Origin of the sequence: Rhizobium halophilum, assembly GCF_021648825.1 — a bacterium.
GTDB lineage: Bacteria > Pseudomonadota > Alphaproteobacteria > Rhizobiales > Rhizobiaceae > Neorhizobium > Neorhizobium halophilum.
Window position 1 is genome coordinate 169779 of the sequence record NZ_JAKJHS010000006.1, and the last position, 56102, is coordinate 225880.

At 61.6% G+C, this 56102-nt stretch carries 54 protein-coding genes, 2 tRNA genes and 2 pseudogenes (2 of these 58 cut by a window edge); 36 read left to right on the forward strand and 22 right to left on the reverse strand.

The window, feature by feature from the left end:
* On the reverse strand, positions 1-912 hold the 5' portion of the coding sequence (thrC, locus tag LXM96_RS13460) for a threonine synthase (RefSeq protein WP_239999065.1). It extends 486 nt beyond the left edge of the window; only the first 912 of its 1398 coding nucleotides appear in the window; the start codon lies at positions 910-912; its stop codon lies off the left edge, out of view.
* A 132-nt stretch (positions 913-1044) separates the two neighbouring features.
* Here thrC and LXM96_RS13465 point away from each other — a divergent pair, with 132 nt between their 5' ends.
* Positions 1045-1599, forward strand: coding sequence for a PilZ domain-containing protein (locus tag LXM96_RS13465; RefSeq protein WP_239999066.1), 555 nt, complete (start codon positions 1045-1047; stop codon positions 1597-1599).
* A 17-nt stretch (positions 1600-1616) separates the two neighbouring features.
* On the opposite strand, the gene LXM96_RS13470 is transcribed toward LXM96_RS13465, so the two are convergent.
* Entirely contained in the window at positions 1617-2309 is a 693-nt protein-coding gene (locus tag LXM96_RS13470) for an HAD family hydrolase (protein ID WP_239999067.1), read from the reverse strand.
* 77 nt (positions 2310-2386) lie between these two features.
* Positions 2387-3070, reverse strand: a complete 684-nt coding sequence (locus tag LXM96_RS13475; RefSeq protein ID WP_239999068.1) for an ArsR family transcriptional regulator — start codon at positions 3068-3070, stop codon at positions 2387-2389.
* A gap of 70 nt (positions 3071-3140) precedes the next feature.
* Between LXM96_RS13475 and LXM96_RS13480 the strand changes: the two genes are divergently transcribed.
* The 3 genes from LXM96_RS13480 (at position 3141) to LXM96_RS13490 (ending at position 5069) form a co-directional block, all read left to right on the forward strand.
* A complete protein-coding gene (locus LXM96_RS13480) occupies positions 3141-3470 on the forward strand; it encodes an NIPSNAP family protein (RefSeq protein WP_239999069.1) in 330 nt (109 codons plus the stop codon).
* Positions 3467-3814 carry an antibiotic biosynthesis monooxygenase family protein gene (locus LXM96_RS13485; protein WP_239999070.1) on the forward strand — a complete coding sequence of 116 codons (348 nt, stop codon included), beginning with the start codon at positions 3467-3469 and terminating at the stop codon, positions 3812-3814. The genes LXM96_RS13480 and LXM96_RS13485 overlap by 4 nt, the downstream gene beginning before the upstream one ends.
* A 124-nt stretch (positions 3815-3938) precedes the next feature.
* Positions 3939-5069 carry a site-specific DNA-methyltransferase gene (locus LXM96_RS13490; RefSeq protein WP_239999071.1) on the forward strand — a complete coding sequence of 377 codons (1131 nt, stop codon included), beginning with the start codon at positions 3939-3941 and terminating at the stop codon, positions 5067-5069.
* Positions 5070-5177: 108 nt separating this feature from the next.
* Here LXM96_RS13490 and LXM96_RS13495 read toward each other — a convergent pair whose 3' ends face one another.
* Together LXM96_RS13495 and mutY are read right to left on the reverse strand one after the other, a co-directional pair.
* The gene (locus LXM96_RS13495; RefSeq protein ID WP_239999072.1) at positions 5178-5792 is read right to left on the reverse strand and encodes an HAD family hydrolase; all 615 of its coding nucleotides are present in this window, start codon (positions 5790-5792) and stop codon (positions 5178-5180) included.
* A 15-nt stretch (positions 5793-5807) separates the two neighbouring features.
* Positions 5808-6884 carry an A/G-specific adenine glycosylase gene (gene mutY / locus LXM96_RS13500; protein ID WP_239999073.1) on the reverse strand — a complete coding sequence of 359 codons (1077 nt, stop codon included), beginning with the start codon at positions 6882-6884 and terminating at the stop codon, positions 5808-5810.
* Between the two features lie 92 nt (positions 6885-6976).
* Between mutY and LXM96_RS13505 the strand changes: the two genes are divergently transcribed.
* From LXM96_RS13505 to ppdK, 5 genes are all read left to right on the forward strand, one after another.
* Entirely contained in the window at positions 6977-8188 is a 1212-nt protein-coding gene (locus LXM96_RS13505; protein WP_239999074.1) for an O-antigen ligase family protein, read from the forward strand.
* A gap of 25 nt (positions 8189-8213) precedes the next feature.
* Positions 8214-8684, forward strand: coding sequence for a DUF721 domain-containing protein (locus tag LXM96_RS13510; RefSeq protein WP_239999158.1), 471 nt, complete (start codon positions 8214-8216; stop codon positions 8682-8684).
* 129 nt (positions 8685-8813) lie between these two features.
* Positions 8814-9512, forward strand: a complete 699-nt coding sequence (locus tag LXM96_RS13515; RefSeq protein WP_239999075.1) for a DsbA family protein — start codon at positions 8814-8816, stop codon at positions 9510-9512.
* A gap of 63 nt (positions 9513-9575) precedes the next feature.
* A complete protein-coding gene (locus tag LXM96_RS13520) occupies positions 9576-13037 on the forward strand; it encodes a chromosome segregation SMC family protein (RefSeq protein WP_239999076.1) in 3462 nt (1153 codons plus the stop codon).
* 114 nt (positions 13038-13151) lie between these two features.
* Positions 13152-15866, forward strand: coding sequence for a pyruvate, phosphate dikinase (ppdK, locus tag LXM96_RS13525; RefSeq protein ID WP_239999077.1), 2715 nt, complete (start codon positions 13152-13154; stop codon positions 15864-15866).
* Between the two features lie 100 nt (positions 15867-15966).
* Here the strand turns inward: ppdK and LXM96_RS13530 are convergent, their stop codons facing one another.
* Positions 15967-16230 (reverse strand): hypothetical protein, encoded by a 264-nt coding sequence (locus LXM96_RS13530; protein WP_239999078.1) that lies wholly within the window; start codon positions 16228-16230, stop codon positions 15967-15969.
* A 97-nt stretch (positions 16231-16327) separates the two neighbouring features.
* On the opposite strand from LXM96_RS13530, the gene LXM96_RS13535 reads away from it, so the two are divergent.
* The gene (locus LXM96_RS13535; protein ID WP_239999079.1) at positions 16328-17245 is read left to right on the forward strand and encodes a DUF1499 domain-containing protein; all 918 of its coding nucleotides are present in this window, start codon (positions 16328-16330) and stop codon (positions 17243-17245) included.
* A gap of 31 nt (positions 17246-17276) precedes the next feature.
* On the opposite strand, the gene LXM96_RS13540 is transcribed toward LXM96_RS13535, so the two are convergent.
* Together LXM96_RS13540 and LXM96_RS13545 are read right to left on the reverse strand one after the other, a co-directional pair.
* Complete coding sequence (locus LXM96_RS13540) at positions 17277-17687, reverse strand: PRC-barrel domain-containing protein (protein WP_239999080.1); 411 nt, start codon at positions 17685-17687, stop codon at positions 17277-17279.
* A 110-nt stretch (positions 17688-17797) separates the two neighbouring features.
* Entirely contained in the window at positions 17798-18724 is a 927-nt protein-coding gene (locus LXM96_RS13545) for an MBL fold metallo-hydrolase (protein WP_239999081.1), read from the reverse strand.
* Positions 18725-18899: 175 nt separating this feature from the next.
* Between LXM96_RS13545 and LXM96_RS13550 the strand changes: the two genes are divergently transcribed.
* The 9 genes from LXM96_RS13550 (at position 18900) to LXM96_RS13590 (ending at position 27038) form a co-directional block, all read left to right on the forward strand.
* Positions 18900-18974, forward strand: a tRNA-Gln gene (locus LXM96_RS13550).
* A 700-nt stretch (positions 18975-19674) separates the two neighbouring features.
* On the forward strand, positions 19675-20664 hold the full coding sequence (coxB, locus tag LXM96_RS13555; RefSeq protein WP_239999082.1) for a cytochrome c oxidase subunit II: 990 nt from the start codon (positions 19675-19677) through the stop codon (positions 20662-20664).
* Positions 20661-22607: a cytochrome c oxidase subunit I gene (gene ctaD, locus LXM96_RS13560; RefSeq protein ID WP_239999083.1), complete on the forward strand. Its 1947-nt coding sequence runs from the start codon at positions 20661-20663 to the stop codon at positions 22605-22607. Before coxB ends, ctaD begins: the two co-directional genes overlap by 4 nt.
* A 4-nt stretch (positions 22608-22611) precedes the next feature.
* Positions 22612-23214: a cytochrome c oxidase subunit 3 gene (locus tag LXM96_RS13565; RefSeq protein ID WP_239999084.1), complete on the forward strand. Its 603-nt coding sequence runs from the start codon at positions 22612-22614 to the stop codon at positions 23212-23214.
* A gap of 12 nt (positions 23215-23226) precedes the next feature.
* Complete coding sequence (locus LXM96_RS13570) at positions 23227-23652, forward strand: hypothetical protein (protein WP_239999085.1); 426 nt, start codon at positions 23227-23229, stop codon at positions 23650-23652.
* On the forward strand, positions 23652-24539 hold the full coding sequence (locus tag LXM96_RS13575) for a cytochrome c oxidase assembly protein (RefSeq protein ID WP_239999087.1): 888 nt from the start codon (positions 23652-23654) through the stop codon (positions 24537-24539). The genes LXM96_RS13570 and LXM96_RS13575 overlap by 1 nt, the downstream gene beginning before the upstream one ends.
* Positions 24536-24865 (forward strand): c-type cytochrome, encoded by a 330-nt coding sequence (locus tag LXM96_RS13580; protein WP_239999088.1) that lies wholly within the window; start codon positions 24536-24538, stop codon positions 24863-24865. Before LXM96_RS13575 ends, LXM96_RS13580 begins: the two co-directional genes overlap by 4 nt.
* Positions 24862-25779: a c-type cytochrome gene (locus LXM96_RS13585; RefSeq protein ID WP_239999089.1), complete on the forward strand. Its 918-nt coding sequence runs from the start codon at positions 24862-24864 to the stop codon at positions 25777-25779. Before LXM96_RS13580 ends, LXM96_RS13585 begins: the two co-directional genes overlap by 4 nt.
* A 35-nt stretch (positions 25780-25814) precedes the next feature.
* Positions 25815-27038, forward strand: a complete 1224-nt coding sequence (locus LXM96_RS13590) for a cation:proton antiporter domain-containing protein (RefSeq protein WP_239999090.1) — start codon at positions 25815-25817, stop codon at positions 27036-27038.
* Positions 27039-27450: 412 nt separating this feature from the next.
* Here LXM96_RS13590 and LXM96_RS13595 read toward each other — a convergent pair whose 3' ends face one another.
* A complete protein-coding gene (locus LXM96_RS13595; protein ID WP_239999092.1) occupies positions 27451-27780 on the reverse strand; it encodes a PRC-barrel domain-containing protein in 330 nt (109 codons plus the stop codon).
* A gap of 274 nt (positions 27781-28054) precedes the next feature.
* On the opposite strand from LXM96_RS13595, the gene LXM96_RS13600 reads away from it, so the two are divergent.
* From LXM96_RS13600 to LXM96_RS13610, 3 genes are all read left to right on the forward strand, one after another.
* On the forward strand, positions 28055-28309 hold the full coding sequence (locus tag LXM96_RS13600) for a hypothetical protein (RefSeq protein WP_239999093.1): 255 nt from the start codon (positions 28055-28057) through the stop codon (positions 28307-28309).
* Positions 28310-28327: 18 nt separating this feature from the next.
* Positions 28328-28819: an endonuclease/exonuclease/phosphatase family protein gene (locus LXM96_RS13605; RefSeq protein ID WP_239999095.1), complete on the forward strand. Its 492-nt coding sequence runs from the start codon at positions 28328-28330 to the stop codon at positions 28817-28819.
* A gap of 79 nt (positions 28820-28898) precedes the next feature.
* On the forward strand, positions 28899-29180 hold the full coding sequence (locus LXM96_RS13610; protein WP_239999096.1) for a hypothetical protein: 282 nt from the start codon (positions 28899-28901) through the stop codon (positions 29178-29180).
* Positions 29181-29193: 13 nt separating this feature from the next.
* Here LXM96_RS13610 and LXM96_RS13615 read toward each other — a convergent pair whose 3' ends face one another.
* A complete protein-coding gene (locus LXM96_RS13615; RefSeq protein WP_239999098.1) occupies positions 29194-29781 on the reverse strand; it encodes an exopolysaccharide biosynthesis protein in 588 nt (195 codons plus the stop codon).
* 166 nt (positions 29782-29947) lie between these two features.
* Positions 29948-31048 carry an AI-2E family transporter gene (locus tag LXM96_RS13620; RefSeq protein ID WP_239999099.1) on the reverse strand — a complete coding sequence of 367 codons (1101 nt, stop codon included), beginning with the start codon at positions 31046-31048 and terminating at the stop codon, positions 29948-29950.
* Positions 31049-31556: 508 nt separating this feature from the next.
* Between LXM96_RS13620 and LXM96_RS13625 the strand changes: the two genes are divergently transcribed.
* The gene (locus tag LXM96_RS13625; RefSeq protein ID WP_239999100.1) at positions 31557-32603 is read left to right on the forward strand and encodes a sodium:calcium antiporter; all 1047 of its coding nucleotides are present in this window, start codon (positions 31557-31559) and stop codon (positions 32601-32603) included.
* Positions 32604-33013: 410 nt separating this feature from the next.
* On the opposite strand, the gene LXM96_RS13630 is transcribed toward LXM96_RS13625, so the two are convergent.
* A complete protein-coding gene (locus LXM96_RS13630; protein WP_239999102.1) occupies positions 33014-34738 on the reverse strand; it encodes an ESX-1 secretion-associated protein in 1725 nt (574 codons plus the stop codon).
* Between the two features lie 319 nt (positions 34739-35057).
* Between LXM96_RS13630 and LXM96_RS13635 the strand changes: the two genes are divergently transcribed.
* The 10 genes and pseudogenes from LXM96_RS13635 to LXM96_RS13675 all read left to right on the forward strand — a co-directional run bounded on the left by LXM96_RS13635 (position 35058) and on the right by LXM96_RS13675 (position 44372).
* Positions 35058-35387 (forward strand): STAS domain-containing protein, encoded by a 330-nt coding sequence (locus tag LXM96_RS13635; RefSeq protein ID WP_239999103.1) that lies wholly within the window; start codon positions 35058-35060, stop codon positions 35385-35387.
* Entirely contained in the window at positions 35384-35752 is a 369-nt protein-coding gene (locus LXM96_RS13640; protein ID WP_239999104.1) for a response regulator, read from the forward strand. The genes LXM96_RS13635 and LXM96_RS13640 overlap by 4 nt, the downstream gene beginning before the upstream one ends.
* On the forward strand, positions 35749-37722 hold the full coding sequence (locus tag LXM96_RS13645; protein ID WP_239999106.1) for a chemotaxis protein CheA: 1974 nt from the start codon (positions 35749-35751) through the stop codon (positions 37720-37722). Before LXM96_RS13640 ends, LXM96_RS13645 begins: the two co-directional genes overlap by 4 nt.
* Positions 37719-38237 carry a chemotaxis protein CheW gene (locus LXM96_RS13650; RefSeq protein WP_239999107.1) on the forward strand — a complete coding sequence of 173 codons (519 nt, stop codon included), beginning with the start codon at positions 37719-37721 and terminating at the stop codon, positions 38235-38237. Before LXM96_RS13645 ends, LXM96_RS13650 begins: the two co-directional genes overlap by 4 nt.
* Before the next feature lie 18 nt (positions 38238-38255).
* Positions 38256-39953: a methyl-accepting chemotaxis protein gene (locus tag LXM96_RS13655; RefSeq protein ID WP_239999109.1), complete on the forward strand. Its 1698-nt coding sequence runs from the start codon at positions 38256-38258 to the stop codon at positions 39951-39953.
* Positions 39954-40128: 175 nt separating this feature from the next.
* Positions 40129-40584 (forward strand): annotated as a pseudogene (locus LXM96_RS21990) (MCP four helix bundle domain-containing protein); the annotation flags it as partial.
* Positions 40585-40725: 141 nt separating this feature from the next.
* Positions 40726-41919: pseudogene (locus LXM96_RS13660) on the forward strand (methyl-accepting chemotaxis protein); the annotation flags it as partial.
* The gene (locus LXM96_RS13665) at positions 41916-42413 is read left to right on the forward strand and encodes a chemotaxis protein CheW (RefSeq protein WP_239999111.1); all 498 of its coding nucleotides are present in this window, start codon (positions 41916-41918) and stop codon (positions 42411-42413) included. The pseudogene LXM96_RS13660 and the gene LXM96_RS13665, both read left to right, overlap by 4 nt.
* Before the next feature lie 14 nt (positions 42414-42427).
* Positions 42428-43285 (forward strand): CheR family methyltransferase, encoded by an 858-nt coding sequence (locus LXM96_RS13670; RefSeq protein WP_239999112.1) that lies wholly within the window; start codon positions 42428-42430, stop codon positions 43283-43285.
* A 4-nt stretch (positions 43286-43289) separates the two neighbouring features.
* Positions 43290-44372 (forward strand): protein-glutamate methylesterase/protein-glutamine glutaminase, encoded by a 1083-nt coding sequence (locus LXM96_RS13675; RefSeq protein WP_239999113.1) that lies wholly within the window; start codon positions 43290-43292, stop codon positions 44370-44372.
* A 264-nt stretch (positions 44373-44636) separates the two neighbouring features.
* Here LXM96_RS13675 and LXM96_RS13680 read toward each other — a convergent pair whose 3' ends face one another.
* Positions 44637-45560, reverse strand: a complete 924-nt coding sequence (locus LXM96_RS13680) for a lytic transglycosylase domain-containing protein (protein WP_239999114.1) — start codon at positions 45558-45560, stop codon at positions 44637-44639.
* Positions 45561-45686: 126 nt separating this feature from the next.
* Positions 45687-46043 (reverse strand): hypothetical protein, encoded by a 357-nt coding sequence (locus LXM96_RS13685; RefSeq protein WP_239999115.1) that lies wholly within the window; start codon positions 46041-46043, stop codon positions 45687-45689.
* 226 nt (positions 46044-46269) lie between these two features.
* Here LXM96_RS13685 and LXM96_RS13690 point away from each other — a divergent pair.
* A tRNA-Pro gene (locus LXM96_RS13690) sits at positions 46270-46346 on the forward strand.
* A 187-nt stretch (positions 46347-46533) separates the two neighbouring features.
* Here LXM96_RS13690 and arsK read toward each other — a convergent pair.
* From arsK to LXM96_RS13730, 8 genes are all read right to left on the reverse strand, one after another.
* Positions 46534-47751 (reverse strand): arsenite efflux MFS transporter ArsK, encoded by a 1218-nt coding sequence (gene arsK, locus LXM96_RS13695; RefSeq protein WP_239999116.1) that lies wholly within the window; start codon positions 47749-47751, stop codon positions 46534-46536.
* The gene (locus LXM96_RS13700; protein ID WP_239999117.1) at positions 47748-49166 is read right to left on the reverse strand and encodes an NAD(P)-binding domain-containing protein; all 1419 of its coding nucleotides are present in this window, start codon (positions 49164-49166) and stop codon (positions 47748-47750) included. The genes arsK and LXM96_RS13700 overlap by 4 nt, the downstream gene beginning before the upstream one ends.
* Before the next feature lie 55 nt (positions 49167-49221).
* Entirely contained in the window at positions 49222-49554 is a 333-nt protein-coding gene (locus tag LXM96_RS13705) for an ArsR/SmtB family transcription factor (protein WP_239999118.1), read from the reverse strand.
* A gap of 88 nt (positions 49555-49642) precedes the next feature.
* Positions 49643-51148 (reverse strand): phosphonate ABC transporter, permease protein PhnE, encoded by a 1506-nt coding sequence (phnE, locus tag LXM96_RS13710; protein ID WP_239999119.1) that lies wholly within the window; start codon positions 51146-51148, stop codon positions 49643-49645.
* Positions 51149-51159: 11 nt separating this feature from the next.
* The gene (gene phnE / locus LXM96_RS13715; RefSeq protein ID WP_239999120.1) at positions 51160-52119 is read right to left on the reverse strand and encodes a phosphonate ABC transporter, permease protein PhnE; all 960 of its coding nucleotides are present in this window, start codon (positions 52117-52119) and stop codon (positions 51160-51162) included.
* 78 nt (positions 52120-52197) lie between these two features.
* Positions 52198-53106, reverse strand: coding sequence for a phosphonate ABC transporter substrate-binding protein (gene phnD, locus LXM96_RS13720; RefSeq protein ID WP_239999121.1), 909 nt, complete (start codon positions 53104-53106; stop codon positions 52198-52200).
* Between the two features lie 84 nt (positions 53107-53190).
* On the reverse strand, positions 53191-54039 hold the full coding sequence (gene phnC / locus LXM96_RS13725) for a phosphonate ABC transporter ATP-binding protein (protein WP_239999122.1): 849 nt from the start codon (positions 54037-54039) through the stop codon (positions 53191-53193).
* A gap of 398 nt (positions 54040-54437) precedes the next feature.
* Positions 54438-54755 carry a hypothetical protein gene (locus LXM96_RS13730; RefSeq protein WP_239999123.1) on the reverse strand — a complete coding sequence of 106 codons (318 nt, stop codon included), beginning with the start codon at positions 54753-54755 and terminating at the stop codon, positions 54438-54440.
* A gap of 225 nt (positions 54756-54980) precedes the next feature.
* On the opposite strand from LXM96_RS13730, the gene LXM96_RS13735 reads away from it, so the two are divergent.
* Positions 54981-55742: a phosphoadenylyl-sulfate reductase gene (locus tag LXM96_RS13735; protein WP_394801960.1), complete on the forward strand. Its 762-nt coding sequence runs from the start codon at positions 54981-54983 to the stop codon at positions 55740-55742.
* A 39-nt stretch (positions 55743-55781) separates the two neighbouring features.
* Positions 55782-56102, forward strand: the 5' end (the start) of a protein-coding gene (cysD, locus tag LXM96_RS13740) for a sulfate adenylyltransferase subunit CysD (protein WP_239999124.1). It continues 633 nt past the right edge of the window; 321 of the gene's 954 nt are visible here — the first part of the coding sequence; the start codon lies at positions 55782-55784; its stop codon lies beyond the right edge, outside the window.

The following is a 56102-nucleotide window of genomic DNA, read 5'->3' on the forward strand; positions in this document are numbered from 1 at the left end:
GGTGGTGGCCTTCACGCCGCGCATCTCGTAGCGGCCGCTCTTTAGCGTGCGGGCTAGGATGTCGTTGTCGTTGGTCGCGATCACCAGGCGCTCGATCGGCAGACCCATGCGCTTGGCGACATAGCCGGCGAAGATATCGCCGAAATTGCCGGTGGGGACCGTGAAGGAGACCTTTCGGTCGGGGCCACCAAGCGAAACCGCCGCGGTGAAGTAGTAGACCACCTGGGCCATGATGCGCGCCCAGTTGATGGAGTTGACGCCCGAAAGGCCGACCCGGTCACGGAATGAGGCGTCGTTGAACATCTCCTTCACCAGGTTCTGGCAGTCGTCGAAGTTCCCTTCAACGGCGATGGCATGAACATTGGCCGCCGCAGAGGTGGTCATCTGGCGCTGCTGGACAGGAGAGACTTTTCCCTTGGGGAAAAGGATGAAGATGTCGGTACGGTCCCGGCCGGCAAAGGCGTCGATCGCCGCCCCGCCGGTATCTCCGGAGGTGGCGCCCACGATGGTCGCACGCTCGCCGCGCTTCGCCAGGACATAGTCCATCAGCCGGGCGAGCAACTGCATGGCGACGTCCTTGAAGGCAAGGGTGGTGCCGTGAAACAGCTCGAGGACGAAGTCGTTGGGACCCGTCTGAACCAGCGGGACTACGGCCGGATGACGGAAAGTGGCATAGGCGTCTTCGATCATGGAGCGCAGGTCCGCTTCCGGAATCTCGTCGCCGGTAAAGCGCCGGACGATTTCGAAGGCGATGTCTTGGTATCTCTTGCCGCGGAAGGCGCGGATCTCGCGCTTCGTCAGCGTCGGCCATTCGCTCGGTATGTAGAGACCGCCGTCGCGTGCGAGGCCGGCGAGCAAAGCGTCACGAAAGCCGAGAGCGGGCGCCTCTCCGCGGGTAGAAATGTATTCCACGACCCTGAATCCCTAATCGATTTTTATTTGCGCCGCTGATATAGACCAGGAAAATTGGCTGCGAAAGGCCGCGAGTGCCGATCTTCGGCAGTGGCTGCCCGTACAGGAAAAGATGTTGAGAGGGTGGATTCAGTGTTTGCTTCAGTGACGCGTAAGCTTTTGTCGATTTCTCTTCTTGCCGTTGTGGCGGGCTGCAACTCCTCATCGCCCACCGCGGGTCTAAGTTCCGCGGCGACGACGCCGGCTGCCCAGGCGCAATCGGTGACGCCGGTCGTGCAAGCCTTCTGCCCGCCGATTGTGATGCGTGAGGAAACGGCGGTCTACCAGTCCTACGCGCGCGGTGGTCAGGATAATCCGGAAAAGCTAGCTTTCCAGGCGTCGCTCGCAGATGCAACCCGTCAATGCACGGCTAACGAGAGCACCATCACCATCAACGTCGTGGCTCAAGGCCGGATTGTAGCAGGCCCGGCCGTGACGGCAGGACAAGTCTCATTGCCGGTCCTCGTGGAGGTCGTCGACGGCGACAACGTGATCTACTCCCAGAAGGTCAGCTTCCCTGTCGAACTACCGGCGGCCGGCACGCAGTTTCTCTTCAACAAGGCGGACGTGCAGATTCCGAACGCTCAGGGCGGCGCCTCACGCTTCACGCGAATTCGGCTTGGCTTCGACCTGCCGTCGAAGCGGTAACCCGCCTAGCGGCTAGTTTAGAATCCGGCGGCCCATTCGCTGAGAGCTTCCACCATGGCTGGCAGTTCTGCCATCCGGGAGATGACCGTTTCAGCCCCGGCATCCGTCAGCTGGTCGGAATGGCTGGGGTAGGTATGTGAGGCACCGGTGAAGCCGATGACACGCATGCCCGCGGCTGCCGCACCATGGATGCCGTGGACCGAATCCTCCACCACGAGGACGTTCCGAGGAGAGACGCCAAACTTCTCTGCCGCGTGAAGAAAGATGTCCGGTTTCGGCTTCACCCGATCCGGCCCAAGATCCTTGGCCGAGAAGATGTGCGGCGCGAAATATGGCTTGAGGCCGACCTTCTCCAGCATCATGTCCAGCCGGTGCGTGCTGGAGTTGGAGCAGATGCATCTTTGCGTGGTGAGCCGCGAAAGCGCAGACCTCACGCCGTCGATGATCTTCACATCCCGCGCCAGACGCGCATCGAGCAGCTTTTCCGACTTGTCGATCAGTGAAGCGGAGAGGGGGATGTCCACTTCCTTCTCGATCTGCAACAGGATGTTGCGCCAAGTCATGCCCGCAAATCGCTCGCCCATCTCCTCGACGCTGATCGGATAACCGGCTTCCGTCAGGAGCTTCGCCTCGACCTGCGCTGCGATGATTTCTGAATCGACGAGCACGCCGTCGCAATCGAAGATGATGAGGTCGAAACCGCTGCTCATGGTGGGAAACTCTTGTATCTGGGGGAGGACGAGGCCGCTCTACATCACGAGGGCGCTTGCCACAATGTAGGGATTGGCTATTCTAATGGAAAGAGGGCGAGAAACTGGCTTTCGCCCGCCTTGGTGAACCGGATCGCCCGACTGTCGTCGCTGCGTCTTGCCCAGCCTTCGTCGAGAAAGCGCGAAAGAAGCGCCTTGCCGAGCGTGCCCGCAAGATGCGAGCGGCGTTCGCTCCAATCGAGGCAGGACTTGCAAATTGGGCGCCGGGAGGAGGATAGTGGTTCAAGATCGATGCCGATCTCCCGCAGGTCCAGCCGCCCTTTCTCCGTGAGTGTGAGGTCGTCACCCTCGCTGACGATCGTGCCGCGTTGCATGAGGCTGTCGAGCATGCGGACGCCATAGTCGCCGGCAAGATGGTCGTAGCAGATACGGGCCTTCCGCAGCGCCGGGTCCCTCGGGCCGGGACGGTGTCGCAGATGGCCGCGACTGGCGGCAAACCCCATGATGGCCTCGAGCAAACTTCCGGTCGCGGCATCTGCAAGCGCGAAATAGCGGTGGCGTCCTTGCTTGCGCTGCGACACCAAACTCCCATCCTCAAGCTTCGACAGGTGCGAGCTTGCAGTCTGCAGAGTTACCCCCGCAGCCTGCGCCAGTTCCGTGGCCGTCAGCGCTTGACCGCCCATCAGCGCGGTGAGCATGTTTGCGCGTGCAGGATCGCCGATGAGCGTGCCGATGCGCGCGATGTCCGGACCTTCTTTCATACTTCGACGGTAGCCGAAGCATCTGCGGCAGGCAAGGGGCTAACCTCTGCCCGTAAACAAGGAGAGCCCGATGATTACCTGCTTTATCCGTTACGAGATCGACCCATTTCGGAAGGACGGTTTCGCCGAGTATGCTCGCAATTGGGCGGAGGCCATCCCGCGCTGTGGCGCGGACCTTTTTGGGTATTTCACTCCACATGAGGGATCCGCCACCACCGCCTACGGCGTCTATAACATCGAAAACCTTGCCGCTTACGAAACCTATCGGCAGCGCCTGGCCCAGGATCCGCTGGGCCGGAAGAACTATGAGTTCGCCAGCCGCGAGCGCTTCATCCTGCGCGAAGATCGCATCTTCCTGAAGAATGTTTCTCTGCCGCACGGCCCGAGGGTGACGCCATGATCGCAGTGATCTTCGAAGTTGTGCCATATATGGGCGAACGTCACCGCTATCTGGATCTGGCAGGAGAACTGCGCGCCGAGCTGGAGAAGATCGACGGGTTCATCTCCATAGAACGGTTCGAGAGCCTGACCATGCGCGGGAAGATCCTGTCGCTGTCGTTCTGGCGAGACGAGGAAGCTGTCCATCAGTGGCGGAACCTGGAGGCGCATCGGGCTGCGCAGCAGGCAGGCCGCAACGGCATTTTTGCCGATTATCGCCTCAGGATTGGCCACGTGCTCCGGGATTACGGCATGTGTGAGCGTGAGGAGGCGCCGGCCGACAGCAGGATAGTTCACGGGGCGTGATCAGACTTGCGCTGCCATAGTGGAATTTTTGCAAAACCTGTCGCGCCTTCAGCCTTTCGTAACCAAGATGAGTAACCATAACAGCCAGTAAACAGTACCGAGTAAGCGTAAGAGCGAGTATCCCATGGCAGCAGTCCTTCCGATTGCCGATCTGCGTCAGCAGGGTCGGCCGTCCACCTGGCTCAATACCATCATCAAGGGCGATTGCGTCGCCGCACTCGAGGCGCTGCCCGATCATTCAGTCGATGCAATCTTTGCCGATCCTCCGTACAACCTGCAGCTCGGAGGCACGCTTCACCGCCCGGATCAGTCGCTGGTCGATGCGGTTGACGACGAGTGGGACCAGTTCGCGTCCTTCGAGGTCTATGATGCCTTTACCCGTGCCTGGCTGCTCGCCTGCCGCCGCGTGCTGAAGCCGAACGGCACCATCTGGGTGATCGGCTCCTATCACAATATTTTCCGCGTCGGCGCGATGCTGCAGGACCTGAACTTCTGGCTCCTCAACGACATTGTCTGGCGCAAGACCAATCCCATGCCGAACTTCAAGGGTCGCCGCTTCCAGAACGCCCATGAGACGATGATCTGGGCCAGCCGCGATGCCAAGGCAAAGTCCTACACTTTCAACTACGATGCGCTGAAGGCTTCCAACGACGATGTCCAGATGCGCTCCGACTGGCTGTTTCCAATCTGCTCCGGCGGGGAACGGCTGAAGGGCGAGGACGGCAAGAAGGTGCATCCGACTCAGAAGCCGGAGGCGCTGCTTGCTCGGGTCATTATGGCATCCACCAAGCCGGGCGACGTCATCCTCGACCCCTTCTTCGGCACCGGCACCACCGGCGCTGTCGCCAAGCGCCTCGGCCGCAACTTCGTCGGGATTGAGCGCGAGCAGGATTATATCGATGCGGCGTCTGCCCGCATCGCGTCGGTGGAGCCGCTCGGGAAGGCGGAGCTCACGGTCATGACCGGTAAGAAGGCTGAGCCGCGGGTTGCCTTCAACACCTTGGTCGAGAGCGGCATGCTCAAGCCGGGCCAGGTCCTGACGGATGCCAAACGCCGGTGGAGCGCCATCATCCGTGCCGACGGCACGCTTGCGTCCGGCGGTGAGGCGGGTTCGATTCACCGCCTCGGCGCAAAGGTCCAGGGCCTCGATGCCTGCAACGGCTGGACCTTCTGGCACTTCCAGGACGGCAAGTCGCTACGCCCGATCGACGACCTGCGGGCCATTGTCCGCAGCAATCTCGGAAATCTCGGCTGACGATCCACCAGCCGCGAACAGAAATTCTCGTTCCGGTCTTTGTACCTCCAGTCCCGGAAGAGAATAAAATGACGCCCGGAGGAGGCTGACCTCCGGGCGTTATCTTTTTCAGGTGGCGATGCCGAAGCTTGCAAGATCCGCCTTCAGTTGCGCCGCGTCGATAAACTGCACCGCCTGCCAGCCGGCCGCCCTTGCTCCCTCCACATTGGCGAGAGAGTCGTCGATGAAAAGTGTCGACTGCGGTTCTAGGCCAAAATCTCGAGCATGTTTCTCGTAGATCTCCCGATCCGGCTTGATCAGTTCGATCTCGCCAGACACCGTTACGCCGCGCGGCTTGTTGAGGAACGGATACATCTCCCGGGCATGGCGGAAGGTGTCGGCGGCGAAGTTCGTCAGCATCGTCACGTCCCGGCCTTCATCGATCAGCTGTTCCATGACCCTGACGCTGTCCTCGTAGGCGTAAGGGACCATCTCCGGCCAGTACTGCCGAAAGGCCCGAATCTGTTGCTCCCGCTCCGGAAACCTCTCGACAAGAAGCGCCTCCGCATTCGCCCACGAGCGGCCGCGGTCTTGCTCAAGGTTCCACTCGTGCGTGCAGACATTGGCAAAGAACCAACGACGCTCTTCCTCGTCCGGGATCAGGCGGCGATAGGGCAGGGTGGGATCGTAGTGGATCAGCACTTTGCCGATGTCGAAGACGATATGCTTGATCTGGCCTGCCATAGAATTTCCTTGCAGCTAGATGGCGTGTTTCCTGAAGGCCAGGGGAATAGCCTGACCAATAACCTTTTTCATGACGGTCGGTAGCGCCTGGGCGTCCAGATTGGTGACGGGTTCCCACCAGCCTTCTCCCGTTTCTCCGGTCTCCGTCCTCGCTCGAAACACGGTGAGCCGAAGCTCGAAATGCGTGAAGACGTGGGTGATAGTCCCGCATGTCTCCCATTGTGCCGGAAAGGGTGCGTGATCCGCCGTCGCAGCTCCATCCTGCCGGGCCGTCCAGCCGGTTGTTGGCACTTCCGTCATGCCTCCGAGGAGGCCACTTGCGCCTCTTCGCCTGAGGAGGATTGCGCCCTCGCTGTTGACGGCGACGAAGGCGGCGCCGGTACGCACCGGCTTGTCCTTCTTGGCGGCTTTCACGGGGAAACGTTCCGGATCATGCTTGGCGAACGCAAGACATCGTTCACGGATCGGACAGACAGCGCAAGCCGGCCTCTTCGGCGTGCAGATGGTGGCGCCCAGATCCATCATGGCCTGGGCAAAATCCCCGGGCCGATCCGCCGGCGTCAGTTCCTGAACGCGGGCCTTCATCAATGGCTTGGAGCCGGGCAGGGGGGCGTCGATCGCGTAAAGCCGGGAGACCACGCGTTCCACATTGCCGTCCAGTACCGCAGCCTGGCGGTTGAACGCGATGGCGGCCACGGCGGCGGCTGTATAGTCGCCGATACCAGGCAGGGAGCGAAGTGCGTCCTCGGTATCGGGGAAGACGCCGTCATGCTCATTCGCCACGGCTTCCGCGCACTTCTTCAAGTTGCGAGCACGGGCATAGTAGCCAAGCCCTGCCCATGCCGCCATGACATCCTCCGTCTCTGCGGCGGCAAGGTGCTTGACCGTCGGCCACTGCTGGAGGAACTTGCTGAAGTAGGGTTTTACCGCCTGCACCGTCGTCTGCTGCAGCATCACTTCCGACAGCCAGACCCGATATGGGTCCGGCCGGGTTCCCTGGGCCGCAGCCTTCGGAGAAATCCGCCAGGGCAGATCACGATGATGCTTGTCATACCATGCAAGGACGGCTTGGGCTGTGGAGGCGGCGATCACTGACTGGAAAGTTCTCTGCACGTGCGATAGGGCAGTGGTATCTGCCTGAGCTGCAACCAGTCAACGAAAGATCACAAGTGAAACTCCCCTCCATGCAAACGAACACCTTGGTCGGTGCCGGTTCTGTCGGTGCTTTGGCGGGATTGGCAGGCTCCGTCATCACGATCCTTCTCGCCGTCTCAATGCTCTGGGCGCTTGTTCTGCTGGTGCTCAAGCGCATCTCGCCGAAGTATCAGCGAAGCGATCTGCTTGTTGTGGTGCCAGCTTTCCTTTTCGTTTTCGTGACCACTGGTGCCGCCTTCTTCAGTTGGCAAGACGATCAGTCCGCCACGGACATACTGCAACGGCTGGGTCGTCTTCTGCCTTTCCTGTTCTTCCCGTTGATACTCCCCCGCTTTCGTACGGCCGAGCCTTCCAAGCTCGTCGACACCTTCATCCTTGGAAGCTCTCTCTGCGGAATCCTAGCCTTGCCACTCGCGCTCCTGCAGGTCGGCTGGTATGACATTCGAGCGGAAGGTGGCGCTGGCAACGCCATCCCGTTCGCAATGGTCAGCGCCTTCTTCGGCTCAATTTCGCTGTTGAACGTAGTTCATGAGGCCAGATGGCGAGGGGCGCTTGGACTTGCTGGCTTCCTGGCTGCGGTTATCTGCCTGCTCCTGTCGGAGTCGAGGGGGCTCTTGCCAATTCCGGCGGTTGCCGTTGTCGCCATTCTGATTGTTTATCCCGAACAACTGGCTCGCCTCAAGAACGGGAAGGTTCTCGCTCTTCTGGGCGGGGTCCTCGCCGTCATCATGCTGATCGCCTACGGCCGCATGGAGCGGCTTCTGCTATTGGTGAATTCGCTTTTCGAGCTGCAGCCAGACGCACAGGACAATTCCACGGATCTTCGTCTGGCGATGTGGGAGCATGCAGCGCGCCTGATCAGTGAACAACCCGTGTTGGGTCATGGCCTTCAAAACAGGCGCGAGCTGATGGCGCAGATCGGCCTCGACTACAGCCACTTCCACAACGGGTTCCTGACCACCTTTGTCGACAGCGGTGTAGTTGGTTTTGCCGCCGTGACACTGCTGATCTTCGCCCCGTTGCTTTGTGTGCTCTACAACCCTTCCAAAGTGAGCTGGAGGCCGCGCCTTTTCATCGCAACCATGATCGCGTCCACCTACGCGCTTGGCGGGATGACCAACTTCATTTTCCTCCACGACATCTATGATAGTGTCTTTCTCTGGTCCGCTCTTGTTGTAGCCATGCCGCTTGCAGGGGCAGGTCTACGTGAACAGGAACTGGAGAAGCGCATTGGGGCGTGAGACAAGGCCCTATCGCAAGGGCGAGATGCAGATCGCGGAGGTTGCCAACGGCATCATCGATCCCGTCCTGGCGCGTCGGGCCGGGATATCGACCTCTCTTCTGGGCTCGTGGGATGAAATCGCCGGTGAAGACTTCGCCGACTGCAGTCGGCCGGAAAAGATCTCTTGGCCGCGTCAAAATGCTTCTGACGAGGCGGGTGGATACCAGCCTGGGGTACTGACGGTCGCCTGTGAAGGTGCTCGCGCGCTTTTCCTGACGCATGCTCAAGGCGAACTGATTGCCCGCATCAACGCCTTCTTCGGCTTTCCGGCCGTACGCCAGATCCGCATTATCCAGAAGCCGGTTTCGGTGGCGGCGAAGCACCGCGCCCGGCCGCAGCCGCTGAAAGGTGATGCCGCAAGACGGCTCGACGGCATGATGGAAGGGATTGAAAGCGACGCGCTGAAGAGGGCTGTCGCCCGCCTTGGCACCGCAGTCCTGCAGAAGAAGCGCTGAGTTCGTACATCTGCCGTTCAGTTTGCAGCTGTCACAAAGCTTTGAAGCAATTCGCTGTTCGCCACCTTGTTCCGGTAGGGCGGGCGGGATACGGAATGAGACCTTTTTGCAATCTAAGGCAGGTGTTTGATGAAGATGACTGAAACCACCATCACCCGGCGCGCACTCCTGGGCGGCGTTGCAGCCGCGTCTCTGATGGTCGCGCTTCCCTTGTCGGCGACGCAAGCCTTTGCGCAGGAATTGCCTGATTCGCAAGGCGAAGTGGATATGACTGAGGTCCTGAAGCCGGGCCCGCTGCCGGAGATGGCGATTGGCGAGGAAAATGCGCCGGTTACGATCGTTGAATACATGTCGATGACCTGCCCGCATTGCGCGACGTTCCACAACACGACCTTCGACGAGATCAAGACCAAGTATGTGGACACGGGCAAGGTGCGCTTCATCGTCCGCGAATTCCCCTTCGACCCGCGCGCTGCGGCCGCCATCATGCTCGCGCGATGCAATCCGTCGAACCCGCAGGAAATGAGCACGCCAGAACAGTATTTCCCGATGGTATCGATGCTGATGAAGCAGCAGAATACCTGGGCGGCAGCTGAAGATGGCCGCGCGGCACTCCTGCAAATGTCCAAACTGGCAGGTTTCTCACAGGAGACTTTCCAGGCCTGCTTGACGAACCAGCAGCTTCTCGATGATGTGAACGCAACGATGAAGCGTGGTGCCGACGAATTCGGTGTCAATTCGACGCCGACCTTCCTCATCAACGGCGAGCGCTATGCGGGGGCCATGTCTGTTGAAAGCATGTCGGCTCTTATCGACAGCTTGCTCTGAGACCGTTCATGATCTGAGCGGCGGCGGCATACGCGTGTCCGCCGCCCGCCTCTGGTGCGCGGCATGAAGTTCAACAAGCTGCGCGTCCTTGGTTTCAAGTCCTTCGTCGAGCCGACCGAATTCATCATTGAGCGCGGCCTGACCGGCGTTGTGGGGCCCAACGGTTGCGGCAAATCGAACCTTGTCGAAGCTCTGCGCTGGGTGATGGGGGAACACTCCTACAAGAACATGCGCGCGTCCGGCATGGACGACGTCATCTTCTCCGGCTCCGGCAACCGCCCGGCGCGCAATACGGCCGAGGTCTCTCTCTTTCTCGACAACAGCGACCGCACTGCCCCTGCGGCCTTCAATGATTCCGACGAGATCCAGGTCTCGCGCCGCATCGAGCGCGAGAACGGCTCCGTCTATCGCATCAACGGCAAGGAGGCACGCGCCAAGGACGTCCAGCTCCTGTTCGCCGATGCGTCGACGGGTGCACGATCGCCCTCCATGGTCGGGCAGGGGCGCATCGGCGAACTGATCAACGCCAAGCCGCAGGCTCGCCGGCAGTTGCTGGAAGAAGCGGCTGGCATCTCGGGCCTCCATTCGCGGCGCCATGAAGCTGAGCTCCGGCTACGCGGGGCAGAGACAAACCTGGAGCGGCTGGAGGACATAACGGCGCAGCTCGAAAGCCAGATCGAAAGCCTGAAGCGACAGGCTCGCCAGGCCAACCGGTTCAAGATGCTGTCTGCCGATATCCGCGCGCGTGACGCCATGCTTCTCCACATCCGCTGGTCACAAGCCAGCGAGGCGGAACTGGAAGCCGAAGCGGCTCTCAACCAGGCGACGATGGTCGTGGCCGAAAAGGCGCAGGCGCAGATGGAGGCGGCAAAAGCGCAGGCCATCGCCAGCCTGAAGCTGCCGGAGTTGCGGGAAGAAGAGGCCAAGGCGGGGGCGGCCCTCCAGCGCATCCAGATCGCCCGCACCCAGCTGGACGAAGAGGCGGGGCGTCTCCTGAAGCGCCGCGACGAGCTCAGCCGCCGGTTGCTGCAGCTTGCCGAAGATATCCGCCGCGAAGAGCAACTCGTCGCCGATAATGCGAGCTTTCTGAACAAGCTCGACGAGGAAGAGCAGGAAATCAACGACATTCTCTCCGATTCCGGAGCCGAGGCAGAAGAGGTGCGCGAGGCTTTCGAAGCGGCGGCAACCGTCCTTGCGGAAAGTGAGCGTTTATTTGCCGCCGTGACCGCGGAACGTGCCGAAGCTGCTGCGGCGCGCACGCAGCTGGAGCGACAGATCCGCGACCTTGAAGAGCGCCGCCAAAGACTGGACCGGCAGATCCAGGAGGGAGAAGCGGAACTGCAGGCGACCGGGGAGATGCTGTCGACGCTCGACGACCCGGCAGAACGGCGCGAGCTTGTCGAAGCGGCCGAATACGCGCTGGAGGACGCCCTTGCTCACGCCGAAGTCGTGGAGGCAGCCTTGGCAGAAGCACGCTCGGCAGAAGCCGAAGCCCGGCTGCCGGTGGAGGGCGCACGCTCGCGGCTGAACGGCGTCGAGACCGAGGCTCGCACGATCTCGCGCATGCTGGCGGCCGGTGAAGTCGCCGGCGGTTTCCCGGTAGTCGCCGAAGCAACTCGTGTGGATCGCGGCTACGAGGCTGCGCTGGGAGCCGCGCTGGGAGGCGATCTCGAGAGCTCAACGGATCCGTCTGCTCCTGCTTTCTGGACTGCCAACGGAGAGGCATCATCCGACCCTCCGCTTCCGACAGGCTGTCCGACCCTGTTGGCCCACGTATCCGCGCCGCCTGAACTGACGCGCCGCTTGGCACAAATTGGCGTGGTTGCTACCGAGGATGCGCGGGGCCTGATGGCACAACTCAAGCCAGGCCAGAAGCTGGTGACCCGGGAGGGGGCGGTTTACCGCTGGGACGGACATATAGCGGGTTCAGAAGCACCAGGCGCCGCTACCTTGAGGCTTTCCCAGAAGAACCGCTTGGCGGAACTGGAAAGCGAGCTGGAGGAGGCGAGGATCATCCTTTCCGATGCCGAGCTCGCTCTGACCGATGCGGTTGCGCGCACGGCGCGTGAGGAAGCGCGCCTTGGCGAAAGCCGCGATCGCGCTCGCATCGCGACGCGCCAGCTGTCGGAAGCACGCGAAGCGCTCGCGGCAGCAGAACGAGCCGCGGGCGACTTGCTGCGCCGCCGCGACGTCGTGACGGAATCCCTCAACCAGATACGCGCGCAGATCGAGGATCTCCTGGTGCAGGAGAAAAACGCGCAGATCGAGATGGAGGATGCTCCGGACTTCGTGGAGATCGACGGTCGCCTGCGCAACCAGCAACTGGCGGTCGCCACTGACCGAAGCCTTCTGGCAGAAGCGAGGGCTCGATACGAAGGTTTGAATCGCGAGATCGAGGCCCGTCGCCGTCGGCTGGCTGCGATAGGTCAGGAGAGATCTGCGTGGCAGGGGCGCGCCGCGAGTGCCGATCACCACGTGGCCACCCTGCGTGCTCGCGAGGAAGAGGCACGTGAGGAATTGGCCGATCTGGAAGCGGCTCCGGAAGAGCTGGAGGAGCAGAGGCGGACCCTCCTTTCGCAGTTGCAGAAGGCCGAGGTCGCGCGCAAGGCGGCTGCCGACAAGCTTGTCGAGGCGGAGAGCCGTCAGCGGGACGCCGACCGCGTGGCCACCAGTGCCTTGGCGGAACTTGCCGAGGCGCGCGAGAAACGAGGGCGCGCCGAAGAACGGCTCGTCTCTTCGGCCGAGCGCCGCCACGAAAGCGAGCAGCGCATCCGGGAGGGCCTTGGTGTTGCGCCGCAGGAGGTTTTGCGCCTGACAGGCGTGACGCCGGGGGCGAGCCTTCCGGACGCCCGCGATATCGAGCGCGAGATCGACCGGCTGAAGATCGAGCGAGAGCGCTTGGGTGCGGTCAACCTGCGTGCGGAGGAGGAACAGAAGGAACTTTCCGACAAGCTCGAGGCGTTGATCCGCGAGCGCGACGACATCATCAATGCCATACGCAAGCTGCGCGGTGCGATCCAGAACCTCAATCGCGAAGGTCGGGAGCGGCTGATCGCGGCCTTCGAAGTGGTCAATGCAGAATTCCAGCGCCTCTTCACCCACCTCTTTGGCGGCGGCACGGCCGAACTGCAACTTATCGAATCCGACGATCCACTCGAGGCGGGCCTGGAGATTCTCGCTCGCCCACCCGGCAAGAAGCCGCAGACGATGACCCTGCTCTCAGGTGGCGAACAGGCTTTGACTGCCATGGCCCTCATTTTTGCAGTTTTCCTGACCAATCCTGCGCCCATCTGCGTGTTGGACGAGGTGGATGCTCCGCTCGACGATCACAACGTGGAGCGCTACTGCAACCTGATGGACGAGATGGCAGCCTCGACCGAAACGCGCTTTGTCATTATCACCCACAACCCCATCACCATGGCACGGATGAACAGGTTGTTCGGCGTCACGATGGCGGAACAGGGCGTCTCGCAGTTGGTGTCGGTCGACCTCCAGACAGCCGAGCTGTTGCGGGAAGCCAGCTGAGATCATTGATCTAAGACCTTTGTTGCATTGCAGCATAATCGCGCTTGCGCAAGTTCCCAAACCGCCTCGAGTTCTGTATGCCTAGCGAAAGACTGCATTGGGCGGAGCAGGTGAATGAGGAAGTGGGTCTACCGCTTCGGTGGAGGAAAAGCGGAAGGCAGTACGGCAGATGTCGCGCTGCTCGGCGGCAAAGGTGCAAACCTGGCGGAAATGGCGAACCTCGGCTTGCCGGTGCCGCCCGGCCTGACGATCGTGACGGACGCCTGTTCCTGGTACTTTGCCCATGCCCGCAGCCTTCCGGAAGATCTCAAGGCGCAGGTGCTGGATGGGATTGCCGGCATGGAGACGGAGACCGGCCGCAGCTTCGGGGGCAGCGCCCAACCGCTTCTGCTATCCATCCGCTCGGGAGCGCGCGCATCCATGCCCGGTATGATGGATACGGTCCTCAATCTCGGACTGAACGATGAGACGGTCCAAGCGCTCGGCCATGACGCCGGTGACGCCCGCTTCGCCTGGGACAGCTATCGCCGCTTCATTCAGATGTATGCCGACGTCGTGATGGGGTTGGACCACGAAGCTTTCGAGGAGATCCTCGAGGACGAAAAGGCGCGTAACGGTCACGAATACGACACCGACCTATCGGCGGTCGAATGGCAGCATGTCGTAGCCCTTTACAAGCGGTTGATCGAGGAAGAACTGGGCGAGAGCTTTCCACAGGATCCGCATGTGCAGCTTTGGGGGGCAATTGCCGCAGTCTTTGCGAGCTGGATGAACCCTCGCGCCGTCACCTACAGGACGCTGCATCGCATCCCGGAGCAATGGGGCACGGCGGTCAATGTGCAGACCATGGTCTTTGGCAATCACGGCTCTTCCTCGGCCACCGGTGTCGCGTTTACACGCAACCCCTCGACTGGCGAAAAAGCGCTTTACGGCGAATTCCTCGTCAACGCCCAGGGCGAAGACGTGGTTTCCGGCATACGCACGCCCCAGTCTCTGACCGAGGAGGGCAGACAGGCTTCCGGGTTCGAAAAGCCGTCAATGGAAAAGCTGATGCCGGAGACCTTTCGCGAGTTCACCTCGATTTGCGATCGCCTGGAGCGCCACTACCGCGACATGCAGGACGTCGAATTCACGGTGGAACGCGGCAAGCTGTGGATGCTGCAGACGCGCTGCGGCAAGCGCACAACGCGTGCCGCCATGAAGATCGCGGTCGACATGGTGGATGAGGGGCTGATTTCCACCGAGGAGGCGGTCAGCCGTATCGAGCCGCCGTCGCTTGACCAGTTGCTCCACCCGACGATCGATCCGAAGGTCGAGCGCTCCGTGATAGGCTCAGGGCTTCCTGCCTCGCCTGGTGCGGCCACGGGCGAGATCGCCTTCACCGCGGAAGACGCTGTCGCGGCCGAATCGGAAGGCCGCAAGGTGATCCTCGTTCGCGTCGAAACAAGCCCCGAGGACATCCACGGAATGCATGCCGCCGAAGCCATCCTCACCACGCGCGGCGGCATGACCAGCCACGCGGCGGTGGTGGCCCGCGGCATGGGCATCCCCTGCGTGGTCGGAGCCGGCAGCATGCGCGTCGACCTGCGCAACGGACAGTTGATTTGCCCCGGCGGCGTCACCCTGAAGAGGGGAGAGATCGTCACTGTCGACGGATCCTCCGGCCATGTGCTGAAGGGGAGCGTTCCAATGATCCAGCCTGAGCTGTCAGGAGATTTCGCCCGCCTGATGGAATGGGCGGACGCCGCCCGCCGGATGGCGATCCGCGCCAATGCGGATACGCCGCAGGATGCCCGTGCCGCACGCGCCTTCGGAGCGGAAGGAATCGGGCTGTGCCGTACCGAGCACATGTTCTTCGAGGGCGATCGTATCCACGTCATGCGCGAGATGATCCTCGCGGAAGGCGAGACGGGCCGCCGCGCCGCGCTTGCAAAGCTCCTGCCTATGCAGCGGTCCGATTTCACCGAGCTCTTTTCCATCATGCATGGGCTGCCGGTCACGATACGGCTCCTCGATCCGCCGCTGCACGAATTCCTGCCGAAGTCGGACGACGAGATCGCCGAGGTCGCCAAGGCAATGGACATGGAACCGGCGTTCCTGCGACGCCGTGTCGAGGCTCTGCACGAGTTCAACCCCATGCTCGGGCATCGCGGCTGTCGGCTGGCGATTTCCTATCCGGAGATCGCGGAAATGCAGGCACGTGCTGTCTTCGAGGCCGCCGTCGTCGCCGCACGCGAAACGGGGGAAGCGGTGGCGCTGGAGATCATGGTTCCGCTGGTCAGCCTGCGTCCGGAGCTCGACCATGTGAAGAACTACATCGATCGGGTTGCCCAGGAGGTAGCCCAGGAGACGGGCATGCGCATCGACTACATCGCCGGCACAATGATCGAACTCCCTCGGGCTGCCATTCGGGCGCATGTCATAGCGGAGACGGCAGAGTTCTTCTCGTTCGGGACCAACGATCTCACTCAAACAACCTTCGGCATGTCACGCGATGATGCTGCCGCCTTCATCCCGACCTACCAGCGAAAGGGCATCATAGAGCAGGATCCCTTTGTCTCGCTCGATTTCGACGGAGTTGGGGAACTCATCCGCCTGGCGGCAGAGCGAGGGCGCGCCACCAGGAGCGACCTCAAGCTCGGCATCTGCGGAGAGCATGGTGGTGATCCTGCCTCCATCGCATTCTGCGAAGAGGTGGGGCTGGACTACGTCTCCTGCTCGCCCTTCCGGGTTCCGATCGCGCGGCTTGCCGCCGCACAGGCTGCAACCGTGCAACGTCAAGCGTCGGTCGCAGCCCAGGCGGCTAACGAAGCCTCGCCGTTCCCATAGACTGGACACTGAGAGCGATTTCTGGCGAAGACGCCGCACGTATCTTCCGATACTGCCGATGAGAACCACGCCCTTTGTGTCCCGGCGCGAGGTGCTGTGATCAGTCGTCTTTCCTGATGATGATCCGACGCTCGACATACATCGGCGCCCACATGGCGGGAGTGGACTGGTCCCGCCAGCTGCGCGCGTCGGCCCGGCGTTCCAGGTCCAAATCAAGCAGGCAGCGGGCCATCGCATCTGTGCCGGCCTTGAAGCCATAACCGAGGCAGGTGCGCTGGTCCGCGGCGCGACGCTCCTCCGGCGTCACGGTCTGGCAGCCGGTCAGCGCGAGTGGCAGCAATGCAAAAAGAAGATATTGGCGCATGGCGTGCCTCCGTGAATCCTGATTTCTGATTTTCATATTGGCTTACCTGTTCTACACAAGCGGACATGCATAGGCCAATCCCAGACGCTGTGATTCCATGACCGTCCGCTATGTCCGGCCCATCTCCCACTCGGCCTATGCCGCCCGCCGCATTGCTTCGGGGGCGCTCGTGCTGTTTGTGCTTACCACTCTCGGCCATCGCTTCGGGCCACTGCGGACGCCGGACTTTCTGGCACTTATCCTGCTCGCGGCGGCGATCGCCGCGGCTAGCGTGCCGCTTGCCATGGTTGGGCTCGTGCGTCTCTGGCAAAAGGGCGCTGAAGGTGGTCTCGCATCCGCCAAGGCGCTTGTTTATGCGGCGGTTCCTCTCGCCGTCGTCTTCGCCGGCGCCGTGCCTTACATGACGCGACCGGCACTGCATGAGGTCAGCACCGATACGGAGGAGCCGCCTGCCTTCCTGGTGGACCCCGACTACGATCAGGAATGGCTGTCGGGCCGCAATGCCGTCACACTCGCCGAACGTCGGGCACAAACCCGCGCCTATCCCGGTTTGACCGGACGCCGGTACGAGGGCGCTCTGGACCGCGTTCTTGAGGGCGTGGAGGCAGCCGCCTTCTCTTCACGCGTCACTCTTGAGGCACGTCAAGCCGAAGGTCTGGTTCTTCCCGAGGATGACGAGGAGCCAGCTGATGCCGAAGTGACTTTGGTGCTTCCGCAGGCGGTTCCGGTTCCCGTGCCGCGGCCCGGCCCTCGTCCGCCACGACAGGAAACCGTTCTAAACGAGGAGGTTCTGGCGCCGGCCGGAGAACTGCTCATCCAGGGGGAGGCACGCACCCTCCTGTTCGGGCTTCCGTTCGACATCGTGATACGGTTGCGCGAGGACGAGGAGACCACGTCGGTAGATGTCCGTGTGGCCTCCCGCTACGGTGCCCATGACCTCGGGCTCAGTGCCGAGATCGCCGAAGATTTTCTTGACCGCCTCGACGCCGAGCTCCTGGGCATTGCGGGGAGCTGAGCCTCGTCTACCCGGACGGCGTTGGTAACGCTCAATCTCGAGCGAGGCCCAATTGGTCCAGGTCGACCGACTGCGCACCTTCCAGCACCTCACGTGTCAGTGTCGGCGTCGTGACCCGAATGTCGTCTCCATCACGGGTAACCTCCAGTGCAGTCCAATCCACCAGAACGTCCTTTTCGCCGATGCCGAGGAAGCCGCCTACTTCGATGGCGACTGCAGCCACGGTGCCGTCCAGGTTAAGGAGCACATCCTCAATCTCCCCGATCTTGTTTCCGTCTGCGCCGTAGACATCGTAGTCGTCCAGATTGCCGGCGAAGAGATACCCGGGGAGCGTACCATCGACTGCTTCGGGAAGCACGACGATCGGAGCCTTTATAGGGGCTTGTGCGAGAGCGCTGGCTGCGATGAGCGCTGCGGCGGCCGTAAGGGTGATGGTTTTCATGATGATCCTCGCGTCCTTGATGTCTGGCCCGACCGCATCGGTCGCGCTACGTCACAGACAACGGACAGTGGAAGACCAGTGTTCCATCTGCTGCTTTGACGGCAGGGAGGTCAGGCGGGAAAATAGACGCCTGTCAGTGCTGGGTATCCTTCGGTCTGGACCTGTCCCCTTTCAACGAGATCTTCCAGATGGGCGAGAACCGATAGGGCGGCGGCTCCATGAAGCCGCGGGTCGGTTCGGGTGTAGATCGCCCGGACCATATCCGGAATCAGCCGGTCCCCGGCCCTGATGCGCTCCAGGACTGCCCGTTCACGCATGCGACGGTGGGTACGCAGGCCGCGCAGGAAAGGGCGAGGCTGGAGCACGGACCCGCCGTGACCCGGCAGCATCAGCTGGTCGTCTCGCGAAAGAAGCTTCTCGATGGATGCCATGAAGTCTGCCATGGAGCCGTCTGGCGGAGCGACGATAGTTGTCGCCCAGGCCATGACAAGGTCGGCGGAGAAGAGAACGCCCGTCTTTTCGAGTGCAAAGGCCATATGGTTGGCGGTGTGTCCGGGGGTGGCGACGGCTCTTACGGTCCATTCGTCGCCTTCGATCGTCTCGCCGTCGCCGATCGCTAGATCGGGAACGAAGGCGGTATCGGCGCTTTCTGCGAAGGCGTTCACTTCGCCGGAGAACAGCGGCCGCGCAGGACGGTGCGGCCCTTCTGCGACGGTGATGGCGCCCGTTTCTTCCTGCAGTCGCCGCGCGAGCGGCGAGTGGTCGCGATGGGTGTGACTCACGAAAATATGGCTAACGTCGCGACCGCGTATCGCTGCCAGCAAGGCCTGGAGATGCGCCTCGTCCTCCGGGCCGGGATCGATCACGGCAACAGAAGAGCGACCAACGACGTAGCTGTTGGTGCCATGGAAGGTGAAGGGTGAGGGATTGTTGGCGGTGACGCGGACAACATCGCGCGCCACGGGTACCGCTCGGCCGTAGGCAGGCTGGAAGTCGAGATCAAACTGCGGCTCCCTTGCATCTTCATCGTCCGCCATTGCCAGATCCCGCTGTCCTGCGCACACTCTTGCCGCATCACGCCGCACTAGCATGATGCCGAACCGGAAATCTTCAAAAAACCGTCACGTCACCAATTGCCGCCGCAGCCAAGCTTTGCTAGATCAGCGCCACTCACCGGGTGCAGCGCTTCGCTCTCCGGTCAGCCACCAACGGTGGGGCGTAGCCAAGCGGTAAGGCAGCGGTTTTTGGTACCGCCATCCCCTGGTTCGAATCCAGGCGCCCCAGCCAAGGTCTCTTTCCAGGCAAGCAATCCACGTTTTCCGGCACTTCTTGCTCAGCCGAGAGTCAGGATTCGCAGATTGTCGTACGGGACTGTCGTATTGGGCTGTCTTACAAGACTGCCGTATCGAAGAGGCCGCCATGTCCCGCTCATCCTTTAGAAAGGGTTTAGCATGGCATCAATTCAGCATGTCTTCAAATGCGGTTCTGTCTACTGGTGGCGCCGGCGTTTACCGATTGGAACCGGCCGCTGTGCTTGGGTGCGGGTCGAACTCCCTGCAAGGACATTGTCGATTCACGGCCCGCAGGTGGACCGTCCGTAGCCGGCCCCCTCCGGAGATCATTTCCGCTTTTGCGCCCGCATACGTGCTGTCAGATCTTATAGGCGCTTCAATGGAGCCGAGCTTAGATGGAGCTGGCGTTCGTGCTGGATGTTGTCAGACAGGTCCAGTTCACTTGAAGCCATCTCGGTTGGTAGCTCCGCTTCAGTAGCTTTGACGGTTTCCGGTTACCGCTTTACATGGGCCTCTCCCTCCCGCACATGCCGCCGGATCATGTAAAGTTTACATTGGAACGATCCCTTTTTTTGCTTGTTGCGTCTGTAGACGCTGCCGCTTGATCGGCGGCCGGAGATACTGACCGTTTATGGAGCTGGGGTTTGCGTTCTGAGGGGAAAGCGAAGCGCGGGTTTGGCAGCCCGCAGGAACGAGTGCGTCTTCGTCTCCTGCGTCTGCTCTCGTCTGCTCCTTTCGCGTTCCTGCTCTCCGGCTGCCAGGGCATTCAGAGCGCGCTCGATCCCGCGAGCCGGGACGCGCGGCTGGTGGCCGAACTCTCCTGGTGGATGTTCACCTCCGCCGTCTTCATCTACATCGTGACGATCGGCCTTCTGGCCGTGGGCGCCGGACTTTTCCGTGGTCGCAAGCGGCTTTCCTTCCGCTCCTCAACGACGCTCGTGATTTTGGGAGGCGTGTGCGCCCCCATTATTGCGATCATCGCCATCGGCGTTTCGGGCGTAGCCATCGGCGACGAAACCGAAGGGGCACGTGAAGCGGGCACTGCACTGACGATCGAGGTCGTGGGCAAGCAGTGGTGGTGGGAACTACGCTACCTCGACGAAGCGGGAGAGGTGATTGCGGTCACAGCCAACGAGCTGCATCTCCCGGTAGGCGAGCGGGCGCGTCTTGAGCTTCTCTCAGACAACGTCATTCACAGTTTTTGGGCACCGAACCTACAGGGCAAGACGGACGCCATTCCGGGGCGCCGCAATGTGCTCTTTGCGGAGCCAGCAGTTGAGGGCGTCTGGCGGGGACAATGCGCTGAGTTCTGCGGCAAGCAGCACACCCTGATGGGCTTCATGGTCGTGGCCGAGCCGCGCGACGAGTTCAATGCCTGGCTGGAGCGGCAGGCGAGCGATGCGCTGGCGCCACCGGCGCCCGGCCTCGACGTCTTTCTCGACCTTGGATGCGGCGGCTGCCACACGATACGCGGAACGCCGGCGGATGGACAGAAGGGACCGGATCTGACGCATCTTGCATCCCGCCGCACCATTGCCGCAGCGACGCTTCCCAACAGCCGCGGCAATCTAGGGGGCTGGATCACCGACACGCATGAGGTCAAACCAGGAGCGCTGATGCCTTCTTTCATTCCTGAACCGCAGGACCTGCACGATCTGCTTGATTATCTGGAGGCACTGCATTGACGGCCGTCGGGATAGAAACGAGTGGTCATGACCCCGCGCTGGAGCCGTCAAGCTACGGTCATGAAGCGGCAGTGGGGCGCGAGGCTTTTGAACGGATTGAGCGGACATGGCGCTCTCCGGCGGGCTTTGTCGGCTGGTTCACCCAGGTGAACCACTCGGCTATCGGGCTGCGCTTCATCGTTACCGCGTTTGTGTTTTTTATTCTTTCCGGTCTTCTGGGGCTGGCCATGCGGCTGCAACTCGCCATGCCTCTCAACGAGATGTTGTCGCCTGAGGCCTACAACCAGATCATGACCGTGCACGGAACGGCGATGATGTTCCTCTTCGCCATCCCCGCCATGGAGGGTGTGGCTATCTATGTGGCGCCGTTGATGGTTGGCGCGCGCGACATGGCCTTCCCACGGCTCAACGCCTTCGGGTACTACGTCTACCTGATCGGCGGCTCGGCCTTCTTCCTGTCTCTGGCTTTGGGGATGGCGCCGGATGCGGGTTGGTTCAACTACGTGCCCTTGGCCAACAAGACCTTCTCGGAAGGCTACGGCGTCGACATCTGGACCACCATGATCACCTTCATCGAACTCTCCGCCCTGACTGCGGCGGTGGAGTTGATCGTGACCATCATGAAGCTCAGAGCACCGGGGATGTCGCTTGACCGCATGCCGATCTTCGTTTGGGCGGTGCTGGTCATGTCCTTCATGATCCTCTTCGCCATGCCTTCCGTAATGGTGGCGAGTGCTTTCCTGATGATGGATCGGTTGGTCGATACCCAGTTCTTCATTGTCGAGAACGGCGGCTCGCCGCTCCTGTGGCAGCACCTGTTCTGGTTTTTCGGCCACCCGGAGGTCTACATCATCCTGGTGCCTGCACTCGGGATCGTCACCTCGATCGTGGTCACCTTTTCTGGCCGGCCGCTTTTCGGCTATACGGCCCTCGTGCTCGCGATTACCGGCATCGGCATGGTGAGCTTCGGTCTGTGGGTGCACCATATGTACACCACGGGCCTGCCTTTCATGGGCCGCTCCTTCTTCATGGCGGCGTCCTCGATGATCGCTATTCCGAGCGGCGTACAAGTTTACTGCTGGATCGCGACCCTATGGGGCGGGAAGGTGCGTTTCGCGACGCCCATGCTGTGGGTGCTCGCCTTCTTCGGCGTCTTCATTGCCGGCGGACTGACGGGCGTCATGGTCGCTTCCGTGCCCTTCGACCGGCAGGTGCATGACAGTTACTTCGTGGTCGCCCACTTTCACTACGTGCTGATGGGGGGCGCTGTCTTTCCCCTGATGGGAGCGATCTACTACTGGTTTCCGAAGGCGACGGGGCGCATGCTCTCGGAGCGTCTGGGCATCGGGAGCTGCCTGACTGTCTTCGTAGGGTTCAACATCACCTTCTTTCCAATGCATATCCTGGGGCTGCAGGGCATGCCGCGTCGCGTCTACACCTATGTCGACGGCTTGGGGTGGGGAAATATGAACCTGTTGGCGACGTTCGGCGCCTTCCTTCTGGCACTCGGATTTGCCCTGACGCTTTTCAACGTGGTGCGCAGCCTTCGCCACGGTGCAGTGGCACCGGACAACCCCTGGGGAGGTTCGACCCTTGAGTGGGCGACGGCTTCGCCGCCGCTCAACTGTAACTTCATTCAGCAGCCGGTGGTCGAAAGCCGACGTCCCATGTGGGACTGGCGAGAGGCGGGGAGCCGCACTGTAGTGGCAGGACTGAGCGAGGATCGGCGGGAGACGATGGTGACCACGCTTCTGGATGCGCGGCCCCAGTCGGTCATGGTGCTGCCGGGACCGACACCCTGGCCCTTCGTCTCCGCGGTCGCGGCCTCCTTCGGGTTCATTGGGCTGATCTTCAGCCCCTGGTTCTTCCCCATCGGGTTCTTTGCGGTCTTTGCAACCATGGTGTTCTGGTTCTGGCCCCGACACCCTTGGCGAAAGAAGTGAAGCTATGAAAGCCCGAGTTTTGGTCGACGCCAGTGACATCGATCGGTTTGCCCCACATACCCATCCATTGTGGTGGGGTATTCTAGGCGCCGTCGCGATCGAGGCTGCGGTGGTGGCGACCCTATTGACGAGCTACTTCTATCTGGCGGCGCAGAACCCGGCATGGCCGCCCGAAGGCGTCGCACCCCCGGATCTGTTTTGGCCCACGGTAGTGCTGGTGCTCCTGCCGCTTTCCAGTTTCACCATGTGGTGGGCCGGTAAGGGCTCGGACCGAGGTGATCAGCGGCAGCTTAGCATTGGAGTCACTGCCAGCGTGACGCTTGCAGTGCTGGCGCTGGTGGCGCGCTCGTTCCAGATCGCGGAGTTCGACGCGTCGTGGAACGACCACGCCTATGGTTCGATCCTCTGGGTGATAACCGGCTTCCACTACACTCACGTGGTTTCGGCCGTCTCCGGCACAGCCGTGGTCGCCGTTTTGGCATGGCGCGGCTACTTCACCCCGGAGCGACAGCTCGGCGTCGTGGTCGACACGGTCTACTGGTACTTCGTCGCCGGCGTCTTCCTGCCGATCTACCTCGTTCTCTACATCGCACCACGCCTGTTATAAGGAGCCGGACCCGTGTCAAAGATGGACCGCTCGCGAAACGCAGATCGTGCAGTGCAGGACACGAAGCAGAGCGATCGGCAGCTTGCACGCCAGGAAGGCTTCGAAGCCTTCACGCCCTGGTTCGGCTGGGGCCTGGCCCCTGCGGCGTGGGCCCTTCACCAAGGCGTCGGCTACGCAATGGTGAGTTGGTTGTGCAACATCGGAACCCGCTGGCCTTACCACGCTCTTACGGTGCTTGCGGTTTGCCTCTGCTTAGCCGGTATCGCGGCGGCCGTGCACGCATTGCGGCGTTCTCGCCATATACGACCGGAGCGTTCGGCTGCGCGGATGCGGATGATGGCGCTGGTCGGGCTGATGCTGAGTGCGGCCGCATTGGGCGGGATAACCGTTGAATACGTGCCGACCTTCTGGATCGATACCTGCATGGGGATATGGTGATGTTGCGGTTTTTCTTCTTCTTCCTCGCTTTCACCTGCCTTTCAAGGCCGGCTGCGGCCCATTCAGGCGCGCATCCAGAGATGGCTTCGTGGAGCTTCGAGCCCTTCGCGATGACCCCCATTGTGGTCGCGGCGTGTCTCTATGCGCTCGGGCTCGCTCGCATGCGGGCACACGCTGGCGCGCATGTTGCGGCAGGGCCAGTAAAGATCGCGCTGTTTTCGAGCGGGCTGCTGCTTGCCGCGTTGTTTCTTGTGTCGCCGCTCGACAGCTTCGCGGAGCGTTTTCTGTCGGCGCACATGGTGCAGCACTTCGGGTTGATGTTGATAGCAGCGCCCCTGATAGCTCTGGGAAGCCCAGGTATTATCTATATCTGGGCCCTGCCGAAATCCGCGCGCCTACGCTTTGCGCGGGCGCGCGGAAGCGCTGTGGGCCGTCTTGGGCGTGCCTTCTTCACGCCTTTCGGGGCCTGGGTGGTCTACTTTCTGGTACTGTGGCTGTGGCACTCTCCCCCCTTGTTCGGCCAAGCGGTAGCGCACGAGCCGGTTCATGCATTGCAGCACCTGTCGTTCCTAGGAGCCGCCCTCTTGTTCTGGACGGTCGTGACACAGGGGTCGCGGGGCGAAGAGCGGGCGGCTATGTTTGTTGTCATCTTCGCCACCGCCGTGCAGTCCTGTGCGCTTGCCGCCCTAATGACGTTGTCGAGCATCCACTGGTATCCCTTCTATACCGAAGGTTCCTTGGGACTCTCCGCCTTCGAAGATCAGCAGCTTGCGGGCCTGATCATGTGGGTCCCTTGCTGCGCGATCATGATCGGGGCGGGGGTTGCCACCATGGCGAGGCTTCTGCGCGACGTGGAAACCCGGATGCATCAGGCGGGGCGCCAATGAAGTGGCTCATCGTGTTTTCAGGCCTTGTACTCAGCAGCTGTACGCAGGAGGCGCCTCAGACGGTAACCACCTTGGTCAACGGCTACGGCTGTGGAAGCTGCCACGTCATTCCCAGCATCCCTGGCGCAACCGGGCGGACAGGACCGCCGCTTCAAGATTATCAACGGCAGGTTTACGTCGCCGGGGTCCTTCCCAACACGCACGAGACGCTGACCCGGTTCATCATGGACCCGCAGACGGTTGATCCCCGTTCCGCCATGCCTGATCTCGGCGTGACTTCCGATGAAGCGAGCCTGCTTGCCTCTTACCTGAGGGCGGAACCATGAAGCGGCTGTGGCAATATGCGCTGGTGGCGGGGCTTACCCTGGCCATCGCCGGGCTCGGCCTGTTTGGCTTTGGCGAGTTCTGGCGGCTGAGCGCTATTCGTCAGCACCCCGGCTGGCTCTACACCGGGATTGTCTTTGTGCGTGACACCATCATTGAGCTCGATGCCGATGACGTCGAATTGCCAGAGGACTTTGCACCATCCGCCGATGCAGAGACGGCGGTGCTCTACCAGGCAAACTGTGGACAGTGTCACGGCGGGCCAGGCGTGGCACCAGGCGAATTCGCGCTTGGCATGATGCCGGTTCCGCCACCACTGGCGGGCGTCGCCCAAGAACGGTCAGCCAAGGAGATCTTCTGGTTTATCCGCAACGGGCTGAAAATGAGCGGTATGCCCGCTTGGGAAGGCAGGCTCAGCCGCGCCCAGATGCTCGATTTGACCGCATTTGTGACCGCACTCCCATCGCTCTCCCCCGTTGAGTACAAGGAGCTAGTCGCGGGGGCCACGAATTCTCCGCAGCTACCGCGCGATACGGACATACCTGCGAGAGTCAATGTCGCCTTGGGCGATGCGGAGCGCGGTCGGCTGTTGATGAGATTGCACGCCTGCCGAAGCTGCCACGAGATTCCGGGGCTTGTTGGAGCGGAGGTTCATGTCGGGCCGGATCTGAGTGAGGCCGGCAGTCGCCGCTATATTGCCGGCGTCCTGCGAAACACGCCGCAAAACATGGTGCAGTGGATCACAAATCCTCCAGCGGTCGATCCGCTGACAGCAATGCCGGATCTTGGCGTCACCCCTGCCCAGGCGGCGGACATGGCAGCCTATCTTTATCAACTGTCGCCGCCTCCCAACGCGAGTAAGCGCGCGGAGGAGGGTGACCAGAAACGAAGGGAGGATGTCGGGAACAGAGATTGACGGGATGTCACTCGCTGTCTCGACGGAGGGAGCCTATGGAACAGCTCAATATCGCGCTGACGACCATCGGCATCGTTGTCATCCTGGTCGGCCTGTTGTCGATACCGATCAAGAAAAGCCTGGTACAGGAGCCAATGATTGCGGTCCTCGTAGGCACTGCCGTTGGACCCTTCGGTCTCGGATGGCTTGACCTCGATGAATGGGGAGAGACGACCCCGATACTGGAGCAAGCAGCCAGACTGACGCTCGCTATCGGGCTTATGGGCGTTGCCTTGCGTATCCACAAGAATAGCCTCCGGACGCTGTGGCGGCCCGTAAGCCTGCTGCTGACTGCGGGGATGTTGGGGATGTGGCTTGCCTCCTCAGCGCTTGCTGCATGGCTTCTCGACCTGCCCCTCTGGATGGCACTTCTGGTGGGGGCTATTGTCACGCCGACAGATCCGGTGGTGGCGAGCTCCATTGTCACCGGGCCCTTTGCCAAGGAGCATCTGCCGCTGCGGGTGCGCGACGCAATCTCTCTGGAATCGGGCGCGAATGACGGGCTGGCCTACGTCTTCGTCATGCTGCCGATCTTGATGCTTGAGCATCCGCCGATGGGGGCCTGGCAGGATTGGTTTCTTCAGTCGCTTTTGGTCGGGGTGGTTCTGGCGGTGGTGATCGGCAGCCTGATCGGCTATTGCGCAGCCAAAGCGATAGCGTTTGCGGAAGGCAACGGCTTCGTGGAGAAGCAATCGCTCCTCGGCTACACCGTGGCCTTCTCGCTCGTCACCCTGGGTGCGGCGGAACTCGTCGGTGCAGACGCGCTGATCTCTGTCTTCCTCGCCGGCTTCGTTTTCAACATGTTCTCTGATCGGCAGGATGAGCACAACGAGGAAAACATTCAAGAGGCCGTTGCGAAGCTGTTCACCCTTCCGATGTTTGTGATCTTCGGCATTGCGCTTCCGATCTCGCAGTGGATGGCATTCGGATGGCCACTTTTGGCTATGGCGATGCTGGTTCTTTTGCTGCGCCGTCCGCCCGTGCTGCTCGCGCTTGTTCCGATGCTGCGCGGCCCCCTCCACGCACTCGACGTCGGCTACATGGGCTGGTTCGGTCCCGTCGGAGTAGCCGCCATTTATTACGCCAACTTTGCTCAGTCGCACGTACATGAGCCAATTGTCTGGTACGTCGCAAGCGCTGTGGTCTTCAGCTCGATAATGGTGCACGGAATAACCGCTGCACCGTTGACGCGCGCCTATTCCAGTCGCAATAGGCTGTAGCGGCCGCCTCAAGGCTGTCTCAAGGACCCCCTGCAATCACGCTCTCTTCATCACCGGAATGGAGCGAAGCTACTTATCGCAACATCAGCAAAGATGCGGCTAGCAGCCGCGTCTTGAGGTCTCGCTTCAAAATCCTGCTGGTCGCGATCGCGCTCCATGTCGCAGGCGTTGTTCACGCCAGTTGGAGGCACCGTGAAAACCTGAGGTCGTCGGAGATGTCGAGAGAGCCCTTCGTCATCTCGGGCTTGCGTGGCGGACCGGCGAAACCTCTTACTGCTAGCATACGGCGGGGAGCCCAGCCTGAGGCCGCCGCGGAAGTTGTCGCCGATTGTTAAAGTCGCGCCCACCTCCGATTCCGTTCGGCAGGCGGGCACAACATTATTGCCGAAGCTCGGCAGGGTCGTCGACCGTGTCAGTCGTTGAATTCGGGATATGCCTTCACCTGCTCTTCTGTTGCGGCGATGTAGACGCGATAATCGTCGTCGGCGCCCCGATAGATCGAGACCTGATCGATAGGGACTGCGACATCCTTGTCCCCAATGTCGAGGAAGCCCCCGATCTCGAGTTCGAGATAAGTTCGGTTCGTCGCGGCGTCTGTGTGAACGTCATCGACTTCGCCGATGTCCTCGCCGGTGATCGAGGAATAGACGTCTGCGTCATCCAGCGTCGCCTCCAAGGTGGTGTCGGCTGCGTAATCATACGGCTGGTAACCGTCGACCTCGACCGTAGGTAGGTGCGACAAAAACGACATCCGTCTCAGGCACCGTAACTTGTGCCATAGCAGACCCAGCATAGGCCACGGATAATCCGATTAGCGTAGGAACAAATCTCATCGTCTTCTCCCTGGTTGGTTGCACCAAGGTCAACCATGCAGGCGTAGGATTGTTCCTGGTTAAGGGACGGCGTTCGCCGAACAGATCTCGCCGTTGCGTGTTGTTGTAGACATGGCTCACGGGAACGTAGGCAGCAGGCGCAGTAACAGGCAAACCGTGCGCTCGTATTTACAGGATGAAGGCTTGGGTCTGCTGGACGAACAGAGTTGGAGAAGAGAAGTGGCATCTGACGGAAGTAGTTATCGTTTCTTGGCAGCTATCGTCGTGTTTGTGCTTCTCCTCGCCCTGGCCACGGCATCACTTCTCCCCTTGATCGAAACGAATATCTGGTGGATCCGCTATCTTGATTTTCCGCGAGTGCAACTGGCCATCGCCGCTTCGATCGCGCTGTTGCTTTACCTTGGCCTCCGCATAAAACGTCAGCGTTCGCTCGATTGACTAGCCTTGGTTGCTGCCGTGGCTGCGCTCTCCTATCACGTCTACAAGCTTTACCCCTATTCCGAACGGGTGGCGCCTGCTGCAGTGTCGCGGGCGGAGTGCCGCGAAGGAGAAGCACTCCGGAGCATGGTGGCGAATGTGAAGCGAAGGAACGAAGACGCAGATGTGTTCCTCGACCAGGTCGCGGCAACCGATCCGGACTTGCTGCTGATCATGGAAACCGATGCCTGGTGGGACCAGCGGCTCGCAACACTGGGCGGACGATATCCGCATCATCTACAGAGCATCCCGGACGACCATGCGTTCTTTGGCATGCACCTGTTCTCGAAGCTGGAGTTGATAGAACCGGAGTTTCGCTTCTTTTTCGATGCCGATACTCCGACGCCGTCACACGCGTCCAGTTGCCGGACGGGCAGGTATTGGGGTTTGTGGGCCTTCATCCGCGACCGCCCCTCGCCTGGTCTCAGCCAACCACGATGCGGGATGCGCACGTACTTCAGGCAGCCTTAATGGCCAAAAATTGGGGCATCCCCACAATCGTTGCGGGCGATTTCAACGCAGTTCCCTGGGGCGTATTACGCGTCGCGCCATGCGGATCGGAAACCTTCTTGATCCGCGTATTGGCCGGGGGCTCTACCCGACCTACGACACCAACAGTTTGCTGATGTCCTGGCCACTCGACCAGATCCTGTTCCAGCCGCAGTTTACGCTAAAGGCTTTTGACACCCTGCCCGACTTCGGTTCCGATCACCGCGCCGTGACTGCCACCCTTTGCCATGACCCTGCAGCCGCACAGGACGCGCCGGAGGCGTCGGCAGACGACCTCTCTGAAGCACAGAGATCTCTTGAGGCTGCAAGAGAGGTTCAGTGACTTAAGAGGATGATCAGCCGCTGAAGCCGAAGTACCACACTGCCACCGGCACCGCCGACAGGAAGATGAGGGAAAGCACGACAAGCGCGCCGTCACGGGTCAACATGCCTGCCGCAAAGAGTGCGATCACCGCAGAAGCGATGGAGCCCGACGTTGGGATGATCTCCATGAACGGCATGAAGAGGGTCAGAGCAAGGATCAGGGAGAGCGGCAGCCAGAGCCATGGGCGATGGAAAAGGAACGTAAGCCGCGCCTTGAGAAACCGTTCCACGAAGCCGACAGGCTTGCGCAACCATCCAATCCCCTTGCAGAGCTTGGTCGTGGACATCCGACGGTGGGTGATGAAGCCTGGCAGCCACACGCAATCACGACCGATGATCATCTGAACGACCAGAATGAAAACAATCACCGCCACCGTCGCCGTGATGCCGGGAATGGCGCTCGCGGGCGATGTGGAGATCAACGAGAATACCAGCATGAGCGACGCAAAGGATTTGTGCCCGAGCTTTTCGATCACCTCCTGAATGGTGATGCTGTCGCCATGCGCCGAGCTTTCAAGCTGGTCCAGCACATCGCTAAGTGCGCGCGTGTTCTCCGTCATACTCGCTCCTTAGAAGCGTTCGCCGATCAGGCCAGGAAGTACACCGTTATTGCCCGTGGCCTGTCAAAGCGACGACGATCGCCGCTTCTTTCCCGCAACGGCAAGCAGGAGCTATAGTTCCTCAGTCCAAGCCTGCTCGAGGTTCTGCAGCCGCACTGCCCAGGTTTTAGTCTTTCCCCGGCAGTTTTACGTCTTCGTGCAGCGTCTCGCCAAGGTAGAGATCTTTTACAACCACATAAAGGACCACCGTGAGCGGCGTGCCGAGCAAGACCCCAAGCGGACCAAATAAGGTACCCAAAGCCACCAGGGCGAACAGCGTCAGAACCGGCGGAAGGTCTACCGTCCGTCGTTGAACGAGCGGCATGATGATGTTGCCTTCAATCTGCTGAACCAGAATGTAGAGCAGGAGCACCCACAAGACCGAGCTGCCACCTTCCGACAACGCGATCAGCAAAGCGGGAACGGCACTCAGGATAGGGCCCACGATCGGAACGAACTCGGAGACACCCGCCAGAAACCCCAAGGCTAACGCCGATGGCATTCCCAGGACATAAAGCCCCAAGGTGACGAGGACGCCAACCACCGTCATCGACACAAGCTGGCCCAGCAGCCATAGCCGCAGGGCCTCGCCGGAGTGGCCGAATGTGACGGAGGCGCGATCCCGCACACGCGGCGGAACGAGCCTGAGGATGCCCCGGCTGTACTGCTTGGGCCGCGCCGCGAGATAGATGCCTGCGGCCATGACAAGCAGCACGTTGGCCAGGACGCCCACAAGAGCCGAAGAATACCCCGCGACTTCCGCCACCAGGTTGCCCCCGCCGGCGAATTCCCCGGCACGGTCCTCAAGTCGTCCGTAAAGGCTATGTATCCCAATTCGTTCGCCAAGGCTGTTGATCATTTCCGGCAGGCGCTGAACGACAGTGGTGGCCTCGCTGACGATCTGGGCGCCGAGCAGGTATAAGAATCCGGCAACGATCAGGGCGAGCGCGAGCACGCAGATCACCAGCGACCAAGGGGCATCGATCGGCGTGTGATCCTCAATGACCTTCGCACCGCTGCGCAGGATCACGGCGGCGACGATCGCAGCGAAGAAGAGCAGAAGCACGCTCGAAAGCTGCCACAGGAGGAGCGCCCCCGAGATCACTCCACCCACGATCAGGCTTACTTTCAAGATTTTCAAACCCTCTGGCTTCGAACCCGTCTTGAATTTCTCCACCATGTCTTCCCCACCATCCTGGTGCATGTAATCCGCGCTGTTCGCCGCCATCCGGCGCCCGTTCCTGCACCGCACCAACCGGCGCGACAGCCGAAAGATCCAATAGATCCTCGGCATTTACCGCACGTTTCAACCCTCAGGCCGGTCATATCGGGGTGCCCACAAAGCATGGATGCACCAGATCCCCGCTAGGGCCTGTGGCCGTCCCCCTTGTTGCTCTCAACGTACGGAACAGAGGCGCTGACGGGTTGTCTCCGCACCGGCCTTCTGCCTCAACGTCCTACAACGCGCAGAGCTGCGCGATCTATCCCGATAGCTCAGCTCTCCGCCTCTGACCGGACATATCATTAGAACCTCGACTGTATCTGCTTCGTCATCTGCACTTGATACGCATCCGGGCCGGCCGGCAAATGCCCAGGCAGTGGAACAGATGCAATAAGAAGCTGTTCGCGAGCACATCGAATTCATGCGTGCGGTTTCAGTCACCGCGCCGTTGGAAAGAGACGATACCCTGCAGGCGGGCCACGCGGCTTAGGGCTAGCAACCACAAAGGATGAGCATGGACATCTGGATCGATCTCTCGACCACGACCCTCGGTGCCGGTTTCTTTGGCGCCGCCGCCGTGATCTTCTTTGCGGGGCTACGTATCACAAGGCTGGCGGATCGGCTGGCGGACCGCACCGGCTTCGGGGAGGCACTCATAGGCGCGGTTCTTCTCGGAGCAGCAACATCGCTCAGCGGCATCATCGTTTCGATCACCTCTGCTCTCGACGGCCGCGCCTCCCTCGCATTTTCCAACAGCGTGGGCGGAATCGCAGCTCAGACCGTCTTTCTTGCGGTGGCCGACGTGACCTACCGCAAGGCCAATCTCGAGCACGCCGCAGCAGATCTTGGCAATGTCTATCAAGGCCTGGTGCTGATGGGTCTCCTCGCATTGCCCCTGGTGGCGCTCACGACACCCGAGGTATCAATCTGGGCGATACATCCCGTCTCCTTCGCTATTCCCGTTGTCTACGTAGTAGGCTTGGTAACAAGCCGCACAGTGCGTGAGGAGCCCATGTGGAAGCCGGTCGCCACGGCAGCCACGCGCGAAGACAAGCCGGATAAGGAAGACGCCACCAGCCGAAGTGAAAGCACGGGCCGGCTCTTTTTGACCTTCGGCGCCTTGATGCTGCTTCTGGGGTTGGCAGGCTGGGTCATTGCCGGCACGGCCGGCGTACTCTCCGACCGGATGGAAATCTCGGAGACGCTCGTCGGCGCGCTTGCAACCGCCCTCGTGACGTCACTACCCGAACTGGTCACCACGATCACTGCAGTACGGCGTGGATCCCTGCAACTCGCGGTCGGCGGCATCATCGGTGGGAACACCTTCGACACGCTCTTCCTGACCGCTTCAGATTTCGCCTACAGAGAAGGATCCCTCTACCACGCAATCCACTCTTCCGATTTTTTCTGGATCGTCACGGCCATGCTCATGACATCGGTTCTCATTGCCGGGCTTATCCTGCGGCAGCGGCTTGGGCCGGGCCGGATTGGCGGAGAAAGCATCGCGCTACTCCTGCTTTATGGCGCCGCGGTAGCGGTTCAGGCTACGGTTTCGGGATGACAGGGACGGCCGCGGCTAGCGATGTCTGCAGCGGCACGCGTATGGAGGCAACAGGCGCAATTGCAGGCAAATACGAGAATGCTCCCTATGGCCGACATGGCGGCGCATAGCTGGCTTCAGAACTCCAGGTTGGATGTCCGACGACCTATTTCAACATCAATTCCCATGGCACCTTCTCGAAGGCGCTGACCTTCGACGATGTTGGTGGCGCCCTGCTGCCCCTCCTGATCCCCGGTCCGCTCTTGCTGCGAACACGACATCACCGATGGCTGGTGACCCGCTTGTGCAGCCTGCATGCGCACTTTCAGCACGCCGCGCCGGGGCAGGGCCTCAGAATGTGCCCATCATCGGACAAGACGGCGTTGCCGCGGCAGGATGAGACTGATGGAGCGTTCGCCCGCCTGGTCGGGCTAGAAGAGCGCGTCGAGCAGGTCGTCGTCGTCATTCGATACTTTGGCACTGATGGACACTGCGCCCTGCGCGCTCGTCCCGAATATCCGTGCATGCAGCTCCCGCTCTGGTGCCATCGTGTACAGCCGCAGGATACGATCACCGATTTCGCTCAAAGCCGTGTTGTCTCCGACGAAGATGGGGCTCTCGGAGACTGCAAGAAGGTCCGTGGCACACGCGTCCAGCACGTCTCCCAGTTCGGCATTAAAATCCAGCCGCGCGAGATGTGCAGCCGTCTGCTCTTCTGCCGAGTGGCTTCGTGTCGCCAGTTCGACAAGCCCGCCTTCCATCTTCTCCGCCGCCTGTCGAATATCGGTGAGGACATTGACCAGCCGCGCATCCAAGGAGCCGCCGGGCTCTGTAGAGTCCGTCGCACGCAAAAGTTCGGCGGCTTTCGCGAGGCTCTGCAGAGCTGTCAGGATTTTTCCCGCCGTCTCATCCAGGTGAGCGGAGAAATTGCGGAGTTCGGCAGCAACGACATTGATCGCCTTGCCGTTCTCGCCAACGCGACCGCAACGCAGATTGGTGTTGAGCGCCATATAATGGATGTCCGTGCGGACGAGTTGCACGACGCCGATACCCTGCGTGAGTTCCGCAACCGTTTCTGCCGTCCCTCTGCTGATGTCGGAGGCCTCTCCTGCAACCGTTTCGACGTCACGGACGGCCGCGCGAGCTTCGGAAATCGCCTGCTCCAGCCCGCGCAGAAGATGTGCGTTCTCCCCTTCGCGGCCTTCGGCCATCAGCCGGCGCAGCGCCCCGATCTCCTGGAGGTCGGCTTGGAAGCTTGCCACCGTGGCCACGATCTTCTTCGTTTCCCGCTTGAAATCCGATGAGCACTGTTCGAGCTGGAGCGATACCAGCTGCCGCACGGCAGTCGCCAAAAGCTGCTGTTCCGCCTCCGGGAGGGAAGGAGACACTTCGTCGAGAATAGCGATGGCGGATTGGCAGTGTTCGATGCGCTGTCGCGTTGCATCGCCGATCTGCATGGCGGAAAGGGTGGAGCCAAGCTTGGTCTGGATACGCCCGGTAACCACCTTCACGCTTGCAGCGTGGGCTGCAAGCTGCCTGCGGTGATCGGCGATCGTTCTCTCTCCATCCGCCAGGTTGGAAACGATGGCCGGAATGGTGTCGTTGTAACTTTGCAGGATCCCTTCGCCTCTGTTGATGACAGGTCCCAGCCCGGTGCCCAGCCTGTCCAGTTTGTTCGACAGCTCGTCCACCTGCTGTCGGCCATCTCCGATACGCTGCAGGATCTCTTCGGCAAAACCGGCGAACTCCGGTACGCCGGCGCCGGTGATCTTGGCTGTCACGGCAAAGGTCCGCAGGTAGCGCAAAGTTTCTTGCATCTGCGCCATCTGGGGCCTCAGGGCCTGCTGTGACGACAGGATGGCGCTGAAGCTCTCCTGCCGGCCCACCTCGACGTTTGTTAGCGTGGCGAGTCGACCGATCGTCGTTTGGAGCTCCGCCGTCGTCTGCTCGGCGGTATCGGCGTCGAGTGACGTTGTGAGATCGTCCAGTGAGCGGACCAGACCATTCAGCACCTCCAGAATGGCAAGCACCGCATTTCCGCCTTCGAGAAAGCGCTCCTCGATGCGGCTTCGCGCATTCTCCAGATGCTGGACGACCGAAACAAGATCGGCCTCAGGTAGGTTCGCCGTTGGCATTTTGAGTGCAGTCGCTGCCACTTTTCCTCGCATCGGTGACGGGCGCCACCTTCATGTCGGACGATCGCTCGTCTGTTTCTTTCTGGGCCAGCAGCGGCGCGGCGACAGCGTGTCCCAGAGATGAGCATCACCCTCTACCAGCGAAGGTTAACTCGTCGACAATCGGGGAGGGGAAGCGATGGAGGTGGTTAATGACTAGCTGGCGAAGCACTACGAAATCCCACGTCCCATAAGTCCCTCGTGAGAAGTGAGCGAAGAAAGTTAGAACTGCCTTAATAATGATGACTCACTCTCTCAGGCGAAATCTCATGCCGCCGTTCAGGCGATCGGATGCCAAAAGATGCCTTTTCCAGAGCCCGCCATCCACCATCTCGCGCTGCCCGACAACCTTACCGTAAGAGGCGCCGCAGAGGTCAAGGATCTACTGCTTCGCTCTCTCAAGGATCACGCGGCGACGGAAGTCGATGTTCCCGATTATGCGCCCGTTGATCTGAGTCTCGTCCAGATCCTTGAGGCGGCGCGGATCAGCTTTGCTGAGGAGGGCAAGCTGCTCTCGCTCGCTAGACCCGCCGGCGCTTCAGTGCTGGCTGTGCTCGAACGCGCCGGCATCACCAACAGCATGAACGCCAGCGACAAGCATTTTTGGCTCCACCAGGGAGAAACGCAGTGACGGCCAGCATCCTGACAGTAGATGATTCCGCCAGCATCCGGCTGACGACCCGCGTGGCACTGAGCAATGCGGGCTACACCGTAACGGAAGCGGTGGACGGGCAGGATGGGCTGGCAAAGCTCAATTCCGGGCAGTTCGACATGATCGTCACCGACCTCAACATGCCAAACATGGATGGCCTGACGATGATCCGCGAACTGCGCAAGCTGCCGGCCCATACCGGCGTTCCCGTGATCTTCCTGACCACGGAATCCGATGCCGAGATGAAGCAGCAGGCCAAGGCGGCAGGCGCGACCGGCTGGTTGACGAAGCCTTTCGACCCGGAAAGCCTGGTCAAGATCGTCCGCAAGGTCCTCGGCCGATGAGCTTTCCCGATCCGATCGCGGTCTTCAGGACGGAGGCGGCGGAGCTCCTCGAGCAGATCGAGGCGGGTTTGCTCGACCTCAACGTGAACCCAGGGGACAAGGATCAGGTGGATGCGGTCTTTCGGGGCTTGCATACGCTGAAGGGTTCCGGCGCCATGTTTGGCTTCGACGCCCTTGCCGCCTTCACTCACCACTGCGAGAGCGCCTTCGACCGCGTACGCAAAGGAGAGGTTCCGGCAACCCAGGATCTCGTCGCCGCGGTGCTCGAGGCAAAGGACCATATGCGCCTCCTGGTTGATACCCCGCTTGGCGACCATGAGGCGATGAGCGAGGCGTTGCTGACCAATCTGCGCCGCGCAGTGGAAGGCGCCGGTGCTCCAGCCAAGGCCGAAGGCCCGCAGGAAAGGCGCTATTCCATCCACTTTTCGCTGCCCCGGGACGCCATGGCGAACGGCACCAATCCGCTCGGGCTGCTCGACGAACTGCGTGAACTCGGTGACTGCCGGATCATCGCCGATCGGTCCGCCATTCCCGCGCTCGGCACACTCAACCCGGTCGATCTTCACCTGTCCTGGACGGTGGAACTCGCCACGACAGAACCGCGGTCTGCCATCGACGACGTCTTTATCTTTGTCATGGACGACATGCAGATCGAGGTGATCGAGCTCCAGGACGAGCCGCGCGTTCCCGATGCTCCAGCTGCCGATCCGACGGTGGCCGTACCCGAACAGGCGGCCGCTGCTGCAAAACTCCCTGCGAAAGGTTCCCCGACGGTCGATGCGAAATCCGCCAAGGCAGCCGAGAATGTTCGAGTTCCGGCGGAGCGGCTGGACGAACTGATGGACCGCGTCGGCGAGTTGGTCATCGCGCAGTCGCGCCTCAGCCAGCTTGCAGGCGGCAGCGGCGATCTACAGCTTCGCGCTGTCTCTGAGGACGTGGAGCGGCTGTCCGGCGAACTGCGGGATACGATGATGGTCCTGCGCATGGTTCCCGTGACGCAGCTTTTCGGTCGTTTCCGGCGGTTGGTCCACGACCTGGCCAACGAAACCGGCAAGATGATCGACCTGGTCACTGAGGGAGAAACCACTGAGGTCGACAAGAGCGTCATCGAGCGGCTCGCCGACCCGCTGATCCATCTCGTGCGCAACTCATGCGACCACGGGCTGGAACCTGCCGATGAGCGTCGCGCCGCCGGAAAGCCGGAGGCCGGCAAGATCTTCCTCTCTGCTCGCCAGCAGGCCGGCGAAGTGATCATCACCATCAAGGACGACGGGCGCGGGATCGACAAGGACAGGGTCCGCGCAAAGGCCGAGTCCTCCGGCTTGATCGCGGCCAATGCCAGCCTGTCGGACCAGGAGCTCTACCAGCTGATCTTCCAGCCGGGCTTCTCCACGGCCCAGCAAGTGACCAATCTTTCCGGACGTGGCGTCGGCATGGATGTCGTCAAGCGCACCATCGATGCGCTGCGTGGCACGATCAATGTCGTCAGCCGCCCAGGCCAGGGCTCGGAAATCTCGCTGGCCATCCCGCTGACGCTCGCCATCATAGACGGGCTTCTCGTGCGGGTCGGCTCCGGCCGCTACGTCATCCCCCTGTCGGCCGTCGAGGAATGCCTCGAGCTGTCGGTCGAGGAGGATATGCGCTCGCGGGGGCGCAGCTTCATCTCGCTGCGCGACAGCCTGGTGCCCTTCATCCGGCTGCGGGATCTTTTCCGCACCGGCACGACGCCTGATCCCTTCCAGAAGGTGGTGGTGATCTCGACCGGCTCTGAGCGTGTCGGCTTGGTGGTCGACCAGATCATCGGCGACCACCAGACGGTAATCAAGAGCATGTCGAAGCTCCACCACGACGTCGGAACCTTCTCCGGCGCAACCATCCTCGGGGACGGCAATGTCGCCCTCATTCTCGACGTCGGCCATCTGGTCTCCGAGGGACAGCAGCAGGAGGCGCACTTGCGGGCAGCGGGATGAGCGAAGCAGCAGCCAGAACACTTCCCGACACCCTTTGGGACGGCCGCGAAGAAATTGAAGTCGTCACCTTCGATATCGCGGGAGAGGTCTTCGCACTCGAAGCGGCGGCCGTTCAGGAAATCCTCGATCTCCTGCCGGAAACCTCGGTGCCCGGCGCCAAGGCCTTCGTTGGCAGCGTGATCAACTTCCGCGGCAAGGTCATTCCGCTGGCGGACATCCGACTTGCTTTCGGGATGGAGGCCACGCAGCCCACCATCGACAGCCGGATCGTCGTCATCGAGCTCGACATCGAGGGCGAGCCGACCCTCACCGGTATCCGGACCGACAAGGTTCACGAAGTGACGACCCTGGTGCGCAGCGCCGGCGAGCCACCTCCCAGCGTCGGCATGCGCTGGCGACCCGATTTCATCGACTGCCTGGTCAAGCGGGGAAGCGATTTCATCATCCTCCCGAACCTTCAGGCGATCTTTTCTGCCAATCACGAGCACCGAAACATCGGCTCCAGCACCATCTAGTCCGAAAAGGCAAACTCCATGCGCGCCACGATCAAGTTCAAATTGGGAGCCGCCTTCGGCTTCGTCATTCTGATGCTGCTGGCCACCGCCGGCTATGCGATCTTCAGCCTAAGCAGTCTCAATCAAACGCTGAACAGCGTCATCCAAGGGCCGGTGGAGCGTTTGAGGCTGGCGCAGGATCTGAGTATCGAGCAGTTGCAGCAAATCCGCCAGCAGAAGAACCTGTTGATGGCGTTGAACGCGCAGGAGATGCAGGATTACATAGCCAAGAGCGATCAGGCCCGCGCCGAGTTTGATAATGGGTTGAAGAGCGTACTGGAGCTTGCGACGGAACAGGGGATGGTTCTCTGGAACAAGGTCGCAGAAATCACCCGGGACTTCCGCAATCAGGACGACCGCATTCGCTCCCTGATGCTTGCCGGAAACGCCGCCGCTGCAGCCCAGATCTCCGCGGGCGCAGCTCGCACCGCCACAAACGAGATCGATACACTTCTTACCGAGGTCGTGAACCTTGAACAGACGCGTCTCCGTGAGGCAGAGGTTAGCACCGACGAAAGCTACGCGCAGACACGGATGATCATGATCATCGTCGCGGCGACTGCTCTCCTCACCGCAATCGTTTCCGCCGTCTGGATCGCCATCAGCATCAATCGGGGCCTGCGAAATGCCACCGAGGCTGTGCAGAAGGTGGCCGAAGGCGACCTTACCCGCTTCGCCGACATCACGAGCCGGGACGAAATCGGCGACATGCTGGGCTACGTGAACACGATGATCGAACGCCTTCGTGGGGTCGTCGGAGACGCGCTTGCTGCGTCGGACAATGTGTCCTCTGGCAGTCAGGAGCTCTCGTCGAGCTCGGAAACGCTGAGCCAGGGCGCGACCGAACAGGCGTCTGCCGCCGAGGAGGCCTCCGCGTCAATGGAGCAGATGGCTGCCAACATCAAGCAGAATGCCGACAACGCTGCCCAGACGGAGAAGATCGCCCGCCAGTCGTCGCGCGACGCCGAGACCTCCGGTCAGGCCGTCAACCGTGCGGTGGGCGCAATGCGGACCATTGCCGAGAAGATTTCGATCGTGCAGGAAATCGCCCGCCAGACCGACCTTCTGGCGCTCAACGCCGCGGTTGAGGCCGCCCGTGCCGGCGAGCATGGGAAGGGTTTTGCGGTCGTCGCTTCGGAGGTTCGCAAGCTGGCGGAACGGTCGCAGGCGGCCGCCGCCGAGATCAGCACGCTGTCGGGCGAAACCGTTCAGGTTGCGACCGAAGCGGGCGAAATGCTGAACCGTCTGGTGCCGGACATCCAGAAGACAGCCGAACTGGTTGCCGAGATCTCGGCGGCCTGCCGCGAGCAGGATATCGGCGCCTCCCAGATCAACGAGGCGATCCAGCAGCTCGACAAGGTGACCCAGCAGAACGCCGGTGCTTCGGAAGAGATGTCTTCGACGTCCGAAGAACTCGCCTCGCAGGCAGAGGAATTGCAGGCATCAATCGCCTTCTTCCGGGTCGACGCGGGCGCAAGGGCGGAAAAACAGGCCTCTCCGGCTCCACTCAAGGCCGCTGCGAAACCGTCCGCCCGCCCGGTTGTCCGTCCGGTGGCCAAGGCACAAAAGCTGGATCATCCGGTCGCCGCACAGCAGGCTCGCGCCAAGGGCTTTGCGCTCGACATGTCGATGGGTGGACCGGACGCCGACGACGTCCACTTCCGCGAAAGCGCCTGACACAGAAGACCCTGGGCCGATCGGCCCAGGGGACCAGACGCATGTAAGTGTTTGGCACTCCGACCCGGTCGGAAAATGCAGAAGAGTGAATGGATCGTTCTTCTTCGCTTGTTCCGCTTCTTCGAGGGTAGTCCTGAAGAAGCATTAATGACACCCTCATCTGAGGAATAAGGCTATGCGATTGACGATCAAACTGAAGCTGGCGCTGGCGTTCGGCTTTCTCATTCTTGTTGTCTGCTCATCGGCAGGGTTGGGCATATACGAGATGCAGCAGATGAATGCCCTGCGAAACGAGCTCATTGGAGGCCCGATCCAGCAGGACGATCACGCCAATGATATCGCCGCCGCCTTTGACGGCCTCGGTCTTGCTGAAGGTGACCTCCTCCTGGCCAACACGCGGGAACGGCTGGAGAAGGCCAAAGCGTTGATCGAAGCAGAACGTCAGGCATTCGAACAGGCTATGAACGAAGGTGCGAAGGATGCACCGGAGGCGTTCAAGCCGAAGTGGCAAGCAATCCGCGACTTCTGGGATGACTACCTCACCATCAACAAAAGGGTGATCTCTCTTGTTGATCAAGGCCTACGAGATGCGGCGCTGGAGGTGAACCAGACTGAAGGTGCGGCCGCCAGCGAGAAGCTGGATGCCCTAACGGAAGACCTCGCTGCTCAGACGGAGACGGCCATCCAGGAATCCGATCTTGCGGCGGATGCGGCCTTCGATTCTGCCTTCTATCTCTTAATTACACTCGCGGCGGCCGCCTTAGTGCTGGCAACCGCGGCCGCCTTCTGGATCACGCTCGGAATAAACCGCGGCCTTTCGAACATCCGTCGCGTGGCCGACGCCGTCGCGGTCGGTGACCTTGAGCAGACGATCGAGATCAAGACCAACGACGAGATCAAGGATGTCGTCGACACCATCAACGTCATGACCGGCAACCTGCGCAACACCGCCAACCTTGCGGATCAGATCGCGGGCGGCGACCTCACGGTTACGCCGAAGCCCCTTTCGGAAAAAGACGTCCTGGGCCTTTCGCTGCAGAGCATGGTCGAGCGCTTGCGTCTGGTCGTTGCCGACGCGCTTGCTGCGTCGGACAACGTGTCCTCCGGCAGTCAGGAGCTCTCGTCGGGCTCGGAAACGCTGAGCCAGGGCGCGACCGAACAGGCGTCGGCCGCCGAGGAGGCTTCGGCCTCCATGGAGCAGATGGCTGCCAACATCAAGCAGAATGCCGACAACGCTGCCCAGACGGAGAAGATCGCCCGCCAGTCGTCACGCGACGCGGAAACCTCCGGTCAGGCCGTCAACCGTGCGGTGGGCGCAATGCGGACCATCGCCGAGAAGATCTCGATCGTGCAGGAAATCGCCCGCCAGACCGACCTTCTGGCCCTCAATGCCGCGGTTGAGGCCGCCCGTGCCGGCGAGCATGGGAAGGGTTTTGCGGTCGTCGCTTCGGAGGTTCGCAAGCTGGCGGAACGGTCGCAGGCGGCCGCCGCCGAGATCAGCACGCTGTCGGGCGAAACCGTTCAGGTTGCGACCGAAGCGGGCGAAATGCTGAACCGTCTGGTGCCGGACATCCAGAAGACAGCCGAACTGGTTGCCGAGATCTCGGCGGCTTGCCGCGAGCAGGATATCGGAGCGTCCCAAATCAACGAGGCGATCCAGCAGCTCGACAAGGTGACCCAGCAGAACGCCGGCGCTTCGGAAGAAATGTCTTCAACGTCCGAAGAGCTCGCCTCGCAGGCGGAAGAGTTGCAGGCATCGATCGCCTTCTTCCGGGTCGACACCGGCAGCATGAAGAGCCAGCGGCCAGCAGCCCTGCAGAGCCCCTCGAAGCCGGGGAGGGCGCCCGCGTCACGGACCGCCTCGCACACGGTCGCTGCGCAGCAGTCGCGCGTGAAGGGCTTTGCGCTCGACATGTCCATGGGCGGTCCCGACGCCGACGACGCGGACTTCCGGGAGAGTGCATGACCATGGCCGGCACATCCGCTGAACTTCAATTCGTAACCTTCAGTCTCGGCAGTGAGCTCTTCGCCGTGCCCGTGGGAGTGGTAAGGGAAATCCTGGACCACGAGGACGCCTTCAAGATCCCGCATGGACCGGACTATCTGCTGGGTCTTCGCGACGTACGCGGACAGGGCGTACCGGTGATCGACCTGCGCCTGCGGCTCGGAATGAGGGCGACGGTGAAGACCCCGCACACCCGCATTCTCGTGCTGGACGTACCGATCGGGGACAAGGTCCTGGCGCTCGGGCTCGTCGCCGACAGGGTCTATGAGGTGGTGCCGTTCCGGCAGGAACAGATAGAGGCGGCGCCCGACATCGGTATCCGCTGGCGCTCCGATTATATCGCAGGCGTGGTGCGGCGCGACCAGAGCTTCGTGGTCATCGTGGATCTCGCCCGGCTGTTCTCTGATGCCGGGCCTGCTCTCTCCGGTGTCGCACCGGACGTCCGCGTCGCCTGATCGGAGACAGTGCATTGAGTATTGCGTTGAAGAACCAGCCCCTCGACGACCGGCTAAGCCGGCGGAATTTCGAGCGACTGGCGAAATACATCTACGACTACAGCGGCATCAAGATGCCGCCCAACAAGGTGACCATGCTTGAGGGGCGGCTGCGCCGGCGGCTGCGGGTCGTCAAAGTGGACAGCTTCGACGCCTATTGCGATTACCTGTTCGAACAGGGCGGTCTCGCGGACGAATCGGTTCACCTCATCGATTCGGTAACAACCAACAAGACAGACTTCTTCCGCGAGCCCCGGCATTTCGACTACCTCGTCGAACGGGGGCTGCCTGACATCCTTCAAACCTTCGGCGATAAGCGGATCAGGGCGTGGAGCTCTGCCTGTTCGACGGGGGCGGAGCCTTACACCATGGCGATGGTGCTTGCCGATCACCTGGCTGCTTCCGCGCCGGAGCGCGACTTCTTTGTGCTGGCGACGGACCTTTCCACGGAGGTGCTGCAGACGGCGCACAAGGGGATCTACAACGCTGACCTCCTACAGCCCGTGCCCCCGGCGATGATGCAGAAACACGTCATGCGCTCGGCACATCGACAGCGCAATGAGGTGCGCATCTCGCCGCGCCTGCGTTCGCGCGTCGGCTTTGCCCGGCTCAACCTGATGGACGCGTCCTACCCGGTAGGCGACCTGATGCACATCATCTTCTGCCGCAACGTGATGATCTACTTCGACAAGCCGACCCAGCAGCGGGTGCTGTCACGCCTCTGCGATTGTCTGATCCCAGGCGGATACCTTTTCATCGGCCATTCGGAGACCGTGTCCGGGCTAGACCTGCCGCTTCGACAGGTTGCCAATACCATCTTCAAGCGCGTGTAACCCTATGTTCAAGAAGACCCGGGTGCTGATCGTCGATGATTCCGCCAGTGTCCGGCAAACGCTTGCCGCCGTCTTGGCGGCGGACCCGGAGATCGAGGTAATCGGTGCCGCCAACGATCCCTTCATGGCGGCGCGGAAGATCCGCGAGGAAATCCCGGATGTCATCACGCTCGATGTCGAGATGCCGCAGATGGATGGTATCACCTTTCTGCGCAAGTTGATGAGCCAGCACCCCATTCCTGTCGTGATGTGCTCGTCGCTGACGGAGGCGGGGTCGCAGACGCTGATGCAGGCGCTGGAAGCGGGAGCCGTGGATGTGATCCTCAAGCCGAAGATCGGCGCTGCAGACCATCTGGCGGAATCGGCCGAACGCATTCGCACGGTGGTGAAGTCGGCCGCGCGGGCCGAGGTTGGCAAGCTGCGTCGCTACAAACAAGGCGAAGCCGCCAGCACAAGGCTCACCGCAGACGCAGTTCTTCCGCCGCCGCGTGCCGGTGCTATGGCAAAAACGACCGAGATGGTCGTCTGTGTCGGTGCCTCGACAGGCGGGACGGAGGCACTGCGCGAAATGCTGGAGGCGCTGCCGGCCAATGCCCCTGGCATGGTGATTGTCCAACACATGCCGGAGAAGTTCACGGCAGCCTTCGCCAACCGCCTGAACGGTCTATGTGCCGTGGAGGTCAAGGAAGCCACGGACGGCGATGCGGTTTTGCGCGGGCATGTTCTGATTGCGCCGGGCGGCGAGAAGCACACGCTGCTGGAACGCCGCGGTGCGCGCTACGAGGTTTGCGTGCGCAGCGGTCCTCTCGTCAGCCGTCACCGCCCCTCGGTAGATGTCCTGTTCCGATCCGCTGCGCGGTCGGCCGGTGCAAATGCGATGGGAGTGATCATGACGGGCATGGGCGACGACGGCGCGCGCGGCATGCTGGAGATGCACGAGACCGGTGCGTTCACGGTCGCACAAGACGAGGCAACGTCTGTCGTGTTCGGCATGCCCAAGGAGGCGATCGCGCGCGGCGGGGTCAACAGGGTCATCCCGCTGGAGCAGATCGCTCGTGAGATCCTTGCGGCAGACCGCCGTCGTTAGCCGAGGTCGCGCTGGCTATCTACTCTTCGCGTCAAAAGATGAGCATCAGCAACAGGACTACCACGATCAACCCGATCAGGAAGATCGCGCCGATTGTTCCGCCTATGAATTTCAACATATGTCCTCTCCTTTCGCTGTCCACTGGAACGGGACGGTCGATGGCAGATTTGACGTCCCTTGGGACAAAGCGCTGAGCCCCAAGAGGTTCCGCGCTGGCGTTGTCGTAGACATGCGCCGGTTGACGTGTCGCAGTGATAGCCGTCGTCAGTTGCGAAAAACGGTACAGGCGCCGCCGGCAGCCTTGATCTGTGAACAGAGCGCCTGTGCCTGGGCTCGTGTCTCGCGGCCGATGCGCGCGGCGTAACGTGTTCGATAGCCGAAATTGCCGCGGGTCTGCGGGATGATCAGCGGTTGCTCGTTCCTGAACTGAGGCGGCAACTGGGCCACCGCGCGAGCAAACAGCCGCTGTGCCACGTCCGGCTTGAGATGCGCCGCCAGTTGTACTCCCCAAGGTGCCGCCTGAGCGTCTGCCATGGTCGTGGTGGGTGACAGTCGACGGGTCTCGGCCAGCGCGACGCAGCTTTCCAGGAACGCCTTGTCTTTGGCGAGAGCCGGGGCCGCCGGCTCGGGTGGCTGTCTGATCCATTGCTCTACCGGATGGCCGGTGATGGCGAGGACATAGGCGCGCGTTTCCAGAGGCAGCGAGCCTCCGGCCAGAAAAGATGTGAGGCGGGCCTCGCCGGCGTTATAGGCCGCCGCCGCCAGGCCATAGCCGCCGAAGCGGTCGTGAAGTTCGCGCAGGTAGGTCGCCGACGCTTCAAGGGCAGCCAAAATGTCGAAGCTGTCGCTGAGGCCTCGCAGCTTCGCCGTCGCTGGCATGAACTGCGCGATGCCCTCTGCCCCCTTGGGGCTGACCGCATGAGGCCGGAAAAGGCTTTCGCGCCAGATCAGTCGTGCGAAGAACTCCGCAGGCACGTCCCGGGTCCTCGCGAAATATCCGATGCCGGCGCAGAGATCCTGGTTAAAACTGTCCGTGCGAATGCAGAGCCGCTGCCCGGAGGATGGGTCTGTCCAGGACGACAGACAACCCACCTGGTTGTCGCGGGGCCCCGGATACCCTGCCACATCTTCGGCGTCGGCCTGCGAGACTGTTGCGCCTAGAAAAAGAAAAAGAGCAATGCGCTTCATCGGCCGGACGTGACGATCGTTGGGAGTTCCTTCAAAGGTGAGGTAGCGGCTCCTTCAGAAAAGGGAAGCTCTCGTTTGAGAAGCTTCCCGCGGTCGGTGTCTCCGGGCCTCTGCGGCTGCGCTGGATTAGCGTCCCGCCAGAAGTTCCTCGCAATAGCTCGGGCCATTGGCGCCCTGCCGGTCGGCAGTGATGCGGATCTTGCGGATGACGTAGTTCTCGTCGACCGTCAGTTGTGCCGCGCAGCTTACGTTTGCGGTGCGACCGTTCTGCAGCTTGATGCGCTGGTAGCCACCCCGCCAGTTGTAAAGCGTAGTTGCTCCTGCCGGCGTATCGCTGAGGGGAGGGCTGTACCTGGCAAAGAAGATGCCGGCGGATTGTCCCACCCAGCGCGCCTCGATGGGGTCTGCGGGCATGCCGGCGGTGGTGCAGGCGGAAAGGGCGACGGCAAGTGTGGCAGTCGCTTGAATGGTGCGGAGGTTCATGTCTCTGAAACCCTGTTTGAGAAGGCCTTCGGCTCTTGCTTTCGCCTAGCAGATTCCCGGGTGCCGTCGCAGGTGGTGAAGTCGGCGTACCGCAAAAAATGCTGACCGCCGCTTTTATGCCACGCCTTTCCCAGAGCCTCGGCCACCCCCTCTAAAACGCTGTCAGAGACAAGGGATTCCGTCTTGCCGAACCGCATCCTCTGGTCTATAGAGGCGCCGCTGGTCACGGAGTGTAGCGCAGTCTGGTAGCGCACCACGTTCGGGACGTGGGGGTCGCAAGTTCGAATCTTGCCACTCCGACCAGCCAATCCAATACCGTCGCCCTGTTTTAAACTACTTCCGGTATCGGCTGCGGTTGTTTTGGCTGTGCTTGCGCGGTTGGCGCGGCGAAATCTGCCAGTCTTTTGTGCCCTCTTTCCCTCAGGTTGAGGCACCGCTGAATTACCGGCGGATCCGTCGTGCCAGGAGGCCGTGCTGTGACCGCCCTGTCCTAGGCGACGGCGGTTGCTACGGCGTGTCGTTTGTGCTCGCGGAGCCTCCAGATGGCAATGCTGCCGAAGCAGAAGAACGAGCCGGTTGCAGTCGCAATCGCAAAGACGACCGCCTGTTCCGGCGAGAGACGCTCCAGCATGATCGCGAACACAAACGGTGCGAGCGCGGACGAGGTCTGTCGCGCCGCCGTGATCCATCCAAGCCGCGCGCCGTAGCCCGTCCGACCGAAGAGCTCCAGCGGCAGAGTTCCGCCAACGATGCTGGCCAGGCCCGATCCCAGGCCAAACAGGATCGCGAAGGCGGCAAGACCGGCCGCCCAAGGTGCCGTCGCAAGCAAGGCGCCACCCGCGACAACCAGCAGGCCCGCAGACAATGTGGCCAGGAGCGTCTGCGACAATCGCCCCCCGAAGATCATGTTGAGAAGGCGGCTAGCCACCTGGGAAGGCCCAAACAGCGTTGTGACGAAAAGGCCGAGGCTGCCGGCGCCGATGGCCCCCATCAAGGGCACCATGTGCACGAGGATCGCCGACAGGACGAATCCTTCGAGGGCAAAGCCGGCCAGCATGACCAGGAAGACCCCGTTGGGTGCCGGCGGTCGTCCTCCGATCGCAGCCGGCGCGGTTTCGCCTCCGGACTTGCGGCCAGGACGGGTCAATGTCGCGACCCAGACATGAACGGGGAGGCAGACGATCAGGTTCAGGAGGGCGAAGCATCCGTAGATCAGCCGCCAGTCCATCATCGCCTGCAGCCCCGACGTGAGAGGCCAGAAGAGGGTGGAGGCGAATCCGGCAATCAGCGTCAGGTGGGTAATGCTGCGCTGCGCACTGCTGCCTCCGACCTGAACGATCGCCGCGAAGGCTGTGCTATAAAGCACAAAGGCTGATGCGAGCTCCATGGCGATAAGGGCAACCGAGAAAAGCCAGATGTTGGTGGAGAGAGCGGCGGCCGCAAGCGCGATCGCGGCGGCGACGGAGCCGGGTGCCAGCAGTCGGCCGGCGCCCTTTGCGTCCGCCCAGCGGCCGGCGCGCGGCGCCAGGGCGCCGCCGGCCAAGAGCGCCCCGGACAGGAGTCCGAAGATCAGATCTTTGGAGACACCGAAATCCGCAGCGATTTCCGGAGCGAGCACGCCGAAGGAGTAGTAGAGTGTGCCGTAGCCAATGATCTGCGTCGCCCCCAACGCCCAGATCAGCAGCGCCGGCGCCTTGTCTTCGCTCATTCGGCCGGTTCCAGACTGGGTTCCTTGGCTGTGGACCCGCAGCCGCAGCCGCTTTTCCCTTCCGCCTTCGCCGCGAGATCAGCCTGGCAGCAGGCCTCGGCTTCGATTGGGGCCGGGCCCCCGCAGCATCCTGCCGAGGAGCCTGACTGGTCGCTGGCGTTGCCCGCGCTGCAGACGCCGGTTTCGGGCAGAACGAGATGGACCTCACGGGCAGCCTTCACGTCTCCGGCCAATTCCGCAGCGACCGACCGCACCTGTTCGTAGCCGGTTGCCATCAGGAACGTCGGCGCACGTCCATAGGACTTCGAGCCGACGATGAAGAAGCCGCGCTCCGGTTGCATCAGTTCCATGACGCCGTGCGGCGGAACGGTGCCGCAGGAATGAACATTTGGGTCGATCATCGGCGCCAGCAGGCGAGGAGCCTCCACGGCAGGATCAAGGTCCAGCCGGAGCTCCCGCAGTATGTCGAGGTTTGGCCGGGAACCGGTGGTCACGATGATCCTGTCCACCGTCACGCGCACCGGCACGCCGTCCTGCAGTGCCTCGACCTCCACACGATCGCCGGAACGTCGGAGGGACTGAATCGCAAGCGGCGCCAGAAGCTGTACGCGCCCGCTTTCAATCGCGCGGGAAGCCGCCAGCCCGAGATTTCCGCGGGCTGGTAACTGGTCGTTAAGACCGCCGCCCAGGAGACGCTCCATCCGATTTCGCCGAAGACCCCAAAGAACCCGTGTTTGCGGCGCATGTTCCTGAACCTCCATCAGGCCAACCACGGCATTGATCGCCGAATGGCCGCTCCCGACCACCAGTACCGTGGCGCCGGCATAGTCGGCTCTGTTGCGTCCGCTGACATCGGGGATGCCATAGGTAATCTTGTCAGTCAGCTGACGCTCGCAAGGGACCGGCAGACCGTCGATCCCGAGCGGGTTCGGGCTGTCCCACGTGCCGGATGCATCAAGGACCGCACGAGCGGTGATCCTCCGCTCGTTTCCATCCGCATCCTCGAACCGGATGACGAAGGGCGCCTGGCCGCGCCCCCCATCGGACAGCTTGTCCAAGCCTTGACGCGTAACAGACGTGACTGTTGCGCCGTAGACGGTGTTGACGGAAATCTGCGGCACGCCGGCAAGGGGCTTGAGATAACGGGTGATGATCTCATCGCCGGTGGGGAGGGCCTCCATGTCCGGCTCCTTCCATCCTGCTGCCGACAGGAGGGCGGCGGCGGAGGAGTCGATGATGTAGCGCCAAGGTGAGAACACCCGAACATGGCTCCAATCCCGCAGCGAGGACCCCGCCGAAGGACCCTTCTCCAGGATCATGGGGCGGATGCCACGGGCAATGAGATGCGCAGCCGCGGCCAGTCCGACAGGGCCTGCGCCGATTACGCCGACCGGAAGTTCTGAATTCTGCTCCATGCCATTTTCCTTCCATATTATTAGAAAATTGGAAATAAAAGTCATGCCAAGGCGGTTACGTATCTGCGGCCTCCGAAGCACGAGTTGGCGTGTCCTCACAGCGACCGTCGGCACAACATTCGTCGGCCAGATAGCCGATGAGGTTGGACATTGCCCGGTAGTTGGCGCGGCAGATGAGCGTCGTGCCGTTGCGCTCCTGGGTGATCAGGTTCGCGTCCAGCAATTTCTTGCAGTGGTGCGAGAGGGTGGAAGCCGGAATTTCCAGCCTTTGCTGAAGCCCCCCCACCGGAAGGCCATCGATACCGGCCCGCACCAGCATCCGGTAGATTCGGAGACGGGTCGGGTTGCCGAGAGATTCCATCTGAGATGCAGCTATTTCGAGGTTCATGGAAATAGCTAACTCTGCAGTGGTGTCTCTGTCAACGCTATTTCGACAGAATTCGAAATAATGGCTGCGAGTCGGATTGCGAGCCGCTCTATCGATCCCGCCCGATCAGGCGAGACCGCAGCGCATTGGAGATCCCATCGAACAGGAAGACCACAAGCAGGATGAGCAGCACCATGTAGGCGACGTTTTCCCAGTCGGAATTGGTCCTCATCGCCTCCCAAAGCTTCAGACCGATTCCACCGGCGCCAACCGCGCCGATGATGGTGGCGGACCGGGTGTTCGATTCCCAAAAGTAAAGGGCCTGGGACGCGAAGACCGGCATGACCTGGGGGACCACACCATAACGCTGCACGGTCACCGGCGGCGCGCCCACGGAACGGACGCCCTCGCGCTGCTTGTCGTCGATGTTCTCCAGCGCCTCGGCATAGAGCTTGCCGAGCGTTCCCGTGTCCGTGAAGAAGATGGCGGAGATCCCGGCCAGTGGTCCAGGGCCGAAGGCCCGCGTGAAGAACAGCGCCCAGATCAGCATGTCCACGGAGCGTAGGAAATCGAACAGGCGCTTGGTCAGCTGGTTCGCCGGCCGGTTGCGGAAGATGTTACGAGCGGCAATGAAGGAAAGGGGGAAGGCGACGATCATTGCAAACAAGGTGCCGATGAAGGCCATGACGATGGTCTGCAGGAGCTTCGTCCAGACGTCGAGATGCTGCCAGGACGGGTTGTAGAGGATGTCGTTCCAGGCCAGCGACAGATTGCTTTGCGTCGGATCGATCCTTTCGCCGCCGACGATCAGCGAAGCCACCTCGCCGAAGCCCTTGCCGAAGAAGGCCGAGTTGGTGTCGAAGAAGAAGTTCTCCCAGCCAAGGAAGCGCTTGCGGATACGCACCCGGTCGGCGCTGATGTCAGCCCAGCCGGAAAAGCCGAAATAGGCGGTGATCCGGCCACCGACCGACCGCTGCGCCACCCACTCAGGCAGTTCACCCTCGGCCAGCACCTGGTCGGCATTCCGATCCAGGGTGAGGGTCACGGTTTCGCTGCCGCGGCTGAGGGTAACGCGATCCGGCTGAATGTCTATGATCCGGGAAGGCCCCATCTCGACCACGGCTTCGGTGACCACTTCCTCCGTGCGCGTCTCGCTCGTCGGGGCGCTTTCTGCCGTGGCGTCCTGCTGTGTCGGTGCTGGTGCCATGAAACTGAAGCTGGAACTTGGCGGCCTCGGGACGCTGGGCGAGGAGGTCGCCGGGATCTCAATGGTACGGGTCACCGTCTCCCGCTTTGCGTCCAGCCACGCGGGGTTCGGGTTCGGGCCGATCGGATCAAATCTTGGATACGCGATCTGCATCGATCCGTCGGTGGCAATCTCGATGTCCGGGCGGATCTCGTAGGACACCCAGTCGGCGAGGTAGTTGCCGGCAAGGCTCCAGTTCGCGCCGCCGACAACCTTGCCCACAGCAAAGAACCACCAGGCGAACATGAAATAGAGCAGGACGGCGGTGGCGATGATCGGGATGCGGAAGCGCTGCCAGGTGGAGCGGTGGAGGAGGTCCAGATGCCGGGCTGCCAGGGCGTCCATTTCGGCGGCGTTGAGAATGGTCATGACAGCCTCGCTTAGATAGCTTGGAACGCCTGGTCGCCGACCAGCCTGCGCCGCAGCCATGCAGAGAACTGGTCTACGGCGATGATGGTCAGGAGCAGGAGAAGGACGATCGCCAGGGTCTTGGCTTCGTGCCCTTGGCCGATGGAAAGGCGCAGTAGCTCGCCGATACCGCCGCCGCCGACCGCACCGATAATGGTGGAGGCGCGCACGTTAATCTCCAGACGCAGCAGGAAGTAGCTCATGAAGTTCGGCATGACCTGCGGCACCATGCCGAACCAGGAGCGCTCCAGCCAGTTAGCACCGACGGCCTTCAGACCTTCGTCCGGCTTCATGTCGGCGTTCTCGATCACCTCGAAGAACATTTTGCCCAGCGCGCCGATCGTGTGGATGGAGACAGCGATCAGTGCCGGAATTGGTCCGAGCGAGAAAATGGCCAGAAAGAAACCCGCTATGACGACTTCGGGGAAGGCGCGAAGCAGTTCCATCAGGCGGCGAACCGGGCCTCGAACCCAGGGGTTCGGCGTCATGTTCTTCGCCGCGAGGAAGGAGAGCATAAAACCGAAGATCAAGCCGATGCCCGTGGCGGCAATGGCGATGTTCAGGGTCACCAGCATCTGATGGACGTATTCCGGCAGATAAAAGTTCTCTGTTAGGTACAGCCGCCCTTCGGGATAGTTGTATTTCAGGCTGCCGTCGTCATAGGGGGAGGGGAGGTCGAAAAGCGCACGCCAGACTTCCATGCCGTCCCTGGGGATCAACTGGCCGACGAAGTCGAAGAAGTACGGCAGGCGGTCGAAGAACTTCCCAGCGTTGGTTTCGTTCGCAAACCACAGCGAGCCCGACACGACCAGCAGCAGGAGAGCACCGGAGACGAACGTGTAAAAGCGGCGTTGACTGGCTAACTGCTGCCAATGGCGCTCGACAAGGGCTCCACTTTCACTGAGTGTCGGCTTGATGACGGACGTCGGCATTCGGGCTACCCTGATGAAGCTGCGGCTGAAGAAAAGGCCGCCGAACGCGCAGTTCAGCGGCCTTGATAGATCGGCGGATCAGCCGCCGATGGTTGCCTTGCGGGCGTCGATGATCGGCTTGTAGAAGTCGACGTCAACTTCAGAGAAGCCGGTGAAGTCGCCGCCCTGGATGGCGGAGAAGCAGGCCGGGTCGCTCTTTGGAAGTTCCATCATGAACGCCTTGAACTTTGCCTTCATGTCGTCATTCATCGAAGCGCGAACGACGACCGGTCCGTTCGGGATCAGCGGCGACTTCCAGAGTTCGACCAGGTCATCCATGTTGAGGACGCCCTTGTCGACCATCTTGCGAAGGTTGCCGGAAGAGTAGCCGTCCTTGAAGTCGCCGACGCCCGAGCCCCAGGTGGTGCCAGCGTCGAACGTGCCCTTCACGACTTCGAGAACGAGGTTTTCGTGACCGCCACCGAAGCCGGTTTCAGCGACAAATTCCTTGACCGGGGTGCCGCCGAGGGCTTCGGGAAGGGTGACGACCGGAATGAGGTAACCAGAAGTGGAGTCCGGGTCAGCATAGCCCAGCTTCTTGCCCTTGATGTCGGTGACCTTGGTCATGCCGGAATCCTTGCGGGCAACCATGATCGAGTGGTAGCCCATCGAGCCGTCGGTCTGAACGGTCGTCAAGATCGGCTCTACAGCTTGCGGATCTTCCAGGTAGACCTTGGCATAGCCGGAGGCCCCGAGTTCGGCGTAATCGAGCGTGCCGCCGAGGAGGCCCTGGATGACGCCGTCGTAGTCGGCAGCCGGGAACAGCGAGACCTTTTCAACGCCGAGAACGGACGGCAGTTTTTCGGTCATGCACTGGAAGTTGCGCAGGCGGTCGGCTTCGTTTTCGCCGCCGAGGATGCCGATGCGGAATTCCTTTAGGTCCTCGGCCATGACGTTGCCGGCGAGAGCGACGAGAGCCGCGGTAGCGAGCAGAGTTTTCTTCAGCATGAGGTCTCTCCTGTTCGTCCGGTCCCCCGGACTGTTGTTGCATGAGGTGCCCTTGACGCGGGCGTTACGATCGATCGTGCGGGATCAGGCGCTGGCTGCGGCCAGGGCGCCGATGCCGGCAGATTGGCGTGCGGCCTTCTCTGAAGCCGCCGGAATGTTGATGCTTGTGGAAGTCATCGTTTCGTCGATGCCGGCGCCGTCACGATCGGAGCCGTAGATGGCGTGAACGGCGTCCGCTGTCAGTTCCGCAGGCGTGCCATCGAAGACGACACGACCGGCAGCCATGCCGATGATGCGCTCGCAATAGGAGCGGGCCGTGTCCAGCGTGTGGAGATTGGTGATCACGGTGATGCCTTCGCGCTCGTTGATGTCACGCAGGGCATCCATGACGATCTTCGCATTCAGCGGGTCGAGGGAGGCGATCGGCTCGTCCGCCAGCACCATCTTCGGTGCCTGCATCAACGCCCGCGCGATCGCCACACGCTGCTGCTGTCCTCCAGACAATGTTCCCGCGCGCTGCAGGGCCGTCTGCTCGATACCCAGCCGTTCCAGCGCGGCGATGGCCATGATGCGTTCTTCGCGGGTAAAGACGTTGAGCAGGCTCATCGCTGTGGAGCGATGGTTGAGCCTGCCGAGCAAAACGTTCGTCAGAACGTCAAGGCGCGGAACGAGGTTGAACTGCTGGAAGATCATCGCACAATCGCGCTGCCAGCGGCGCAACTCGCTGCCGCGCAGGCCAGAGACTTCAAGATCCTCGAAATGGATGGTTCCCGACGATGCGTCGGTCAGCCTGTTGATCATGCGCAGCAGGGTGGACTTGCCGGCTCCCGATCGGCCGATAACACCGACCATCTGGCCTTGCGGGATGTCCAAGGTGACGGCATCGACTGCCGTCCGCTGCCCAAAGACCCGAGTGAGGTTCGTCAGTCGCATCCTGTGTCCCCTGTTTTAGCTGAGGGGTCACTAGCGACGGTTCATGAAGGTCCCATGTCAGGATGATGTAGGATTCATGAAGATCGCCCGGTGCCTTATGTTGTGCACCGGTTCCGGGAGCAGGCATCAAAACCCATCTAGACGACCTGGAGGCGCGTGCACACCCCGGCGAAGCCATACGTTCACCGGGTGGAGCCCATGTGCTCAGGCGCGAATAAAAAGCACTCCGACGAGGCCGAATACGGCAATGGATTGCAGAATGAACATGGGCCATTCAGCTGCCAAAAGCGCTCTCCCTGTCCGTGTGGCCGCACGCGTGGCGCAGCGGGTGATGAGAGCCAAAGGCTTCGAAGTGCTTTCCTTGCCTCTACGGCCTAAGCAGCAATCGCAACCATCGCTCAGTGTCTGCTTTCGAGAACGTCCCGCTTGCGTAGATCCTCGATTGCGGCCACTGCTTCGTCGGCCGACCAGCCAGCCTTCACGGCAGCATCGACAATCCTTGCCTCGCATTCCAGCGCCAGGCGATTGTAGACCGGCTCGATCGCTTCCTGGAGTGTCAGGATGTGATCCTCGGGTTTGACGTGGATATGCGCCGACATTGCCATGTTGCTCTCCATATCGAGGGGGACAGGTGTCGAATTCGGCGCACCACGTTTTGTTCCCCATTGCGTCACAAGAATGTCGTAGAAGCTGAAGGTGAGGTATTTCTGCCGCATCCTGGCGCCTCTCGCCGCGTAGTGAGCGGCCCCTGGGAGGCGGTGGCCGATCACCATCGGCCGCGGGGTGATGGCCCCGGTTCGCGTCGCGGGCCGCCCCAGCTTTGCTCCGGGATGGAAACTTTGGGGAGAGATTTGCTCATCATCGCCATGTCATGAAACCGCTGTTTCTGTTCTCGCCGGAGCCGAACGTTCATAATCAGCGAAAGAACATGGAAGAACCTCATGACGATGCAGGATGCCTCTGGCCCTCGTCTGGCCGAAATCGCCGTGACGCTCGATGCGCGCTTCGGAACGCTTGACCTTCCGGGGCGGTTGGCGCTGTCCAGCGAACTGGGGCGAGCCGTTTTTACAACCAGTCTTGGCATCGAGGACCAGGTCGTCGCGGCCGCGATCGGGATGGAGCGCCTGGACATCAAGGTCACGACCTTGGAGACCGGCCGCCTGTTTCCCGAGACGCTTGCTCTCATCGACGAGACTGAGGACCGCTTCGGCCTGTCCATTCGTCGCTGTCATCCTGATCAAGCTGACATTGATGCCTATGTGGCGCGGTATGGTCTCAACGGCTTCTATGAGAGTGTGGAGGCTCGTCACGCCTGCTGTCATGTCCGTAAGCTTAAGCCGCTTGCCCGTGCGCTCGAAGGAGCGACGGTTTGGGTTACCGGACTGCGCCGCAGCCAATCCGGTACCCGCGCAAGCACCCCCTTCGTCGAGTATGATGCGGAGCGCGGTCTTCTCAAGGTCAACCCCCTTGCGGACTGGTCGCTGGATGAGATCAACGCGTATGTCGATGAGCATGCCGTGCCGATCAACCCCTTGCACAAGCGCGGTTATCCGTCGATCGGCTGTGAGCCCTGCACCCGCGCCATAAAGCCCGGGGAGTCGGAGCGCGCCGGCCGCTGGTGGTGGGAAAACGACGAGAAGCGAGAGTGCGGTCTGCATGTGCCGGAGGCCGCCGCTTCCTTGCCGAACTCCAGTTCCCTTTGAACCCCGGCGAGCCCGCTGTTCGCCCCGGAGAATGTTTGTATGTCCGATACCCTTCACGCCGCAGACCCCAAGCCTGCTTCATCCCGTAAGCCGCCGCTCGATCCGCATCTGAAAGCGCTGGAGAACGAAGCGATCCACATCTTCCGGGAGGTGGCTGCTGAATTCGAGCGCCCAGTGATGCTCTATTCGATCGGCAAGGACTCCTCTGTCCTGCTGCATCTGGCGCGCAAGGCCTTCCATCCTGGGCGCATCCCGTTCCCGCTGCTCCACATCGATACCGGATGGAAATTCCCGGAGATGATCGCGTTTCGCGATGAGATGGCGCGCCGCTTCGAGCTCGACCTGATCGTCTACACCAAC

What these genes read in the sequence shown, in the direction of transcription:
- LXM96_RS13655 (WP_239999109.1), top strand. Translation starts at nt 38,256, where the DNA reads ATGCGCGCCACGATCAAGTTCAAATTGGGAGCCGCCTTCGGCTTCGTC.
- LXM96_RS13485 (WP_239999070.1), top strand. Translation starts at nt 3,467, where the DNA reads ATGATCGCAGTGATCTTCGAAGTTGTGCCATATATGGGCGAACGTCAC.
- LXM96_RS13635 (WP_239999103.1), top strand. Translation starts at nt 35,058, where the DNA reads ATGCCTTTTCCAGAGCCCGCCATCCACCATCTCGCGCTGCCCGACAAC.
- LXM96_RS13535 (WP_239999079.1), top strand. Translation starts at nt 16,328, where the DNA reads ATGACCGTCCGCTATGTCCGGCCCATCTCCCACTCGGCCTATGCCGCC.
- LXM96_RS13515 (WP_239999075.1), top strand. Translation starts at nt 8,814, where the DNA reads ATGAAGATGACTGAAACCACCATCACCCGGCGCGCACTCCTGGGCGGC.
- LXM96_RS13625 (WP_239999100.1), top strand. Translation starts at nt 31,557, where the DNA reads ATGGACATCTGGATCGATCTCTCGACCACGACCCTCGGTGCCGGTTTC.
- LXM96_RS13620 (WP_239999099.1), bottom strand. Translation starts at nt 31,048, where the DNA reads ATGGCGGCGAACAGCGCGGATTACATGCACCAGGATGGTGGGGAAGAC.
- LXM96_RS13650 (WP_239999107.1), top strand. Translation starts at nt 37,719, where the DNA reads ATGAGCGAAGCAGCAGCCAGAACACTTCCCGACACCCTTTGGGACGGC.
- LXM96_RS13680 (WP_239999114.1), bottom strand. Translation starts at nt 45,560, where the DNA reads ATGAAGCGCATTGCTCTTTTTCTTTTTCTAGGCGCAACAGTCTCGCAG.
- LXM96_RS13490 (WP_239999071.1), top strand. Translation starts at nt 3,939, where the DNA reads ATGGCAGCAGTCCTTCCGATTGCCGATCTGCGTCAGCAGGGTCGGCCG.
- LXM96_RS13495 (WP_239999072.1), bottom strand. Translation starts at nt 5,792, where the DNA reads ATGGCAGGCCAGATCAAGCATATCGTCTTCGACATCGGCAAAGTGCTG.
- LXM96_RS13675 (WP_239999113.1), top strand. Translation starts at nt 43,290, where the DNA reads ATGTTCAAGAAGACCCGGGTGCTGATCGTCGATGATTCCGCCAGTGTC.
- phnC (WP_239999122.1), bottom strand. Translation starts at nt 54,039, where the DNA reads ATGCGACTGACGAACCTCACTCGGGTCTTTGGGCAGCGGACGGCAGTC.
- LXM96_RS13510 (WP_239999158.1), top strand. Translation starts at nt 8,214, where the DNA reads ATGCAGATCGCGGAGGTTGCCAACGGCATCATCGATCCCGTCCTGGCG.
- LXM96_RS13480 (WP_239999069.1), top strand. Translation starts at nt 3,141, where the DNA reads ATGATTACCTGCTTTATCCGTTACGAGATCGACCCATTTCGGAAGGAC.
- LXM96_RS13735 (WP_394801960.1), top strand. Translation starts at nt 54,981, where the DNA reads ATGACGATGCAGGATGCCTCTGGCCCTCGTCTGGCCGAAATCGCCGTG.
- LXM96_RS13565 (WP_239999084.1), top strand. Translation starts at nt 22,612, where the DNA reads ATGAAAGCCCGAGTTTTGGTCGACGCCAGTGACATCGATCGGTTTGCC.
- LXM96_RS13730 (WP_239999123.1), bottom strand. Translation starts at nt 54,755, where the DNA reads ATGCGGCAGAAATACCTCACCTTCAGCTTCTACGACATTCTTGTGACG.
- LXM96_RS13530 (WP_239999078.1), bottom strand. Translation starts at nt 16,230, where the DNA reads ATGCGCCAATATCTTCTTTTTGCATTGCTGCCACTCGCGCTGACCGGC.
- LXM96_RS13665 (WP_239999111.1), top strand. Translation starts at nt 41,916, where the DNA reads ATGACCATGGCCGGCACATCCGCTGAACTTCAATTCGTAACCTTCAGT.
- LXM96_RS13685 (WP_239999115.1), bottom strand. Translation starts at nt 46,043, where the DNA reads ATGAACCTCCGCACCATTCAAGCGACTGCCACACTTGCCGTCGCCCTT.
- LXM96_RS13705 (WP_239999118.1), bottom strand. Translation starts at nt 49,554, where the DNA reads ATGAACCTCGAAATAGCTGCATCTCAGATGGAATCTCTCGGCAACCCG.
- LXM96_RS13545 (WP_239999081.1), bottom strand. Translation starts at nt 18,724, where the DNA reads ATGGCGGACGATGAAGATGCAAGGGAGCCGCAGTTTGATCTCGACTTC.
- LXM96_RS13610 (WP_239999096.1), top strand. Translation starts at nt 28,899, where the DNA reads ATGCGGATCGGAAACCTTCTTGATCCGCGTATTGGCCGGGGGCTCTAC.
- LXM96_RS13505 (WP_239999074.1), top strand. Translation starts at nt 6,977, where the DNA reads ATGCAAACGAACACCTTGGTCGGTGCCGGTTCTGTCGGTGCTTTGGCG.
- LXM96_RS13700 (WP_239999117.1), bottom strand. Translation starts at nt 49,166, where the DNA reads ATGGAGCAGAATTCAGAACTTCCGGTCGGCGTAATCGGCGCAGGCCCT.
- LXM96_RS13540 (WP_239999080.1), bottom strand. Translation starts at nt 17,687, where the DNA reads ATGAAAACCATCACCCTTACGGCCGCCGCAGCGCTCATCGCAGCCAGC.
- arsK (WP_239999116.1), bottom strand. Translation starts at nt 47,751, where the DNA reads ATGAGCGAAGACAAGGCGCCGGCGCTGCTGATCTGGGCGTTGGGGGCG.
- phnE (WP_239999120.1), bottom strand. Translation starts at nt 52,119, where the DNA reads ATGCCGACGTCCGTCATCAAGCCGACACTCAGTGAAAGTGGAGCCCTT.
- phnE (WP_239999119.1), bottom strand. Translation starts at nt 51,148, where the DNA reads ATGACCATTCTCAACGCCGCCGAAATGGACGCCCTGGCAGCCCGGCAT.
- LXM96_RS13615 (WP_239999098.1), bottom strand. Translation starts at nt 29,781, where the DNA reads ATGACGGAGAACACGCGCGCACTTAGCGATGTGCTGGACCAGCTTGAA.
- LXM96_RS13475 (WP_239999068.1), bottom strand. Translation starts at nt 3,070, where the DNA reads ATGAAAGAAGGTCCGGACATCGCGCGCATCGGCACGCTCATCGGCGAT.
- phnD (WP_239999121.1), bottom strand. Translation starts at nt 53,106, where the DNA reads ATGCTGAAGAAAACTCTGCTCGCTACCGCGGCTCTCGTCGCTCTCGCC.
- LXM96_RS13470 (WP_239999067.1), bottom strand. Translation starts at nt 2,309, where the DNA reads ATGAGCAGCGGTTTCGACCTCATCATCTTCGATTGCGACGGCGTGCTC.
- LXM96_RS13580 (WP_239999088.1), top strand. Translation starts at nt 24,536, where the DNA reads ATGAAGTGGCTCATCGTGTTTTCAGGCCTTGTACTCAGCAGCTGTACG.
- LXM96_RS13590 (WP_239999090.1), top strand. Translation starts at nt 25,815, where the DNA reads ATGGAACAGCTCAATATCGCGCTGACGACCATCGGCATCGTTGTCATC.
- LXM96_RS13645 (WP_239999106.1), top strand. Translation starts at nt 35,749, where the DNA reads ATGAGCTTTCCCGATCCGATCGCGGTCTTCAGGACGGAGGCGGCGGAG.
- LXM96_RS13520 (WP_239999076.1), top strand. Translation starts at nt 9,576, where the DNA reads ATGAAGTTCAACAAGCTGCGCGTCCTTGGTTTCAAGTCCTTCGTCGAG.
- LXM96_RS13585 (WP_239999089.1), top strand. Translation starts at nt 24,862, where the DNA reads ATGAAGCGGCTGTGGCAATATGCGCTGGTGGCGGGGCTTACCCTGGCC.
- ppdK (WP_239999077.1), top strand. Translation starts at nt 13,152, where the DNA reads ATGAGGAAGTGGGTCTACCGCTTCGGTGGAGGAAAAGCGGAAGGCAGT.
- LXM96_RS13575 (WP_239999087.1), top strand. Translation starts at nt 23,652, where the DNA reads ATGTTGCGGTTTTTCTTCTTCTTCCTCGCTTTCACCTGCCTTTCAAGG.